At 71.9% G+C, this 55,367-nt stretch carries 56 protein-coding genes (2 of these 56 cut by a window edge); 28 read left to right on the top strand and 28 right to left on the bottom strand.

Features of this window, described 5'->3' with window-relative positions; all coding sequences use genetic code 11:
* Window positions 1-1,013: the 3' portion of a serine hydrolase domain-containing protein gene (locus ACFQS1_RS25785; protein ID WP_378972979.1), read on the top strand. 304 nt of this gene lie to the left of the window's left edge; only the last 1,013 of its 1,317 coding nucleotides appear in the window; the start codon falls outside the window, past its left edge; its stop codon occupies window positions 1,011-1,013.
* On the opposite strand, the gene ACFQS1_RS25790 is transcribed toward ACFQS1_RS25785, so the two are convergent.
* The 7 genes from ACFQS1_RS25790 to ACFQS1_RS25820 form a co-directional block, all read right to left on the bottom strand.
* The gene (locus tag ACFQS1_RS25790) at window positions 1,010-2,422 is read right to left on the bottom strand and encodes a chitinase (protein WP_378972982.1); all 1,413 of its coding nucleotides are present in this window, start codon (window positions 2,420-2,422) and stop codon (window positions 1,010-1,012) included. The genes ACFQS1_RS25785 and ACFQS1_RS25790 overlap by 4 nt on opposite strands.
* Window positions 2,423-2,471: 49 nt before the next feature.
* Complete coding sequence (locus ACFQS1_RS25795; RefSeq protein WP_378972984.1) at window positions 2,472-2,984, bottom strand: hypothetical protein; 513 nt, start codon at window positions 2,982-2,984, stop codon at window positions 2,472-2,474.
* Between the two features lie 18 nt (window positions 2,985-3,002).
* A complete protein-coding gene (locus ACFQS1_RS25800) occupies window positions 3,003-3,218 on the bottom strand; it encodes a hypothetical protein (protein ID WP_378972986.1) in 216 nt (71 codons plus the stop codon).
* Window positions 3,219-3,232: 14 nt separating this feature from the next.
* The gene (locus ACFQS1_RS25805) at window positions 3,233-6,391 is read right to left on the bottom strand and encodes a cyclic nucleotide-binding protein (RefSeq protein ID WP_378972989.1); all 3,159 of its coding nucleotides are present in this window, start codon (window positions 6,389-6,391) and stop codon (window positions 3,233-3,235) included.
* 281 nt (window positions 6,392-6,672) lie between these two features.
* Window positions 6,673-8,298, bottom strand: coding sequence for a S1C family serine protease (locus ACFQS1_RS25810; protein ID WP_378972992.1), 1,626 nt, complete (start codon window positions 8,296-8,298; stop codon window positions 6,673-6,675).
* A 114-nt stretch (window positions 8,299-8,412) separates the two neighbouring features.
* Window positions 8,413-9,972, bottom strand: coding sequence for a sensor histidine kinase (locus ACFQS1_RS25815; RefSeq protein ID WP_378972995.1), 1,560 nt, complete (start codon window positions 9,970-9,972; stop codon window positions 8,413-8,415).
* A gap of 7 nt (window positions 9,973-9,979) precedes the next feature.
* Window positions 9,980-10,693: a response regulator transcription factor gene (locus ACFQS1_RS25820; protein WP_378972997.1), complete on the bottom strand. Its 714-nt coding sequence runs from the start codon at window positions 10,691-10,693 to the stop codon at window positions 9,980-9,982.
* Between the two features lie 136 nt (window positions 10,694-10,829).
* Between ACFQS1_RS25820 and ACFQS1_RS25825 the strand changes: the two genes are divergently transcribed.
* The 8 genes from ACFQS1_RS25825 (at window position 10,830) to ACFQS1_RS25860 (ending at window position 21,115) form a co-directional block, all read left to right on the top strand.
* Window positions 10,830-11,495 (top strand): hypothetical protein, encoded by a 666-nt coding sequence (locus ACFQS1_RS25825; RefSeq protein WP_378973000.1) that lies wholly within the window; start codon window positions 10,830-10,832, stop codon window positions 11,493-11,495.
* A 40-nt stretch (window positions 11,496-11,535) separates the two neighbouring features.
* Window positions 11,536-12,453, top strand: coding sequence for an ABC transporter ATP-binding protein (locus tag ACFQS1_RS25830; RefSeq protein ID WP_378973002.1), 918 nt, complete (start codon window positions 11,536-11,538; stop codon window positions 12,451-12,453).
* Entirely contained in the window at window positions 12,450-13,274 is an 825-nt protein-coding gene (locus ACFQS1_RS25835) for an ABC transporter permease (protein WP_378973004.1), read from the top strand. The genes ACFQS1_RS25830 and ACFQS1_RS25835 overlap by 4 nt, the downstream gene beginning before the upstream one ends.
* Before the next feature lie 121 nt (window positions 13,275-13,395).
* The gene (locus ACFQS1_RS25840; protein WP_378973100.1) at window positions 13,396-17,106 is read left to right on the top strand and encodes a multifunctional oxoglutarate decarboxylase/oxoglutarate dehydrogenase thiamine pyrophosphate-binding subunit/dihydrolipoyllysine-residue succinyltransferase subunit; all 3,711 of its coding nucleotides are present in this window, start codon (window positions 13,396-13,398) and stop codon (window positions 17,104-17,106) included.
* 51 nt (window positions 17,107-17,157) lie between these two features.
* Window positions 17,158-17,337 (top strand): DUF6104 family protein, encoded by a 180-nt coding sequence (locus tag ACFQS1_RS25845; RefSeq protein WP_378973006.1) that lies wholly within the window; start codon window positions 17,158-17,160, stop codon window positions 17,335-17,337.
* Window positions 17,324-17,881 (top strand): hypothetical protein, encoded by a 558-nt coding sequence (locus ACFQS1_RS25850; protein ID WP_378973009.1) that lies wholly within the window; start codon window positions 17,324-17,326, stop codon window positions 17,879-17,881. The genes ACFQS1_RS25845 and ACFQS1_RS25850 overlap by 14 nt, the downstream gene beginning before the upstream one ends.
* 43 nt (window positions 17,882-17,924) lie before the next feature.
* Complete coding sequence (gene pta / locus ACFQS1_RS25855) at window positions 17,925-20,009, top strand: phosphate acetyltransferase (protein ID WP_378973011.1); 2,085 nt, start codon at window positions 17,925-17,927, stop codon at window positions 20,007-20,009.
* Window positions 20,006-21,115 (top strand): acetate/propionate family kinase, encoded by a 1,110-nt coding sequence (locus ACFQS1_RS25860; protein WP_378973014.1) that lies wholly within the window; start codon window positions 20,006-20,008, stop codon window positions 21,113-21,115. The genes pta and ACFQS1_RS25860 overlap by 4 nt, the downstream gene beginning before the upstream one ends.
* Before the next feature lie 27 nt (window positions 21,116-21,142).
* Here the strand turns inward: ACFQS1_RS25860 and ACFQS1_RS25865 are convergent, their stop codons facing one another.
* Window positions 21,143-21,307, bottom strand: coding sequence for a hypothetical protein (locus ACFQS1_RS25865; protein WP_378973016.1), 165 nt, complete (start codon window positions 21,305-21,307; stop codon window positions 21,143-21,145).
* 132 nt (window positions 21,308-21,439) lie between these two features.
* Here ACFQS1_RS25865 and ACFQS1_RS25870 point away from each other — a divergent pair, with 132 nt between their 5' ends.
* Complete coding sequence (locus ACFQS1_RS25870) at window positions 21,440-22,471, top strand: alpha/beta hydrolase family protein (RefSeq protein WP_378973018.1); 1,032 nt, start codon at window positions 21,440-21,442, stop codon at window positions 22,469-22,471.
* 135 nt (window positions 22,472-22,606) lie between these two features.
* Here ACFQS1_RS25870 and ACFQS1_RS25875 read toward each other — a convergent pair whose 3' ends face one another.
* The 3 genes from ACFQS1_RS25875 to ACFQS1_RS25885 form a co-directional block, all read right to left on the bottom strand.
* On the bottom strand, window positions 22,607-23,557 hold the full coding sequence (locus ACFQS1_RS25875; protein ID WP_378973020.1) for a zinc-binding dehydrogenase: 951 nt from the start codon (window positions 23,555-23,557) through the stop codon (window positions 22,607-22,609).
* A gap of 63 nt (window positions 23,558-23,620) precedes the next feature.
* Window positions 23,621-24,904, bottom strand: coding sequence for an NAD(P)-dependent malic enzyme (locus tag ACFQS1_RS25880; RefSeq protein ID WP_378973023.1), 1,284 nt, complete (start codon window positions 24,902-24,904; stop codon window positions 23,621-23,623).
* Window positions 24,905-25,026: 122 nt separating this feature from the next.
* The gene (locus ACFQS1_RS25885; protein ID WP_378973025.1) at window positions 25,027-25,338 is read right to left on the bottom strand and encodes a S26 family signal peptidase; all 312 of its coding nucleotides are present in this window, start codon (window positions 25,336-25,338) and stop codon (window positions 25,027-25,029) included.
* Window positions 25,339-25,424: 86 nt separating this feature from the next.
* Here ACFQS1_RS25885 and sodN point away from each other — a divergent pair, with 86 nt between their 5' ends.
* From sodN to ACFQS1_RS25900, 3 genes are read left to right on the top strand one after another with little or no spacing between them, the layout of a single operon-like run.
* Window positions 25,425-25,829 (top strand): superoxide dismutase, Ni, encoded by a 405-nt coding sequence (sodN, locus tag ACFQS1_RS25890; protein WP_378973027.1) that lies wholly within the window; start codon window positions 25,425-25,427, stop codon window positions 25,827-25,829.
* Window positions 25,830-25,885: 56 nt separating this feature from the next.
* Window positions 25,886-26,326, top strand: a complete 441-nt coding sequence (locus tag ACFQS1_RS25895) for a GNAT family N-acetyltransferase (protein ID WP_378973102.1) — start codon at window positions 25,886-25,888, stop codon at window positions 26,324-26,326.
* Window positions 26,327-26,346: 20 nt separating this feature from the next.
* Window positions 26,347-26,760: an ATP-binding protein gene (locus ACFQS1_RS25900; RefSeq protein ID WP_378973029.1), complete on the top strand. Its 414-nt coding sequence runs from the start codon at window positions 26,347-26,349 to the stop codon at window positions 26,758-26,760.
* On the opposite strand, the gene ACFQS1_RS25905 is transcribed toward ACFQS1_RS25900, so the two are convergent.
* Together ACFQS1_RS25905 and ACFQS1_RS25910 are read right to left on the bottom strand one after the other, a co-directional pair.
* Window positions 26,738-27,460: a FadR/GntR family transcriptional regulator gene (locus tag ACFQS1_RS25905; RefSeq protein WP_378973031.1), complete on the bottom strand. Its 723-nt coding sequence runs from the start codon at window positions 27,458-27,460 to the stop codon at window positions 26,738-26,740. The two genes, ACFQS1_RS25900 and ACFQS1_RS25905, sit on opposite strands and share 23 nt — an antisense overlap.
* Before the next feature lie 38 nt (window positions 27,461-27,498).
* A complete protein-coding gene (locus ACFQS1_RS25910) occupies window positions 27,499-27,894 on the bottom strand; it encodes a hypothetical protein (protein ID WP_378973033.1) in 396 nt (131 codons plus the stop codon).
* Window positions 27,895-27,946: 52 nt separating this feature from the next.
* Here ACFQS1_RS25910 and ACFQS1_RS25915 point away from each other — a divergent pair, with 52 nt between their 5' ends.
* The gene (locus ACFQS1_RS25915) at window positions 27,947-28,897 is read left to right on the top strand and encodes a diacylglycerol/lipid kinase family protein (protein ID WP_378973036.1); all 951 of its coding nucleotides are present in this window, start codon (window positions 27,947-27,949) and stop codon (window positions 28,895-28,897) included.
* A 419-nt stretch (window positions 28,898-29,316) separates the two neighbouring features.
* Window positions 29,317-29,571: a WhiB family transcriptional regulator gene (locus ACFQS1_RS25920; protein WP_020513708.1), complete on the top strand. Its 255-nt coding sequence runs from the start codon at window positions 29,317-29,319 to the stop codon at window positions 29,569-29,571.
* A 327-nt stretch (window positions 29,572-29,898) separates the two neighbouring features.
* Here ACFQS1_RS25920 and ACFQS1_RS25925 read toward each other — a convergent pair whose 3' ends face one another.
* From ACFQS1_RS25925 to ACFQS1_RS25940, 4 genes are read right to left on the bottom strand one after another with little or no spacing between them, the layout of a single operon-like run.
* Complete coding sequence (locus tag ACFQS1_RS25925) at window positions 29,899-30,672, bottom strand: sirohydrochlorin chelatase (RefSeq protein ID WP_378973040.1); 774 nt, start codon at window positions 30,670-30,672, stop codon at window positions 29,899-29,901.
* Window positions 30,654-31,415, bottom strand: coding sequence for a phosphoadenylyl-sulfate reductase (locus tag ACFQS1_RS25930; protein ID WP_378973042.1), 762 nt, complete (start codon window positions 31,413-31,415; stop codon window positions 30,654-30,656). Before ACFQS1_RS25930 ends, ACFQS1_RS25925 begins: the two co-directional genes overlap by 19 nt.
* A gap of 4 nt (window positions 31,416-31,419) precedes the next feature.
* A complete protein-coding gene (locus ACFQS1_RS25935) occupies window positions 31,420-31,605 on the bottom strand; it encodes a hypothetical protein (RefSeq protein WP_378973044.1) in 186 nt (61 codons plus the stop codon).
* Window positions 31,602-33,296, bottom strand: a complete 1,695-nt coding sequence (locus ACFQS1_RS25940) for a nitrite/sulfite reductase (protein ID WP_378973046.1) — start codon at window positions 33,294-33,296, stop codon at window positions 31,602-31,604. Before ACFQS1_RS25940 ends, ACFQS1_RS25935 begins: the two co-directional genes overlap by 4 nt.
* Window positions 33,297-33,650: 354 nt before the next feature.
* Here ACFQS1_RS25940 and ACFQS1_RS25945 point away from each other — a divergent pair, with 354 nt between their 5' ends.
* The gene (locus ACFQS1_RS25945) at window positions 33,651-35,108 is read left to right on the top strand and encodes a glycosyltransferase family 39 protein (RefSeq protein WP_378973049.1); all 1,458 of its coding nucleotides are present in this window, start codon (window positions 33,651-33,653) and stop codon (window positions 35,106-35,108) included.
* Between the two features lie 24 nt (window positions 35,109-35,132).
* Here ACFQS1_RS25945 and ACFQS1_RS25950 read toward each other — a convergent pair whose 3' ends face one another.
* Window positions 35,133-36,701, bottom strand: a complete 1,569-nt coding sequence (locus ACFQS1_RS25950; protein ID WP_378973051.1) for a sensor histidine kinase — start codon at window positions 36,699-36,701, stop codon at window positions 35,133-35,135.
* Between the two features lie 10 nt (window positions 36,702-36,711).
* Complete coding sequence (locus tag ACFQS1_RS25955; RefSeq protein ID WP_378973104.1) at window positions 36,712-37,749, bottom strand: SIS domain-containing protein; 1,038 nt, start codon at window positions 37,747-37,749, stop codon at window positions 36,712-36,714.
* Between the two features lie 162 nt (window positions 37,750-37,911).
* On the opposite strand from ACFQS1_RS25955, the gene ACFQS1_RS25960 reads away from it, so the two are divergent.
* Window positions 37,912-39,528 (top strand): tetratricopeptide repeat protein, encoded by a 1,617-nt coding sequence (locus ACFQS1_RS25960; protein WP_378973054.1) that lies wholly within the window; start codon window positions 37,912-37,914, stop codon window positions 39,526-39,528.
* 3 nt (window positions 39,529-39,531) lie between these two features.
* Here ACFQS1_RS25960 and ACFQS1_RS25965 read toward each other — a convergent pair whose 3' ends face one another.
* Entirely contained in the window at window positions 39,532-39,747 is a 216-nt protein-coding gene (locus ACFQS1_RS25965; RefSeq protein ID WP_378973056.1) for a biotin/lipoyl-binding carrier protein, read from the bottom strand.
* A gap of 127 nt (window positions 39,748-39,874) precedes the next feature.
* On the opposite strand from ACFQS1_RS25965, the gene ACFQS1_RS25970 reads away from it, so the two are divergent.
* Window positions 39,875-39,949, top strand: a complete 75-nt coding sequence (locus tag ACFQS1_RS25970; protein ID WP_369814844.1) for a 50S ribosomal protein bL37 — start codon at window positions 39,875-39,877, stop codon at window positions 39,947-39,949.
* Window positions 39,950-40,011: 62 nt separating this feature from the next.
* Here ACFQS1_RS25970 and rsrA read toward each other — a convergent pair whose 3' ends face one another.
* The 5 genes from rsrA to ACFQS1_RS25995 form a co-directional block, all read right to left on the bottom strand.
* Window positions 40,012-40,341, bottom strand: a complete 330-nt coding sequence (gene rsrA / locus ACFQS1_RS25975; protein WP_378973058.1) for a mycothiol system anti-sigma-R factor — start codon at window positions 40,339-40,341, stop codon at window positions 40,012-40,014.
* A gap of 6 nt (window positions 40,342-40,347) precedes the next feature.
* A complete protein-coding gene (locus tag ACFQS1_RS25980; RefSeq protein WP_378973060.1) occupies window positions 40,348-41,145 on the bottom strand; it encodes a sigma-70 family RNA polymerase sigma factor in 798 nt (265 codons plus the stop codon).
* 156 nt (window positions 41,146-41,301) lie between these two features.
* On the bottom strand, window positions 41,302-41,904 hold the full coding sequence (locus ACFQS1_RS25985) for an alpha/beta hydrolase family protein (RefSeq protein ID WP_378973062.1): 603 nt from the start codon (window positions 41,902-41,904) through the stop codon (window positions 41,302-41,304).
* A 52-nt stretch (window positions 41,905-41,956) separates the two neighbouring features.
* On the bottom strand, window positions 41,957-42,352 hold the full coding sequence (locus ACFQS1_RS25990; protein ID WP_378973064.1) for a WhiB family transcriptional regulator: 396 nt from the start codon (window positions 42,350-42,352) through the stop codon (window positions 41,957-41,959).
* A 192-nt stretch (window positions 42,353-42,544) separates the two neighbouring features.
* Window positions 42,545-43,417 carry an SOS response-associated peptidase gene (locus ACFQS1_RS25995; RefSeq protein ID WP_378973066.1) on the bottom strand — a complete coding sequence of 291 codons (873 nt, stop codon included), beginning with the start codon at window positions 43,415-43,417 and terminating at the stop codon, window positions 42,545-42,547.
* A 195-nt stretch (window positions 43,418-43,612) separates the two neighbouring features.
* Between ACFQS1_RS25995 and aroA the strand changes: the two genes are divergently transcribed.
* The 7 genes from aroA to ACFQS1_RS26030 all read left to right on the top strand — a co-directional run bounded on the left by aroA (window position 43,613) and on the right by ACFQS1_RS26030 (window position 50,166).
* Complete coding sequence (gene aroA / locus ACFQS1_RS26000; protein ID WP_378973068.1) at window positions 43,613-44,920, top strand: 3-phosphoshikimate 1-carboxyvinyltransferase; 1,308 nt, start codon at window positions 43,613-43,615, stop codon at window positions 44,918-44,920.
* A gap of 2 nt (window positions 44,921-44,922) precedes the next feature.
* A complete protein-coding gene (gene rsgA, locus ACFQS1_RS26005; protein WP_378973107.1) occupies window positions 44,923-45,993 on the top strand; it encodes a ribosome small subunit-dependent GTPase A in 1,071 nt (356 codons plus the stop codon).
* A gap of 242 nt (window positions 45,994-46,235) precedes the next feature.
* Entirely contained in the window at window positions 46,236-47,039 is an 804-nt protein-coding gene (gene hisN / locus ACFQS1_RS26010) for a histidinol-phosphatase (RefSeq protein ID WP_378973070.1), read from the top strand.
* A gap of 74 nt (window positions 47,040-47,113) precedes the next feature.
* Complete coding sequence (locus tag ACFQS1_RS26015; protein WP_378973109.1) at window positions 47,114-47,980, top strand: hypothetical protein; 867 nt, start codon at window positions 47,114-47,116, stop codon at window positions 47,978-47,980.
* 48 nt (window positions 47,981-48,028) lie between these two features.
* On the top strand, window positions 48,029-48,619 hold the full coding sequence (locus tag ACFQS1_RS26020) for a sugar O-acetyltransferase (protein ID WP_378973072.1): 591 nt from the start codon (window positions 48,029-48,031) through the stop codon (window positions 48,617-48,619).
* Between the two features lie 274 nt (window positions 48,620-48,893).
* Window positions 48,894-49,586 carry an ATP-binding protein gene (locus ACFQS1_RS26025; RefSeq protein ID WP_378973074.1) on the top strand — a complete coding sequence of 231 codons (693 nt, stop codon included), beginning with the start codon at window positions 48,894-48,896 and terminating at the stop codon, window positions 49,584-49,586.
* A 22-nt stretch (window positions 49,587-49,608) separates the two neighbouring features.
* Window positions 49,609-50,166, top strand: coding sequence for a DUF5709 domain-containing protein (locus ACFQS1_RS26030; RefSeq protein ID WP_378973076.1), 558 nt, complete (start codon window positions 49,609-49,611; stop codon window positions 50,164-50,166).
* Between the two features lie 8 nt (window positions 50,167-50,174).
* Here ACFQS1_RS26030 and ACFQS1_RS26035 read toward each other — a convergent pair whose 3' ends face one another.
* Window positions 50,175-50,837 carry a response regulator gene (locus ACFQS1_RS26035; RefSeq protein ID WP_378973078.1) on the bottom strand — a complete coding sequence of 221 codons (663 nt, stop codon included), beginning with the start codon at window positions 50,835-50,837 and terminating at the stop codon, window positions 50,175-50,177.
* Entirely contained in the window at window positions 50,825-51,958 is a 1,134-nt protein-coding gene (gene macS, locus ACFQS1_RS26040) for a MacS family sensor histidine kinase (RefSeq protein ID WP_378973080.1), read from the bottom strand. The genes ACFQS1_RS26035 and macS overlap by 13 nt, the downstream gene beginning before the upstream one ends.
* Here macS and ACFQS1_RS26045 point away from each other — a divergent pair.
* From ACFQS1_RS26045 to ACFQS1_RS26055, 3 genes are all read left to right on the top strand, one after another.
* A complete protein-coding gene (locus ACFQS1_RS26045; protein WP_378973082.1) occupies window positions 51,957-52,442 on the top strand; it encodes an ATP-binding protein in 486 nt (161 codons plus the stop codon). The genes macS and ACFQS1_RS26045 overlap by 2 nt on opposite strands.
* Window positions 52,443-52,519: 77 nt before the next feature.
* Window positions 52,520-53,455 (top strand): carbohydrate-binding protein, encoded by a 936-nt coding sequence (locus ACFQS1_RS26050; RefSeq protein WP_378973084.1) that lies wholly within the window; start codon window positions 52,520-52,522, stop codon window positions 53,453-53,455.
* Between the two features lie 91 nt (window positions 53,456-53,546).
* Window positions 53,547-54,776, top strand: a complete 1,230-nt coding sequence (locus tag ACFQS1_RS26055; protein ID WP_378973086.1) for a family 16 glycosylhydrolase — start codon at window positions 53,547-53,549, stop codon at window positions 54,774-54,776.
* A gap of 10 nt (window positions 54,777-54,786) precedes the next feature.
* Here ACFQS1_RS26055 and ACFQS1_RS26060 read toward each other — a convergent pair whose 3' ends face one another.
* Window positions 54,787-55,367, bottom strand: the 3' portion of a protein-coding gene (locus ACFQS1_RS26060) for a chitosanase (protein WP_378973088.1). Its footprint extends 643 nt past the window's final position; only the last 581 of its 1,224 coding nucleotides appear in the window; its start codon lies beyond the right edge, outside the window; the stop codon is at window positions 54,787-54,789.

Consider the following 55,367-nt stretch of genomic DNA (forward strand, 5'->3'; position numbering starts at 1 on the left):
GGACCCAGCTCACCACCGCCGTCGGGCACGCGCTGCGGTACGGGGCGGGCCCGGTCGACCTGCCCGCGTCGAAGCGGGTCGCCATGCGGACCAACGCGATCTTCGACCTGGCCTCGCTCACCAAGGTCTACACCGCGGTCCTCACGTTGCAGCTGGTCGATCAGGGCAAGGTCGCCCTGGACGCGCCGGTTCAGCGCTACCTGCCCGAGTTCACCGGCGCCGGCCAGGAAAAGATCACCATCGCCATGCTGCTGGCGCACACCAGCGCGCTGCCGGTGGGCGCCAAGGTGACCGGGATGCCCGGCAACACCGCCCGCTGGCGGTCGGTGCTGAGCACGCCGCTGGTGAAGGGCGGCGTGCCGGGCACGACGTTCCGCTACTCCAGCGTCGGGCTCATGGTGCTGGGGCGACTCGTCGAGAAGCTCACCGGCAAGTCGCTGGACAAGGCCCTGCGGGACCACGTCACCACGCCGCTCGGGCTCAAGGACACCGGGTTCCAGCCGCTGAAGTGGGTTTCGGACAAGCGGCGGCTGGTGGCCACGGACGCCCGGACGTCGCGCGGGCTGCTGCGCGGGACCGTGCACGACGACGTCTGCAACATCCTCGGCGGCGTCGCCGGGCACGCCGGGGTGTTCAGCACGGCGCAGGACGTGGCGGTGATCGGGCAGATGCTGCTCGACGGCGGCACCTACCGCGGCAAGCGCATCCTGTCGTCGGCCACGGTCAAGAAGATGCTGACCAACGTCAACAATGGCAAGCCGGCCATCGACGCCGAGCGGCCGGGCCGGTCGGCCGATCATGGCCTGGGCGTCGAGATGAACCAGCCGTGGTTCATGGGCAAGCTGGCCTCGGCCACGGCCTTCGGCCACACCGGCTTCACGGGTACGTCGTTGCTGGTGGTCCCCGCGCGCCGCCAGGTGATCGTGCTGCTGACCAACCGGGCACATCCGAACTGGTCCTGGTCCGATCCGGATGTGCACCGGGTGGCCGTGCACAACGCGATCGCCGGTTAGGGCAGCGACTTCACGTACTTGCCGTTCTGGTTCTGGAACTCCCAGCCGTAGAACTTGTCCCAGTTGATGCTCCACGTCATCAGGCCCCGGAAGTTGGGGTTGGCGCCGCTGCGCGGCGAGTAGCCGCCACAGTTGGCGCCGTTGACAAGGCACCCGACCGCCTGCTGGACGGCGGCGGGGGCGACGTAACCGTTGCCGGCATTGACCGAGCTGGGAGCGCCGAACGCGACCTGGTCCTCGCGCAGGGCGGGGAAGACGTTCGCGGTGTTGCCGGCGACCGGGAAGCCGGCCATCAGCATGTCGGTCATGGCGATGTGGAAATCGGCGCCGCCCATCGAGTGGTACTGGTTGTCCAGGCCCATGATCGAGCCGGAGTTGTAGTCCTGGACGTGCAGGATGGTCAGGAAGTCCCGGACGGCGTAAATGACCGGCAGGTACGAGCCGGCGCGCGGGTCCTGCCCGCCCCACGGGCCCGAGCCGTAGAACTGGTAGCCCAGCTGGACGAAGAACGTCTCGGGGGCCATGGTCAGCACGAAGCCGGCGCCGTAGCGGGCCTTCAGCGTCTTGAGCGCGCTGATCAGGTTGACGATCACCGGCGTGCTGGGGTTCTTGAAGTCGGTGTCGCCGGTGTTCAGCGACAGCGAGTGGCCCTCGAAGTCGATGTCGACGCCGTCCAGGCCGTACTTGTCGATGATGGCGCTCACCGAGCTGACGAACTTGTCCCGGGCGCCGGTGGTGGTGAGCTGCACCTGGCCGTTGGCGCCGCCGATCGACAGCAGCACCTTCTTGCCGGCGGTCCGTTTGGCCTTGATCGCGGCGATGAAGGCGGCTTCGCTCTCGACGCCCGGGCACTCGGTGGCCGGGCACAGCGTGAACCGGATGTCGCCGGAGGTCGCGCTCGTCGGCTCGCCGAAGGCCAGATTGATGATGTCCCAGTCGTTCGGCACGTCGGCCATGCGCAGAAAGCCCGAGCCGTTGGCGAAGCTGGCGTGCAGGTAGCCGATCAGCGCGTGCCTGGGGATGCCGGTGGCCGGCGGCTGCGACGTGGGTGGCGTGGTCGGCGGTGTCGTGGGTGCGGTGGTCGGCGGCGTGGTGGGGGTCGTCGTCGGCGGCGTCGTCGGGGGTCTGGTGGTGGGCGCGGTCGTCGGCGGCGTGGTGCCGCCGCAGACGCCGTTGTCGGCCCAGACGTCCCACTGGCCGGAGTGGGTGGCCGGGGATTCGTTCTGGGTCCACCACTTGGCGGTGTAGTTGTGGCCGTTCTGCGAAGCGGAGTTGCCACCGACGTAGACGGCGGTGGCGCTCCACGCGGGGGCGCAGGCGGTCGCGGCACTGGCGGAGGAGGCGAGGTAGACCATGCCTCCGGCGGCAGCGAGGGATGCGACCACGCTGAAGATGATCGATCGGCGCATGGAATATTTTTAAGACTGTTAACTGTAAAAGTAAATAGAAAGGGCTTAATCAGCTGTCGTTCGTCCACTCGGTGCGGTCGAGGTAGCCGTCGCCGCTGTCGTCGTACATGCGCTTCTCGAAGAGGCCGTCGTGGTCCTTGTCGTAATCGGCGAAGTCGACCCGGTTGTCGAGGTCGGTGTCGTGGCCGATGAAGTCGGCGCGGCCGTCGCCGTTGAGGTCGACCAGGATCTCGGCGCCGCCGTGCCCGTCGCCGCGATAGGTCGCCTTGTCGAGGTGGCCGTCGCCGTCGGCGTCCACCCGGTTGTGATAGCCCTTGGGCGGGGCCGCCGCGTGCAGACGCTCGCCGGTCTCGCGGACCGCCTCGCCCAGGCTCGGCGGCGCCTCGCCCAGACCGGACACCGCCGACACGGGCGGCAAACCGTCCAGATCGGGCCGATCGCCCATGCCCACGTGCGGCTCGCCGGGCGCATCGGCGCCAGCGGCCAGCCCCCGCATCGTCATCCCCGCCGCGGTGCCGAATTCCGACCACACACCGAGGTCATCGCCGTCCTGTTGGGTCATGCCTAGACGATAAGTCGGTCAGTCCAGTTCCGGCATCGCCACGGGGGACGGACGTGGCCGGCAAGTGCCGCATCGCACGGCGTCCTCGACGACGAGCGCCTCCACCCGGCGCCGCGAGTCGGAGTGGCTCACCTGGAGGATGTACGGCCCGAACCGGGCGTGATCGGGGCAGACCGCCCGCCCGCAGAAGCGGCAGGCGGCCCGGGCGGACTCGGCGCAGAACCAGCAGAGCACGCCCCCGACGTTACCTAGGGCGCGGGACTGCCCTCTATAGACGAAGTTTCGGGCGTCGTCGTGGTCGACTCGGTCTCCGAGGGCGTCGGACTCGTCGTCGGCGGGGTCGACCCCGGAGTCGTCGGCGACCTCGTCGGCGGCGGAGCCTTGGTGGTGGTCGGACGCGTCGTGGGCGGCCGCGTGGTGGTGGCCTCCTGCGTCGGCGCCGTCGTGGTCGGCTCGCCGGTCGGCGCAGTCGTCGGGGCCGGCGCGGTGGTCGCCGCCGGATCGCTGGTGACGCTCGCCGAGGGCGCGACGCTCGGCTCCGCCGAGGTGGTCGCCTCCTCCGACGGCGCCGGCTCCTCGGACGGGGTGGCCTCCTCCGACGGCGGCGTCACCGGCACGCCGTCACCGCAGCTCAGGTCGCCGCCGGTCGCCTTGGTCACGGCGCCGCCCACCGCAACCTCGCCGGTGGACACGGTCACCGCGTCGGCCTCGACCGCATACCAGGCGGCGCCCGCGTTGACCACCGGGCCCGATGCCCGGTCGCCCGATGCCCGGTCGACCGTGAGCCGCAGCGGGTGGAAGGCCCCGCTGGTGCCGGTCGTGTCGGCGAGCACCCGGCCGGCCCGCAGCGTCAGCGCGCCGGTCGGCGACTGGTGTCGCCCGCTGCCGACCGCCAGGCCGTCGAGCCGAAGTCGCGACCCCGCGCAGAGCACGGTCACCCCGCCGCCCGGGAAGATCAGCTCGGCCTTCGACCCGGTGGGCACCTCGACCTGCAGGCCCGGACCGACATACCGCGACGAGCCACTCTCGAACGTCTCCACCGACCCGCCGTCGGTGGCGTTCACCCGGCCCCGGTCGACCGTAAGCAGCACCTGGTCGCGGGGCATCTCGGCCCATGCCGGTCCGGGCCGGAAGCTGAGCCCGACCAGCACCAGCGCCACCGCCAGCAGGATCACCGTGAGCCACCACAGCCGGCTCTCGAACCGGCGGTCGATCGACTGGTCGCCGAGTCCCGCGGGCGGGCCGGGCGGCACCTTGAGCGGCGGGTAGGCGCTGGTCGCCGGCGAGCCGGGGCGCAGGACGCCGACCGGCATCGGGGATCCGGGGCGGTGCGCGGCGCCGACCAGCGGCGGCAGGTCGGAGGCGTCGGGCAGGACCCAGAGGCGTACGGGGGTGAGGGTCTGCGCGACCATGCCCGGCTCGCCGTCGCCGACCGGGCCGACCAGCGTGCCGCGCCGCAGCTCCACGCCGTCGGGCATGGCGATCACGCCGGACTCGACGACGACCGCGTGGGTGGGGCCGGGCAGGACCACCGGCGCGCCTGGCTCGAGGTCGACCGGGTGCGCCGAGGCGATCAGCGCGAGCCGCTGGTCGACGGCGAGGCCGGCCAGCGCCGGGGTGTCCGCGAACAGCGCCTCGGCCTCGGCCCGGTCCTGCGGGGGCGGCCCGGGCAGCGGCCCGACCACGCTCGCCACGGTGGCGCTCGGGATGTAGAGCAGGGACGTGCCGGCCGTGTGCCAATCGAGCTGGGTGGAGCGGCCGGTGATCGCGTTGACCAGCCCCACGACGCCGCCGGGGCCGACGTGGTGGCGGACCGTGCCGGGCGGGTCGCCGGGCTTGCGGCCCTGCAGCGCGCCCTCGACGACCACGTAGACGGCCGACTGCGGACCACCCGCCTGCACCACCTGGCGGCCGGTCGGCGGGTGCACCCAGCGGGCCCGGGCGGCGAGGCCGGCCAGCGCCGGGTCGGGCAGGCCGCCCAGGTCGGAGGCGCGCAGCGCGGCGATCCGGCGCGGGCTGTCGTTCTCGCGGTCGCTCTCGGCGTGCTGCCGCCGCGAGCGGCGCCACCAGCGGGTGAGGCGGGCCAGCACGAAGAAGACGGCGGGCGCGCCGAGCCCGAGGACGATCAGGATCAGCAGCAGGCCGCCGAGCAACCCGGTCAGGCCGGTGGCCAGGCCCGAGATGCGGTCCGCGAACACTCGGTAGGTGAGCACGGCGGCGAGCGCGAGCCACGCCATCGAGAGCACGCCGTACATGGCGATGAGCCGGCCCTCGCGGTCGAGCGCCGACCAGCGCGGCGGGCGCCCGCGCAGCCGGCCGCCCACCCAGGCGAGGGCGCGTGCGCGCAGCTGCGGAATCTCCAGCCAGTCCATCAGCAGGTAGTGCCCGTCGAGCGGCAGGATCGGGCTGAGCTGGAAGAACGCGTTCAGGTAGCACAGAAAGGCGAGCTTGAACGCGAGCCCGGACAGCGCCGGGATCGCCAGGCCGCCGAGCTGCGCGAGCCCGGCCAGCATCAGCACGCTGCCGGGTCCGGCCGCGGCCACCAGGATGCGGGCGCGGCGGCCGGCCATCCAGACGTCGGTGGTGTCGACGAAGAACGACGGGATGCCGACATGGACGAGCAGGCCGGCGGCGGGCACCTCGCGCCCGGCGGCCTTGGTGGCGAGCCCCCGGGCGAGCTCATGGGTGACCAGGACGAGCGCGTTGAGGACGACCAGCACGACCGCGCCCAGCAGATACGAGTCGCCGGTGAGGAAGAGCGAGCGGCTGCCGCGGACCCAGGTCGCGACGAACAGGCCGAGGCCGAGCACCGCGAGCGCGGCGGTGGCGACGAACGCGCCGGTGCCGAAGAGGAGCCGGCCGCCGGCTCGGTAGAGGGCGGTCATCAGGCCGTCGGCGTCGAAGACCAGCATCCGGCGGCCGCGCGCCGCGGCGGCCATCGAGTTGCCGACCCGCTCGGGCAGCGCCTTGCGCCGGGCCTCCTGCACCGGGCGGAACGCGTCGGTGGGCAGCTCGTCGAGCATGCGGTTGCCGGCCAGGTCGGCCACCACGCGGCGGACCTCGTCGGGGGCGAGTCGCCCGGCGATGCGGGCGAACTCGGCGACCAGCCGGGCCACCGTGCTCTGCCCGTCCATCAGCAGGGCGAGCTGCCACTCCTCGGTGGTGAGCCGCAGGTATCCGGCGCGCGAGCCGCTGTCGGGCGAGCGCAGCATGATGTATTCGTCGCCGCGGGCGGAGGTCAGCTGCACCGCCTCGATGCCGGCGCGCAGCACCGGCCGGGCCCGGACCGGGTTGAGCCGATCGACGACGGCGCCCCACAGACCGGGGTCAGCGGGCCCGCCGGGCTCGCCCGGCGCCCGTCCGGCCAGGGCTTCCCAGACGTTCATCCGGGTCTCGACGTAGGTCACCTGAGGGGGCCTCTCACTGAACCTGTCAACGTGGCCAGGGCGGCAGCTCCGGCACCGGGCGGCGGCGCGCAACCTCTGGCCCGACGCCAGGTGACAGATTCCCCCGTCGCCGCCGATGGCGGAATGGAGAGTAGGCGGTCGGCCACCGGAAACGCGAGTCCCGGGCGGCGAATCGCGGCTGTTGCCCGAGAAAGTCCGTGAATAGCGGCATACATGGCGAGCGGCGCGCGGCGTGACAACCCCCTTGTCACACCGCCCGCCGCCACGGGGTGGGAACGGCCCTACTCGGCCTCGGCCAAAGTGACCGTGACCTGCTTCTTCTCCCCGCCCCGGGTGAAGTCGATGGTCATCTTCTGGCCGACCGTGCCGGCCTGCACCGCGGCGACCAGGTCGTTGGAGTCGTCGATCGCCTTGCCGTCGACCGCGGTGACCACGTCGCCCTGCTGGAGGCCGGCCTTGGCGGCCGCGCTGTTGGCCGTGACGGTGGAGACGAGCGCGCCGCCGTTCTCGGCGTCGGTGACGCTGACGCCGAGCGCCGGGTGGCTCACCTTCTTGCCGGCCATCAGGTCGTTGGCCACCTTGCTGGCCTTGTCGCTGGGGATCGCGAAGCCGAGGCCGATGTTGCCGGAGCTCTGGCCCTGGGTGGCGATCGCCGAGTTGATGCCGATGACCTCGCCGTTGACGTTGACCAGGGCGCCGCCGGAGTTGCCCGGGTTGATCGGCGCGTCGGTCTGCAGCAGGCCGGACATCGTGGTGGTGCCGGACTGCTGCGGTGGCTGGTTGCCGCCGAACGGACTCTGCTGCCGGTCGTCGTCGCTGGAGGACTGGATGGTGCGGTCCTTGGCGCTGATGATGCCGGCGGTGACCGACCCCTCGAGGCCGAGCGGGCTGCCGATCGCCAGCACGGTGTCGCCCACCTGCATCTTGGCGCTACTGCCGAACTTCGCCGCGTGCAGGCCCGAGACGCCGCTCGCCTTCACCACGGCCAGGTCGGTGCGCGGGTCGGTGCCGACGATGCCGGCCTGCACCTTCTTGCCGTCGGCGAAGATCACCGTCACGGTGTCGCCCTGCGCGGTCGCGACCACGTGGTTGTTGGTGACGATGTAGCCGTCGGCGGTGAGGATCACGCCGGATCCCTCGCCCGACCCGGTGGTGATCGACACGACGCTGTCCTGGACCGACGAGGCGATCTGGGAGAGCGACGAGCGGTCGACCACGCGGGTGACCGAGGAGTTGCTCGTCTGCGCCGTCGGGTTGGCGCCGTCGTCGTCGAAGGCCAGCGCGGTCGCGGCGCCCACGCCGCCCGCGGCCAGCGCGATCAGCACGGCGGCGGCGCCGGCCGCGAAGATCTTGCGGCCCCGGCCGGGGCGCGGCGGCTGCTGGCCGGCGCCGACCGGAGCGGCCCAGGCCGGCTGACCTCCGGTGGGCTGCCAGGCCGGCTGACCCTCGGCGGCCTGCCAGGCCGGCTGACCCTCGGCGGCCTGCCAGGCCGGCTGACCCTCGGCGGGCGGCTGGGGCTGGGCGGCCGGCTGGGGCTGGGCGGGCGCGCCGTTCCAGCCGTTCGCGTAGGCGGACTGCTGCGCGTACTGCTGGTGATAGGCGTGCTGCTGCCCATACGGCTGCTGATAGCCCGGCTGCTGCCACGGCGATTGCGGGGCCTGCGGCGGCTGAGGGGCCTGCGGCGGCCACGGCGTGCCGGACTGAGGCGCACCCGACGCCGGGGCGCTCCACTGCGACTGCGTGGCGGCGCCGGGGTGGCCGGCGTGCGGCTGCACGGCGACGGTCGGATGCTCGGACACGCCCCGCTCCGGGCTGCTGCTCTCCGGGGAGGCGCTGCTGCTCTCCTGGGGGGCGCTGCCCTCAGCGGAGGCATCCGCGGTGCGCGGGTCGGTCTCGTTCTCGTTCATGACACCCACCTTGCCCCGTCGTTCTCGTATCGCACTGTGTTACGCCTGGACGTTTTCTGTGAAGCTTTACCGGGATTTACGGCCTTTGCCAAAGCAGCAGCGGCGGCCCGTCCCCTACTTCGACTCCTCCGCCACGGTGGGCAAGGTGACCCGGAAGGTGGCGCCCTGGCCGCGCTCGCTGATCACCTCGACCGTGCCCTGATGCGAGCGCACGATCGCCGCGACGATGGCGAGCCCCAGGCCGGTGCCGGACTTGGTGCGGTCGGTGCGCCGGGTGCGGGCCTCGTCGACGCGGTAGAAGCGCTCGAAGACGTGTGCCTTCTGCTCCGGGGAGAGGCCCGGGCCGGTGTCGCTGATCTCGATGATCGCCCGGTGACCCGGCTCGGCGAACAGCCGCAGCGTCACCTTGGCGTCCGGCGGGGTGTGCACCAGCGCGTTGGTCATCAGGTTGCCGATCACCTGCCGCAGCCGCGCGTCGTCGCCGTACGCCACGAGCTTGTCCGGCTCGTCGCGGACCTCGAGGGTGATGTCCCGATCGGGCGCCATCGCCTCGGCGGCCTGCACCGCGTCGAGCGCGAGCACTGGCAGCTCGACCGGACCGAGGTTGAGCGGCCGCTCGCGGTCGAGCCGGGCGAGCAGCAGCAGGTCCTCCACGAGCAGACCCATCCGGGCGGCCTCGTCCTCGATCCGGCGGACCAGCTTGGCCACCTCCTCGGGGTCGGTGACGGCGCCCTGGCGGTACAGCTCGGCGAAGCCGCGGATGGTGGTGAGCGGGGTGCGCAGCTCGTGCGACGCGTCGGCGACGAACTGCCGCATCTTGGCCTCGGAGGCCAGCGCCCGCGCCTCGGAGGCCTTGGCCGCCTCGGCCGCGTGCCGGGCCGCCTGCTCGGACTCGGCCCGCGCGATGAACGCCGCCTCGATCTGGGCCAGCATCGCGTTCAGCGCGCGGGAGAGCCGGCCCAGCTCGGTGGTGGGCTCGACGCCGTCGTGGTCCTCGGGGTCGGGGACGCGCTGGGTGAGGTCGCCGGCGCCGATCGCGGCGGCGGTCCGCTCGATCTGCAGCAGCGGGATCAGGCTCTGCCGCACCAGCGCCGCGCCGACCGAGGCGAGCGCGATCAGCACCCCCACGCCGACCAGCACGTCCGCCCGGACCAGCCGGGCGATCGCCTCGTCGATGCCGGTCATCCGCTGCCCGACGTAGAGCCAGCTGCCGTTCTCCGCCTGGACGACCAGCATCCGCCACAGGGACCGGCCGTCGACCGAGCGGACCGTGTACGGCGTGTCCAGGTGCGCGTTGATCTCGGCGAAGTCGGTCAGGAACGGCGGCTGATCCCCCGGGGAGGTGGCGAGGCTGGCGGGGTAGACCGGGCCGAGGCCGGTGGTCGACTTCTCGGCGGCCATGAAGTCCGGCGGCCCCACCACCGTGTACTGCTTGTTGATGTTCAGCGCCTGGGCGCGCTGGGTCACCACCGAGGTTTCCGCGAACGTGTGCAGCTGCGCGTCCATCCGCGAGATGAGGTAGTTGTGCAGCGCGTACGTGCTCGCCAGGCTGATCAGCGTGAGCGCCGCGAGGACCAGGATCAGCACCGACGCGACCAGCTTGGTGCGCAGCGAGACGCGGCGCAGATTGGGCTGCGGCGGGAGGGAGCCACGCACCCGCTCGGTCAACGTCACCGCGAGCTCAGACGGCGGGTTTGCGCAGCACGTATCCGACGCCGCGCAGGGTGTGGATCAGGCGCGGCTGCACGTTGTCGACCTTGCGCCGCAGGTACGAGATGTACGACTCGACGATGTTGTCGTCGCCGCGGAAGTCGTACTTCCACACGTGGTCGAGGATCTGCGCCTTGGAGAGCACGCGGTTGGCGTTGAGCATCAGGTAGCGCAGGAGCTTGAACTCGGTCGGCGACAGCTGCACCCGGTTGCCGGCCCGGTAGACCTCGTGCGTCTCCTCGTCGAGCTCGAGGTCGGCGAAGACCAGGCGGGACGGCTCCTCGTCACCCGCGGTGGTGCGGCGGAGCACGGCCCGGATGCGGGCGGTGAGCTCCTCGAGGCTGAACGGCTTGGTCACGTAGTCGTCGCCGCCGAGCGTGAGCCCGCGGATCTTGTCGTCGGTGCCGTCGCGGGCGGTCAGGAAGACCACCGGCGTGCGCTGCCCGCCCTCGCGCATGAGCCGGATGACCTCGAAACCGTCGAGGTCGGGCAGCATGACGTCGAGGACGACCAGGTCGGGCGTCGCGTTCTTCGCCGCGCTGACGGCAGCGCTGCCGCTGGTGGCGGTGCTGACGTCGAACCCGGCGAAGCGCAGGCTGGCGGAAAGAAGCTCCAGGATGTTGGCGTCGTCCTCGACGACGAGGAGCTTCGCCTCACTCTGCTTGGGCTGGGTCTGAGCTGCCATGACACCCATTCTTGAACAATCCGCTGCAATCCCGCTGCACAGCGACTGAAAGTTGTCTGTGAAAGTATTCAGACTACGCGGATCGGCGGCACCCGGACGGACCGGCCGGTGAACGCCGTGTGCGAGCCTTCCAGGCATGAGGATTCCGGCACGCTTCAACGGCCCACCGGGCAGTGGCAACGGCGGATGGTCGGCCGGCGCGTTCGCCGCCGCGGCGGGAGCGCGGGCCGGCGGGCCGGCGGTGGAGGTGACGCTGCGGGTGCCGCCGCCGTTGGACACCGAACTTTCGGTTACTCACGAAGACGTACGCGATGGGTCCGGATCTTTGATCGCGGAGCTGGCGCCGGCCGATCGGGCTGATTTTTCGGAATTCCCGGGTTTTGTGCCGTTCGCCGAGGCCGTCGAGGCCTCGCGCGGCTACCCGGGGTTCGCGGCGCACCCCTTCCCCACCTGTTTCGTGTGCGGCCCGCAGCGCCCGGACGGCCTGCGGATCTTTCCCGGGCCGCTCGGCGACGGCCGGACGGCGGCGCCCTGGACGGTGCCGGCCGATGTCGAGTTGGCGACTATCTGGGCGGCGCTCGACTGCCCCGGCGGCTGGACCGCGATGGCGCAGGGCCGGACGTTCGTGCTCGGCCGGATCGCGGTCACCGTCGCTGAGCTGCCCGGACCCGGCGCGAGCTGCGTCGTGGCCGGGCGGATGTCGGCGACTTCCGGCCGCAAGGCCATGGTCGATTCCATCCTGTACGCCGAGAGCGGCGCGCCGATGGCAGCGGCTCGGGCCACGTGGATAGCGGTGGCCTAGTACCTTGATCCTTCAGCCAGGGCGGAAGGGAGCAGCCGCGATGAGCGGGCCAGCGACCGACGACATCGTCGTCGATCACCTCACCAAGCAGTACAAGAAGCTGCGCGCGGTGGACGACCTCAGCTTCGCCGTCCGCTCCGGGCGCGTCACCGGGTTCCTCGGGCCCAACGGCGCCGGCAAGACCACCACCCTGCGCATGCTGCTCGGGCTGGTCACGCCGACCGCCGGCACCGCCACCATCGGCGGCCGCAAGTACGTCGACCTGCCCGACCCGATCCGGCGCGTGGGCGCGGTCCTCGAGGCGTCCAGCGCGCACCGCGGCCGCACCGGGCGCAACCACCTGCGGATGATCTGCAAGGCGGCCGGCCTGCCCGAGACGCGGGCCGACGAGGTGCTCGAGCTGACCGGGCTCACCCCGGCCGCCAAGCGCAAGTTCAAGGGCTACTCGCTCGGCATGAAGCAGCGGCTCGGCATCGCCGCCGCCATGCTCGGCGACCCGCGGGTGCTGGTGCTCGACGAGCCGGCCAACGGCCTCGACCCCGAGGGCATCCGCTGGATGCGTGACCTGCTCAAGGCCCTCGCGGCCGAGGGGCGCACGGTGCTGGTCTCCAGCCACCTGCTCGGCGAGATGCAGCTGCTCGCCGACGACGTGGTGATCGTGGCGGCCGGCAAGCTGATCCGGCAGGGGCCGGTCGACGAGGTGCTCGGCTCGATGGGCACGTCCCAGGTGCGGGTGCGCACGCCGCAGGCCGCCGAGCTGGGCGACGCGCTCAGCAAGCTGGGCGCCACGGTCTCGCCCCAGCCCGACGGCGCGCTGCTGGTCGGCGGCGTCGAGGCGGCCGCGATCGGGCACGCCGCCTTCACCGCCTCGGTCGAGCTGCACGAGCTCACCCCCGAGCGCGGCGATCTCGAACAGGTCTTCCTTCAGCTCACGGCGGGAATGGCGGGCATCCGATGAGACTGGTCAACGCCGAGCTCTTCAAGATCCGCACCACCGCGCTCTGGTGGATCATGGGCATCATCCTGCTCCCGCTCTACGCGGCCAGCCTCGGCTTCAACTGGCTGACCTCGTACGCGTACCTCAGCGGCCAGGCCGACGGCGGTGGCGCGGACGCGCAGGCGCAGATCGACGCGGCCGCCCAGCCGATCAACATCGCCACCAACCTGTACACCACCGGGCAATACATGGGCGTGCTGATCGTCCTGCTGCTCTCCGCGATCATCGTGACCAGCGAGTTCTTCCACCTCACCGCGACCACCACGTTCCTGGTGACGCCGCGGCGGGAGGCGGTCATCCTGGCCAAGCTCGGCGCCGGGATCATCGTGGCGCTGGTGGTCTGGGTGGTCACCACGCTGCTCAACCTGATCCTGGTCCCGATCATCCTGGACGCGCTGAACGTTCCGGTCCAGCTCGGCGAGCCGGCGGTCTGGCGGGCCATCGGGCTGAACGCGCTGGCCTTCGGGCTGTGGGCGGTGCTCGGCGTCGGCCTCGGCGTGCTCATTCGCAGTCAGCTGGCGGCGACGCTGACGCTCGCGATCGTCTACACGGTCGGTGCCGCGGTGATCGGCGGGATCTTCCAGCTGCTCGCCAGCCAGGTGGCCGAGTGGATCGGGAAGCTCCAGGTGCTGGTGCCGACCACGGCGTCGCAGCTGATGCTCGCGGGAACCGAGTTGCCCGGCAACCCTCCGCGCTGGGTCGGCGCCGTCGTGTTGATCGGTTACGCGGTGATCGCCGGGGTCGTCGGCACGCTGATCACCAAGCGCCGCGACATCTCCTAGCCCGGCCGCCCGCAGCGGCGGACCGGGCCCGGGACGCGTAGCCTTGACACCGAATTCTTCCCGTCCCATGTGACGAAACAGTCGCGTGCTGACAAACACGGTGAAAGAGGCGAACACGAAAGTGTCGACCCAGCAGCAGACTTCGCATGACAACCCACTCGCGGACTTCGGTCCCAACGAGTGGATCGTCGACGAGATGTACCAGCGCTACCTGGCCGACCCCACGAGCGTCGACCCGGCGTGGCACGACTTCTTCGCCGACTACAAGCCGGCGATGGCCACCGGTTCGATCGTCACGCCGGATGAGGCGACCGCCGCGAACGCGACCGCCTCCGCGGCCCGCGCCGGCACGGATGCCCCCGCCGCGACGACCGTGGCCCCGGTCAAGCCGACCGTGCCGGAAACTGCGAAGCCTGCTCCGAAGCCCGCGCCGGCCGCCAAGCCCGCGCCCGCCGCCGCGAACGGCAAGGCCCCCGAGGGTGCCAAGATCACCACGCTGCGCGGCGTCGCTGCCAAGATCGTGCAGAACATGGACTCCTCGCTCGAGGTGCCCACCGCGACGTCGGTGCGCGCGGTCCCGGCCAAGCTGATGGTCGACAACCGCATCGTGATCAACAACCACCTCGCCCGCGGGCGCGGTGGCAAGGTCAGCTTCACCCACCTCATCGGCTGGGCGCTGGTCCGCGCCGTGGTGGCCCACCCCGAGATGAACAACTCGTTCGCCCAGATCGACGGCAAGCCCGCGATGGTCGCGCCCGAGCACATCAACCTCGGCATCGCCATCGACCTGGCCAAGAAGGACGGCTCCCGCACGCTGGTCGTCCCGTCCATCAAGAACTGCGAGACGATGGACTTCCGCAAGTTCTGGCAGGCGTACGAGGACGTCGTGCGGCGCGCCCGCCGCAACGAGCTGACCATGGACGACTACACCGGCACCACGATCTCGCTGACCAACCCGGGCGGCATCGGCACGGTCCATTCGATCCCGCGCCTGATGGCCGGGCAGAGCGCGATCATCGGCGTCGGCGCGATGGAGTACCCGGCGCAGAACGCCGGGATGAGCGACGACACCCTCGCCGAGATCGGCGTCAGCAAGGTCACCACGCTCACCAGCACCTACGACCACCGGGTCATCCAGGGCGCCCAGTCCGGCGAGTTCCTCAAGGTGATGCACGAGCTGCTGCTCGGCGAGCACGGCTTCTACGACGACATCTTCACCTCGCTGCGGATTCCGTACGAACCCGTCCGCTGGGTGCGCGACGTGGCCCGCACCTCCGAGGGCCAGATCGACAAGGCCGCGCGGGTGGTGGAGCTGATCCACGCGTACCGGGTGCGTGGCCACCTGATGGCCGACACCGACCCGCTCGAGTTCGAGATCCGCCGCCACCCCGACCTCGACGTGCTCCAGCACGGCCTGACCCTGTGGGACCTCGACCGCACGTTCCCGGTCGGCGGCTTCGCCGGCAAGCAGCGGATGAAGCTGCGCGACGTGCTGGGCGTGCTGCGCGACACCTACTGCCGCCGGGTCGGCATCGAGTACATGCACATCCAGGGCCCCGAGGAGCGGCGCTGGATCCAGGACCGCATCGAGATCAAGTACGCCAAGCCCGACCAGGACGAGCAGAAGCACATCCTCAACCGGCTCAACGCGGCCGAGGCCTTCGAGACCTTCCTGCAGACCAAGTTCGTCGGCCAGAAGCGCTTCTCGCTGGAGGGCGGCGAGTCGCTGATCCCGCTGCTCGACGCGGTGCTGCAGTCCTCGGCCGAGGCCGGGCTCGACGAGATGGTCATCGGCATGGCCCACCGCGGCCGGCTGAACGTGCTGGCCAACATCGTCGGCAAGCCGTACGAGAAGATCTTCTACGAGTTCGAGGGTCAGATGGACCCGAAGTCGGCCCACGGCTCCGGCGACGTCAAATACCACCTCGGCCAGACCGGCAAGTACACGACGCCGGACGGCGAGCACTCCACCACGATCAGCGTGGTGGCCAACCCGTCCCACCTCGAGGCCGTCGACCCGGTGCTGGAGGGCATCGTCCGGGCCAAGCAGGACCGCCTCGACCTCGGCCTGCACGGTTACACGGTGCTCCCGGTGCTGGTGCACGGCGACGCCGCGTTCGCCGGCCAGGGCGTGGTCGCCGAGACGCTGAACCTCTCCCAGCTGCGGGGGTACCGCACCGGCGGCACGGTCCACGTGATCGTCAACAACCAGGTCGGCTTCACTACCGCGCCGGAATACAGTCGCTCGTCGATGTACTCGACCGACGTGGCGCGGATGATCCAGGCGCCGATCTTCCACGTGAACGGCGACGACCCCGAGGCCGTCGTGCGGGTCGCCAAGCTGGCCTTCGAGTACCGCCAGGCGTTCAACAAGGACGTCGTCATAGACATGGTCTGCTACCGCCGGCGCGGCCACAACGAGGGCGACGACCCGTCGATGACCAACCCGCGGATGTATCAGATCATCGACACCAAGCGCTCGGTGCGAAAGCTCTACACCGAGGAGCTGATCGGCCGCGGCGACATCACCGTCGACGACGCCCAGGAGCAGCTGCGCGACTACCAGTCCCAGCTCGAGCAGGTCTTCAAGGCCACCCGCGACGCCGCCGGCTCCCCGCCCCGGCCGCGGGTCATCTCCGACGAGGCCGAGCCGCAGGTCGACACCGCGGTCGACGCGTCCGTGGTGCGCTCGGTCGGCCAGGCGCACGTCGAGCTGCCCGAGGGCTTCACCCCGCACAAGCGGGTCCAGCAGCTGCTCGAGCGGCGGGCCAAGATGGCCAACGAGGGCGGCATCGACTGGGCGTTCGGCGAGCTGGTCGCGTTCGGCTCGCTGCTGAGCGAGGGCGTCACCGTGCGGCTGGCCGGGCAGGACTCGCGCCGCGGCACGTTCGTCTCCCGGCACGCCTCGATCGTCGACGCCAAGACCGGCAAGGACTTCCTGCCGCTGTCGTCGCTGGCCACCGGCAACGCCCGGTTCTTCGTGCACGACTCGCTGCTGTCCGAGTACGCGGCGATGGGCTTCGAGTACGGCTACTCGGTGGAGAACCCGGACGCGCTGGTCCTCTGGGAGGCGCAGTTCGGCGACTTCGCCAACGGCGCCCAGTCGATCGTGGACGAGTTCATCTCCTCCGGCGAGGTGAAGTGGGGCCAGCAGTCGTCGCTGGTGCTGCTGCTCCCGCACGGCCAGGAGGGCCAGGGCCCCGACCACTCGTCCGGCCGGCCCGAGCGCTTCCTGCAGCTCTGCGCGCAGGACAACATGCGGGTGGCGAACGTGACCACCCCGGCGAACTACTTCCACGTGCTGCGCCGCCAGGCCCTGTCGAGCAAGCGCAAGCCGCTGGTGGTGTTCTCGCCCAAGTCGCTGCTGCGGCACAAGCTGGCCACCTCCTCGGTGGCCGACTTCACCCAGGGCACGTTCCAGCCGGTGATCGGCGACGCCGGCATCAACGGCACGCCGCTCGACGCGAAGTCGGTCCGGCGGGTGCTGCTCTGCTCGGGCAAGGTCTACTACGACCTGTTCCAGGCCCGCGCCGAGCGCGGCATCACCGACACCGCGATCATCCGGATGGAGCAGATCTACCCGCTGCCGGTGGCCGAGCTCAAGGCGATCCTGGCGCAGTACCCGGACGCCGAGGACTTCGCCTGGGTCCAGGAGGAGCCGGCCAACCAGGGCGCCTGGTCGTTCGTGGCGCTCAACCTGCTCGAGCACCTCGAGGGCGTGCGGCTGCGGCGCATCTCGCGCCCGGCGGCGGCCGCCCCGGCGGTCGGGTCGGCCAAGATGCACGACGCCGAGCAGGCGGCGCTGATCGAAGCCGCGCTGCCCCGCCCGTGAGTCGACGGGGGCGCCTCGCCGCGGCGAGGCGCCCCCTCTTACTATCCGGGCATGTACTTCACCGATCGGGGCATCGAGGAGCTGGTCGACCGGCGCGGCGAGGAAACCGTCACGCTCGAGTGGCTGGGCGAGCAACTGCGCACCTTCGTCGACCTCAACCCGGAGTTCGAGACGCCGATCGAGCGGCTCGCCACCTGGCTGGCCCGCCACGACGAGGATGACGAGGAGTGACTCGCCGCGCCCCCTCCGCCGTCTGGAGCGGGCGCCCGGTGTCACGGTTCCGGATTCCTGGTGGGCGCGCGTCCCCGCGGTCAAGGCGCTGCCGGATGTGCTCCGGGTGGTGCGGACGCCGGGGAAGCGGGTCAACTCGTACTTCCTGCGGGCCGAGACCATGCACGGGCTGTACACGTACCTCGAGAGCCTCCCCGGATCCCCCGACCACGACCTGCACGAGCGCAGCCACGGCGAGGGCTTCCTGACCCTGCTGGAGCGCAAGTTCCGGGGGTACGGGTTCTATCTCATGGACGAGCCGGAAGCGCCGCTGTCGTTCACCTCGACGCTGCGGCTGGTGGCCCACCTCGACCAGCTTCGCCTGGCCGGCGCCCAGGTCGTGGTCGCGACGCATTCGCCGCTGCTCACCGCGCTGCCGGGGGCGACGATCCTGGAGCTCGGGGAGCACGGCATCCGGCGTACGCCATGGGATGATCTTGAATTGACCGCACGCTGGCGGCTCTTCCTCGCGTCGCCGGAGAGCTACCTGCGACACATGCTGTAGGGACTTTGTACCCGGTGCCGTTCGCCCCGCGGCCGGTAGGTTGATGGACGTGGCACGAAGCGTCTATGTGGCCGGGCTGGGCCCGGGCGTCGGCAAGGGCACCGTCGCGCTCGGGCTGGTCGAGCTCCTCTCCCGGCAGGTGGCGCGCATCGGCGTGTTCCGCCCGCTGCTCTCCGGTCCGGGCGACGACCCGCTGCTCTCCCTGCTGACCGAGCGATATCCGGTGATGGCGCCCTACGCCGACTCCTACGGCGTGACCGCGGCCGAGGCCGGCTCGCTGATCGCCGACGGCAAGTGGGAGGAGCTGATCGGCCGGATCGTGGGGCGCTACCGCGAGGTGGAGCGGCGCTGCGCCTCGGTCGTGGTGATCGGCAGCGACTTCGCGGGCGGGCCGTCGTCCTCCTCCGCCGACGAGATCCCTCGCGAGCTCGGCTTCAACGCCCGGCTCGCCACCGAGTTCGGCAGCGTCGTCATCCCGGTGATCAGCGGCGAGGGGCGCACCGAGGAGACGCTGGGGGCGGCCGCCCGCAGCGCGTACCACTCGCTGACCGACCTCGGCGCGACCGTGCTCGCGGTGATCGCCAACCGGGTGCCCGACGGGCGTTGCGCGCCGACCGCCGGCCTGCCCGTGCCGACCTGGTCGATCCCCGAGGTCGCGGCGGTGGCCGCGCCGACCGTGGCCGAGGTGGCCGCCGCGCTCGGCGGCACCGTGGTCACCGGCGGCGACGGCGCCCTCGACCGCGACGTGCTCGACTACGTGGTCGGCGCCGCGCACGTGCCGATGCTGCTCGAGCACCTGACCGACGGCGCGTTGATGATCACCCCCGGCGACCGGGCCGACCTGCTGGTGGCCGCCAGCGCCGCGCACGCCGCCGGCAACGTCACGCTCTCCGGGCTGGTGCTGACGCTCGGCGAGTTCCCCGACCCGCGCGCGGTCGAGGTGATCGAGCGGCTCAACACCGGCCTGGCGATGCTGGTGGTGCCGACCGACAGCTACCACACGATCGCCGCCGCCGGCCGCATCGAGGCCCGGCTGAGCACCCGTACCCCGCGCAAGGTCGAGGCCGCGATCGGCGCGTTCGAGCAGAGCGTCGACACCGCCGAGCTGGCCCGCCTGCTCGACGTGGCCCGCTCGACCCGGGTCACCCCGCTGATGTTCGAGAACGATCTGATCGACCGCGCTCGCGCCGACCGGCGGCACCTGGTGCTGCCCGAGGGCACCGACGAGCGCATCCTGCGGGCCACCGAGACGCTGCTGCGCCGCGGGGTCGCCGACCTGACGCTGCTCGGCGACCCGGCCGAGATCGGCCGCCGGGCCCGCGAGCTCGGCGTCTCGATCGGGGACGCCCGGCTGGTCGACCCCTCGGCGTCCGAATGGCGTGACCGGTTCGCGGCCCGTTACGCCGAGCTGCGCAAGAAGCGGGGCGTCACCCTCGATCTCGCGTACGACGTGGTCCGGGACGTGAACTACTTCGGCACGATGATGGTCGCCGAAGGGCTCGCCGACGGCATGGTGTCGGGGGCCAACCACACCACCGCGGCCACCATCCGGCCGGCCTTCGAGATCATCAAGACGGTGCCCGAGGTGTCGGTCGCGTCCAGCGTGTTCTTCATGCTGCTCGCCGACCGGGTGCTGGTCTACGGCGACTGCGCGGTCAACCCCGACCCCGACGCCGAGCAGCTGGCCGACATCGCGCTCTCCTCGGCGCGTACCGCGGCGGCGTTCGGCATCGAGCCGCGGGTGGCCATGCTGTCCTACTCGACCGGCAGCTCCGGCGCGGGCGCCGACGTGGAGAAGGTCGCGGCGGCCACCGCGCTGGTGCGCTCGCGGCAGCCCGACCTGCCGGTGGAGGGGCCGATCCAGTACGACGCGGCGATCGACCCGGCGGTCGCGGCGACGAAGCTGCCGTCGAGCGAGGTGGCCGGCAAGGCCACGGTGTTCGTGTTCCCCGACCTGAACACCGGGAACAACACGTACAAGGCGGTCCAGCGCTCGGCCGGGGCGGTCGCGGTCGGGCCGGTCATGCAGGGGCTGCGGCGGCCGGTCAACGACCTGTCCCGGGGCGCGACGGTCAAGGACATCGTCAACACGGTGGCGATCACGGCGATTCAGGCGGCGGTGCGATGACCCGGGTGCTGGTGCTCAACAGCGGATCCTCGTCGGTGAAATACCGGCTCTTCGACGGCGCCGAGACGGCCGCGAAGGGGCTGGTCGAGCGGATCGGCGAGCCCGGCGGCGACGCGGCCGACCACCGGGGCGCGCTGCAGCGCATCCTGGAGTCCATCCCGGCGGACGGCCTCGCCGCGGTGGGCCATCGGGTCGTGCACGGCGGTCCCGACTTCACCGAGCCGACGGTGGTCGACGACGCGGTGCTCGCCCGGATCGAGGCGCTGGTCCCGCTCGCGCCGCTGCACAACCCGGCCGCGGTCAGCGGCATCGAGGTGGCCCGCAAGCTGCTGCCCGAGCTGCCGCAGGTGGCGGTGTTCGACACGGCGTTCCACGCGACCATCCCGGCGGCCGGCGTGACCTGGGCGATCGACGCCGAGCTGGCGTCGCGATGGCAGATCCGGCGATACGGCTTTCACGGCACGTCGCACGCGTACGTGGCCCGGCGCACCGCCGAGCTGCTGGGCCGCCCCTCCGCCGAGACGAACGTGATCACGCTGCACCTGGGCAACGGCGCGAGCGCGTGCGCCGTCGAGGGCGGCCGGAGCGTGGCCACCTCGATGGGGATGTCGCCGCAGGGCGGCCTGGTGATGGGCACGCGCAGCGGCGAGATCGACCCCACGGTCGTGTTCCACCTGCACCGGGTGGCCGGCATGCCGATCGAGGAGATCGAGCGGTCGCTCACCCGCGAGGCCGGGCTGCTCGGGCTGACCGGCGAGAACGACCTGCGGGCCGTGCTGCGGCGGCGCGCCGAGGGCGACCCGGTGGCCGGGCTGGCCGTCGACGTCTACACCCGGCGGATCCGCGAGTACGTGGGCGCCTACCTGGCCGTCCTCGGAAGGGTGGACGCGATCACGTTCACCGCGGGCGTCGGGGAGAACTCTCCGGACGTCCGCGGCGAATCGCTCTCGGGGCTGGAGGCACTGGGGATCGCGGTCGACCCGGCACGCAACGCGGCGGGCGACACGTTCATCTCGCCCGGCGGCGCGCCGGTGGCGGTGTGCGTGGTGCCGACCGACGAGGAGCTGGAGATCGCGAACCAGTCGCGCGCCGCGCTCGGCCGTTAAGCCGCCCGGCCGGCCGGACGCCAGGCCTCAGGACGCCAGCCAGACGATCACGGCGATGAGCACCACGGCCACGACCACGCCGGTCACGATCAGCGGGGTCTTGGACGCGGTGGATGCGGGCTCCGGCGGGGTGCTCTGGAAGGCGCGGAAGGCCTCGGTGTTGCCGCTCGGGTCGACGCTGTTGTCAGACATGCGCAAGACCATAGCGAAAAGACGCCCGTCCGTTGCGCCCCGCACCGCCCGGTCGTTTCGCCTACCAGGACGAATGCTCCCGGTCCGGGGATTTCACCCCTTGGTGGGCGCGTCGCGCCGTAACTTCGGACCATGGGGACGCGGGGGCGGGCGAGCGGGCTGGCACTCGCGCTCGCCATCACGCTGACGGCCGCCGGTTGCTTCGGTCCGCCGTCCCCGCCGTCCCCGCCGTCCCCGGCGCCGGCCCCGCCGCCCGCGGCCGTGACGCCGTCCCCGGCGCCGGTGACCCAGCTCACCTACGCGGTGGGCGCTCGCATCCTGCGCCTCGAGCGGGGCGCCGACCGGCCGCTGCCGACCCTGCTCTTCTACCCGGTGGGGCAACCCACCGCCGCCGCCGGGGACGTCGGCGCCGCCGCTGCCGGCGAGCGTCCCCCGCCCGGCCGGACGGAGCCCGCCCGGCGGAAGCGCGTGCACGTCGTGCAGGGGAAGCTGGCCTGGACGGCCCGGCCGCCGGCCACGGGCCGGTTCCCGCTGGTGCTCTTCTGCCACGGGCTGAGCGGCTCCCCCGAGCGCTACGCCGACGCGCTGGCCGGGTGGGCGGCCGCCGGGTTCGTCGTGGCCGCGCCGACGTTCCCGCACACGAGCGAGTTCACCGACGACTTCCGGCGGCCGGACATCGTCAACCAGCCCGCCGACGCCCGCTACGTGCTCGCCCGCGTGCAGGCGCTCGGCCGTACCCGGGGCGACCCGCTGTGGCATCGCATCGACACCGACCACATGGCCCTGATCGGGCACTCGGCCGGCGGATACACCGCGACCGGGCTGCTCACCGCCGGGCACGACCCGCGCCTGCGGGCCGGCGTCATCATGGCCGGCTGGGCGGCGAAGGGCGCCTTCGCCGGACCGCCCGCGACCATGCTGTTCCTGCAGGGAACCGCCGACCCGATCGTGCGGGTGGCGGCCAGTCGCCGGTTGTTCGCCCGGGTGCCGTGGCCCAAGTCGTACCTGCTGATGCGGCACAACTCGCACGCCACCTACCTGCGGCCCGGCGACATCGGCTACTCGCTCATGCGCTCCACCGTGATCGCCTTCCTGCGCTGGACGCTGACGGGCGACGAGCCGGCCCGTGGGATGCTCCCGCACATCGTCTATCCGGTCGCTTGAGTGCGGGCGGGTGCGCCGGCGTACGGTGATCGCGGGTCTCGTCGCGACGGCCGCGGCGAGCGGGTGCACCGCCTCCCCGCGCCCTCGCCCACGCCGCAGCCGCCGCACAGCCGCCCGGCCCCGGGACGACCGTCTTCAGTGCAGGAAGTCGAGCGCCACCTTGCCGAACACGTCGCCCGACTCGAGGTGGGCGAAGGCGTCGGCCACCGCCGAGAAGCCGTAGGTCGAGTCGATCACCGGGCGCACGTCGCGCTCGACGCAGAGCTCGAGCAGCGCCGCGAGCTCATCCCGGGTGCCCATCGTGCTGCCGAGCAGCTCGAGCCGCATGGCGAACAGGCGTCGCAGGTCGACCGTGGCCAGATGACCGCCGGTCGCGCCGCACACCACGATGCGGGCGCCGGGGGCCGCGCTTTTCATCGAGTGGTCGAAGGTGGGCGCGCCGACCGACTCGATCACCACGTCGACGCGCTCGGGGAGGCGGGCGCCGGGCTCGACCGCCGTGGCGCCCAGCGCGGCGACGCGCTCGCGCTTGCCGGAATCGCGGCTCGTCGCGTACACCCTCTTGCCCATCGCCACCGCGAGCGCGACGGCCGCGGTGGCCACCCCGCCGCCGGCGCCCTGCACCAGCACCGACGAGCCCTCGGCGACCCGCCCGCGGGTGGTCAGCATGTGGAACGCGGTGAGCCAGGCGGTCGGCAGGCACGCCGCCTCCAGGAAGGACACCCCGGCCGGCTTGGGGATCAGATTTTCCCGCGGCACCGCGACCAGCTCGGCCAGCGTGCCCGGAAAGCGCTCGGACAGCAGCGAATAACCCCTCGGGTCGCCCTTGTCGGCCACGACCGGATAGACCACGACCTCGTTGCCGTCGGGGTCGACGCCGGCCGCGTCGCACCCGAGGATCATCGGCAGCCGGTCGGGCGGCAGGCCGACACCGCGCAGCGACCAGATGTCGTGGTGGTTGAGCGAGGCCGCGCGGACCTCGACGACCGTCCACCCGGCGGGCACGTCCGGTTCGGGCGCCTCGCCCACGGTGAGTGCGCGCAGCGGCTGGTCGGGATCGGCGGCGGTGGCGATGGCGGCTCGCATGCGAAGACCCTAATGGAGGACCAGCCCGGCGGCCGAGGCCATCGGGCTGGTCCGCCAACCGGCTCAGTTGATGTCGGACTCCGTCAGCAGCGACAGCGTGGACGGCCGGGGCGCCGCCACCGGCCGGGCCGGGACCTGGCGGCGCGCCACGCCGTCGCGGGCCGCCGCCTCGGCCACCGCCTGGGCGACCGCGGGCGCCACCCGCGGGTCGAGCGGCGAGGGCACGATCGCCTCGGCGCGCAGGTCGTCGGAGACCACGTCGGCGATCGCCGCGGCCGCGGCCACCTTCATCGCCTCGGTGATCGTGGTCGCCCGGGAATCGAGCGCGCCCCGGAAGATGCCCGGGAAGGCCAGCACGTTGTTGATCTGGTTGGGGAAGTCGCTGCGCCCGGTGGCCACGATCGCCGCGTACTTGTGCGCGACGTGCGGCGGGACCTCGGGCGTCGGGTTGGCCAGCGCGAAGATGATGCCGCCCGGCGCCATGCCGGCCAGCGCCGACTCCTCGATCGCGCCGCCCGAGACGCCGATCAGCACGTCGGCGCCGATCAGGGCCTCGCCGATCCCGCCGGTGCGGCCCGAGAGGTTGGTGGTGGCGGCCAGCTCCGCCTTGATCGGCGTGAGGTCGCCCCGCTCGGCGTGGACGATGCCGCGCGAGTCGCAGATGATCACGTTGGCGCCGTCGACGCCCGCGGCGATCAGCGTCTTGGTGATCGCGACCCCGGCCGCGCCGGCCCCGCTGATCACCACGCGCAGGTCGGCGAAGCGGCGGCCGAGCAGCTTGGCCGCGTTGGTCAGGGCGGCCAGCGTGACCACCGCGGTGCCGTGCTGGTCGTCGTGGAAGACCGGGATGTCGAGCTCGGCGTCGAGCCGGCGCTCGATCTCGAAACAGCGCGGCGCGCTGATGTCCTCCAGGTTGATGCCGCCGAAGGACGGTGCCATCGCCTGCACCGCGGCGACGATGCCCTCGACGTCCTGGGTGTCCAGGCAGATCGGGATCGAGTCGACCCCGCCGAACTGCTTGAAGAGGATGGCCTTGCCCTCCATGACCGGCATCGCGGCCTTGGGGCCGATGTTGCCGAGCCCGAGCACGGCGGATCCGTCGGTGACGACGGCGACCGTGTTGGCCGTCCAGGTGTAGTCGGGGTAGAGCTCCGGGTCCTCGGCGATGGCCTCGCAGACCCGGGCCACGCCCGGGGTGTACGCGAGGGACAGATCGTCGCGGCTGGACAGCGAAACGGTCGGACTGATCGACATCTTCCCCTGCTTGTGCAGGTCGAAGACCGGATCGGCGGCGAGGGCGGGATCGAGCTCGAAACTGAAGAAAGACACGGTGACTCCACACGGCATCGACGTTGACACGGTGCACCGGCGCGGTCCTCGGTCGCGAATGTGCGCCGAGCGGCGGTGCGATGCGGGGATCACCCGGGATAGCGAACCGCTGCACGGGTGCGCGCTGCGGTTGCTGGACCTTAACCTAGCCGACCGGGACGCGGATAGTAGCGAATTAACACCCGGCCGATGACATCCGCCACCCCGTACCGCCGGGAGTCGTCCTCGACCAGCCCGTTGTCGCCCTGGATCCACCAGCCACCGTCCTGCTCGCGGATCGCCCGCTTCACGACCAGCAGGTCCGGACGGGTACGGAAGCGCGCCACCACGACGTCGCCGGCCCGCACCCGCCGCCCGCCCCGGCGGACCAGAAGGGCGTCCCCACTGCGCAGCGCAGGCGCCATCGACGGCCCGCTCACCAGGACGGCGAACAGTGGTAATTGCCACCTCAAGGCATCAGTCCTCCGTCGCGTTACGGCCCAGATGTAAGGGGTAGTGTCAACCGCGGATCATCGCAAACTCATACGGAGGAGTCCTGATGCGACTTCCGCGCTTCCTCACCCCGCGAACCGTGGTCAGCGCCCACTGCGACCTGCCCTGCGGCGTCTACGACCCCGCGCAGGCCCGGATCGAGGCCGAGTCGGTGAAGGCCATCCAGGAGAAGTACCAGGCGAACACCGACCCGGAGTTCCGCACCCGCGCCATCCTCATCAAGGAGCAGCGCGCCGAGCTCGTCAAGCACCACCTCTGGGTGCTGTGGACGGACTACTTCAAGCCGCCGCACTTCGAGAAGTACCCGAACCTGCACCAGCTGTTCAACGAGGCCACCAAGCTGGCCGGCGCCGCGGGCGCCAAGGGCTCGCTCGACCCGGCCGTCGGCGACCAGCTGCTCGCCAAGATCGAGGAGATCTCCAAGATCTTCTGGGAGACCAAGCAGGCGTGAGCTTCGCCGCCACCGTACGGCCGGTGCGTCCCGGGGACGTGCCGGCCGTTGTCGCGATGGTCCACGAGCTGGCCGCGTACGAGCGGGCCGCCGACCAGTGCCACCTGACCACCGCGCAGCTCTCCCGGGTCCTGTTCGAGGAGCCGACCGTCTTCGGGCACGTCGCGGTCGGCGCGGACGACGAGCCGGTCGGCTTCGCCCTGTGGTTCCTGAACTTCTCGACCTGGACCGGCAGCTGCGGCATCCACCTCGAGGACCTGTACGTGCGGCCGGCGGCACGCGGCACCGGCGCCGGCGGCGCCCTGCTGGCCGCGCTGGCCGAGATCTGCGTGCGGCGGGGATACCAGCGCCTCGAATGGGTGATGCTGGACTGGAACCCGGCCGCCGAGTTCTACGCCGCGATCGGCGCGACGGTGACCGACGACTGGCTGCCCTACCGGCTCTCCGGCGACGCGCTGCGCCGCCTGGCCGAGCGCGCCACCCCGGTCAACCGCTAGGCTCTCCTCACGTTGGGAGGATGGCCACGGTGACTCTGACACACCCCGAGCCGGTGCTCGGCGACGACGTCGTCCTGCTGACCGTGCCCGCGGACGGCGGATACCTGGGCGTGCTCCGCACCGCCACGGCCGGCCTCGCGGCCCGGCTGCACTTCGCGCTCGACGAGATCGAGGATCTGCGCATCGCCGTCGACGAGGCGTGCGCGATGCTGCTCGCGATCGCGACCCGGGGCGCCGAGCTCGAGTGCCGCTTCACGGTGACCGAGGACGCGCTGACCGTCGAGGTCAGCGTGACCACCGTGCGCGGCGCGCGGCTGCCCGCCGAGTCGTCCTTCGCGTGGAAGGTGCTGACCGCGCTGACCACCTCGGCCGCCGCCGAGGCGAGCGGCCAGCGCGCGACGATCCGCCTGCTCACCCGCCGTACTGAAGGCTGACCTCTTCGTCCCGGGTGGCCGTCGAGATGTAGTCGAGGTGCCGGCTCGCGGCCCGCGCCGCGTCGATCGGGTCGCCCGCCGTCAGCGCGTCGAGCAGCTCGCGGTGGTCGGCGTCGATGTGCGTCCAGTAGTCCGGCGGCAGCGCGCCGGTGACGTTCTCACCGAACGAGGCGTGGTAGAGCGGGCGCACCATCAGCTCGAACAGCGGGTTGCCGGTCGCCTTGGCCACCGCCATGTGGAACGCCGCGTGCGCCGCCAGCATCGTGTCGAAGTCGTCGACCGCCGGGTCGAACAGCGCGCTGCGGATCTCGATGAGGTGGTCGTCGGTGCGCCGCGCCGCGGCCAGCTCGGCGGCCGGGATCTCGAGGGAGCGGCGCAGCTCGAGCATGTCGGCGAGGCCCACGTCGGCCGAGTTCCGCAGCAGCGTGAAGCCGGCGGCCAGGCCGTCGGCGAGCTGCTCGGCGTCGGGATGGGAGACGAAGCTGCCGCCGGTCACGCCACGGGTCGTCACGATGAGGTGCTGGCTGGCCAGCAGCCGCAAGGCCTCCCGCACCGTGCTGCGGCTCACCCCGGTCTTCACACACAGCTCAGGCTCGGGAGGGAGCCGTTCGCCCGGCTGAAGTCGTCCCGACGTGATGTCCGCGCGTAGCTCGTCCGCCAGTAGTTGATAGGCGGGCAGTCGCACCGTTGATCCGGTCACCTACACAGGGTAGGCCCTAGGTCGCCTTGTGAGGGTGATTAATCGACGCCGAGCGCTCGCGTGGTGGACGGAAGAACGATCAGGATCCCCACGAGTACGCCCAGCGCCATCAGCACCACGCCCAGCCACACCGGATGCACCTGGAGCAGGAAGCCGCCGGCGGCGATGAGGAACAGCTGCACGACGATCGCCGGCCCGCGGGCGTGCAGCGAACGCCGGCCGAGCGCCCGCGCCACGAGGAAGACGCCGGCGGCGCCGAGCGCGGCCAGCACGGTCAGCGCGATCGCCACCGCGATCTCCGGAACGTTGCGGGTGAGGTCGAGGATGACCAGCCAGGTCGTGAGCGCGGCCAGCCCGGCGGCCTGGAGGTAGAGCAGCCACACCGCCCCCACCAGGCTCGCGGGTTTGTCAACGACTGCATTCTCACCGGTCACTCCAGCACCATACCGACAGTCCGCAGGCCGCCCAGCAGGTACAGTGCCGCGCATGCGAGCGTTACTGGTGGTTAACCCCAAAGCCACCACCACGAGCGAGCGCAGCCGCGACGTGCTGGTCCGGGCCCTGCGCAGCGCGGTCAATCTGACCGTGGAGTACACCACCCGCCGCGGCCACGCGGCGACGCTGGCGCGCGCCGCCGCGGAGAGCGGCGTCGATGTGGTCGTCACCCTGGGCGGCGACGGCACGATCAACGAGGCGGTCAACGGCCTGATGACCGCGCGGGTCGCGCTCGAGGGCATCTCCGGCCCGATGGCCAACGCGTTGCCCGCGCTGGCCGTCGTCCCCGGCGGCTCGACGAACGTCTTCGCCCGCGCGCTCGGCCTGCCCCGCGACTGGGTCGACGGCACCAGCGTGATCCTCGAGGCGTTGCGCGACGGCCGGCACCGGGTGATCGGGCTGGGCCGCGCCGACGACCGCTACTTCACCTTCGCGGCCGGGGTCGGGCTGGACGCGGCCGTGGTGCGCCGGGTCGAGCAGGCCCGCCTGCGCGGCCGCAAGTCGACGCCCGCGCTCTACTTCCGCTCGATCGTCGGTCAGTTCGTGGTCGGCGGCGACCGCAAGACACCGCCGCTGTCCATCGAGCGCCCCGGCGAGCCGACCGAGGTGGATCTCGGCACCGTCGTCGTGCAGAACACGGCGCCGTGGACCTATCTGGGTGACCGGCCGATCAATCCGAACCCCGAGGCGTCCTTCGACCGTGGCCTCGACGTGCTCGCCATGCGGCGGTTGGCAGTGACGAGCACCACACGCACCCTGGCGCAGCTCGCCACCCGCAAGGGCGGTCCGCACGGCAAGCAGGTGCTGCATCTGCACGACCAGGACGAGTTCACCGTGGTGGCCAGCCGGCCACAGGCCTTCCAGCTCGACGGTGACTACTTAGGGGAACGGCAGAAGGTGCGCTTCGTGTCGGTAGCCCAGGCATTGCGTGTGATCTGCTGACGCTCCGGCACACCCATCACGATCCGTTACAGAAAGACGGGCAAAAGGTCGGCAAGAGGGCCGAGACCGTACTACATTGATGGGAGCGTTGGTCATCCGGCTCTGCCAGTTCCCCGAGCACTCGGGGCAGAACCGGACAAAGGGGTCGTGAGCCAGCTCACCCGCGGGGAGAAAATTCCGCCGCTACCCTTGACATCGCGAGAGTTCGTGAAAGCATTCACAAGCGATAAGAAGTAACCGGTTGCTGCTTGCGCGCGTTCCTAATCCAGAAGCGCCGAACGGCTCCCGGTAACACCAAAAGCTTGCTGACGCCACGGCGATCGGACGGGCCCCCGCCCGACGGCCGCCACCGCGCACGCATAGGTAATCCCAGTACGCGTTCCATCAACCCCAAATCCGAAACAAGGAGTGTTGCCGCCATGGACTGGCGTCACGATGCGATCTGCCGCGACGAGGACCCGGAGCTGTTCTTCCCGATCGGGACGTCCGGCCCCGCGCTCCTGCAGGTCGAGCAGGCCAAGGCCGTGTGCCGGCGGTGCCCCGTGACCTCCGAATGCCTCTCGTGGGCACTCGAGTCCGGTCAGGACGCCGGCGTCTGGGGCGGGATGAGCGAGGACGAGCGGCGCGCGGTCAAGCGTCGTGGTGGCCTGCGGGTCGGCGCTCCCACCGCCTGAGCACAATCCCCCCGAAAGCATTTGCGCCCCGGACCGATCGGTACCGGGGCGTCTTGCTGTTCTGACGCGATTACACAGAGCGCGGAAAGCTGAGAGGTTCCGGAGAGCACGAATTCGATCACCGTGGGTTTCCCCGGGATTGCGGGTTATTCGGGCGCACCGTGACCCGCACCTCACCGCCCGTCAGCGCGCTTGGCCGCCGTCGCCTGAATAATCCTCATCGCCGAAATGATCTCGAAATTGCGTTCCGCCGCCGATGAATGATCTCCACGGCCACACCCTCCGCTGTGGACATCAGGTGATCACGCTCCGCTACGAAGGGGACGGTCAGGCGGCGGCGGACAGCCCGGCGCGGGTCTCCTCCACGCGAGACACCACCAAGCCGGCCAATTCCGGCGCATCAGACAGCGGCTCGGCCACCGCGACGGCACCGGCCTCGAGCGCCGAGCGCACCGCGCGGTCGTAGAGATGGCCGGGCGCCAGGAAGTAGGACGCGACGCCGACCCGGCGGGCGCCGGACGCCCTCAGGAGATCCACAGCGGCGCCCGGGAGCGGTGGAGCGGCCGAGGCGTAGGCCGCGACGCACGGGAGGCCCAGGCGGGCGCTGAGGGCGTCGGCGGCCCACTCGACGGTGGCCCGGGCAGCCGCATCGCGCGTGCCGGCCGCGGCGAGCACCACAGCGTCGAGGCCGGCCGCCGGCAGCCGGCGCACCAGCCCGTCGAGAAGCAGCGACGGAAACTCCGGCGCGGGGAAGGACGCGGACGGCCCGAGAACCTCGGCCGGCGTGACCCGCACCGGCAGGCCGGCCGCCTCGGCCACGACCGCGGGGATGTCGACCCGCCCGTGGAACGCCTTCGTCAGCAGCAGCGGGACCACGACCGCCTCGCCGGGCGGCAACGCCGCCAGCACGTCGAGCGGGCGCGGACCGGCGTGGTCCAGATAGGTCGCGTGGACCTCCCAGGACGGCCGCCGCCGCCGGACCGCCCGGGCCAGCGCCGACGTGGCGGCCGCGGCCCGCGGATCCCGGCTGCCGTGCGCGACCAGGACGACACTCAGGGCCGGCTCGGGCCCCGACCCCGGAGCTAGACGTGCAGGCCGCATTCGGTCTTCTCGAACATGGCCCAGCGGCCCGCGCGCGGGTCCTCGCCGGCCTTCGTGCGCCGGGTGCACGGCCAGCAGCCGATCGAGCCGTAGCCCTTCTTGAACAGCTCATTGACCGGCACGTTCCACCGGCTGATGTAGCGGTCGACGTCGGCCTGCGTCCAGGCCGCGATCGGGTTCACCTTGACCTTGCCCTTCTTGGCGTCGAAGGCGACGACCGGCGTGTTGGCCCGGGTCGGCGACTCGTCGCGGCGCAGGCCGGTGGCCCAGGCGTCGTAGTCGGCCAGGGCCCGCTCGAGCGGCTCGACCTTGCGCAGGAAGCAGCACTCGTCGGGGTTGCGGGCGAACAGCCGGGGGCCGAACTCGCCGTCCTGCTGGCCCACGGTCATCCGCGGCCGGATCGAGCGGACGTTGACGTCCATGGTGGCGGCGACGGTGTCGCGCACCTTCAGCGTCTCGGGGAAGTGCAGGCCGGTGTCGAGGAACACCACGTCGACGCCCGGCGCGACCCGGGAGAACAGGTGCGCCACGACGGCGTCGGCCATCGAGCTGGTCACGCAGAACCGCGCGCCGAACGTGTCGGTCGCCCACTTGGCGATCTGCTCGGCCGGTGCGCCCTCGAGCGTGGCGGCCGCGTCGAGCGCGAGCGCCTTGAGCTCGTCCGGGGTGCGACGACCGGCCTCGGTGACGGCGGGCGCTCCCAGGGAGACGAGGTTGAGAGATGTAGCGGCCAGGATGGTCATCGGTTCACTCCCTTTTCAGATGCTTTGCCGCTTTTAAGGAAATCGGCGCAGCCAGCAACCCGTTGAACTTGACCGTGAAAACCCGGGCGCAGGAGTGGCACTCCCACGCGCCGTGCGATGCCTCGTGGGGGAACAGGTTCTCTTCGCCGCAGTAGGGGCAGTACAGGGGCGTGGATCGGGCGTCGCTCACTTGATGAGCTCCTCGTCCGCGCGGACCACCCAGTTGGCGAACGTCTCGGTGGCCGAGGACCGGTCGGCCAGGTAATTGGTGGCGAGGCGCTCGACGTACCCGGGAAGCTCCTCCGCCGTGGTCTTGAGACCACGCACCTTGCGCCCGAAGCCGGCGGTCTCGCCCTTGGCCATGCCCAGCGCGCCGCCCAGGTGCACCTGAAAGCCCTCGACCTGCTCGCCGGCCGCGTTCATCACCAGCTGACCCTTGAGGCCGATGTCGGCGACCTGGGTGCGGGCGCAGGCGTTCGGGCAGCCGTTGATGTTGATCGAGATGTCGCCGTCGAAGCCCGCCAGCCGCTGCTCGAGCCGCGACACCAGCTCCTCGCCGCGCTTCTTGGTCTCGACGATGGCGAGCTTGCAGTACTCGATGCCGGTGCAGGCCATCGTGCCCCGCCGCCAGGACGACGGCCGGGCCTCGAGGTCGATCGCGCGCAGCCCGCCGATCAGCGACTCCACCCGGTCGTCCGGGACATCGAGAACAAGCAGTTTCTGGTACGGGGTGAGCCGCACCCGCCGCGACCCGTGCTGCTCGACCAGGTCGGCGAGCTTGGCCAGTTGCGTGCCCGAGGTGCGCCCGACGACCGGGGTCGCGCCGACGTAGTTGAGCCCGTCGCGCTGCTTGTGGACACCGATGTGGTCGATCGGCTTCTCCGGCAGCTCGGGCGCCGGCCCGTCGATGAGCGCGCGGCCCAGGTACTCCTTCTCGAGGATCTCCCGGAACTTCGCCGTGCCCCAGTCGGCCAGCAGGAACTTCAGCCGGGCCCGGTTGCGCAGCCGGCGGTACCCGTAGTCGCGGAAGATCCCCACGACGCCCTCCCACACCTCCGGGATCTCCGCCAGCGGCACCCACGCGCCGAGCCGCTCGGCCAGCCGCGGGTTGGTGGACAGGCCGCCACCGACCCAGAGGTCGAAGCCCGGGCCGTACTCGGGGTGCACCACGCCGATGAACGAGACGTCGTTCGCCATGTACGGGGTGTCGGCCAGCCAGCCGATGTTGGTCTTGAACTTGCGCGGCAGGTTGGAGTATTTGGGGTCGCCGATGTACCGGTCGATGATCTCGCGGATCGCCGGGGTGCCGTCGACCAGCTCGTCGACCGAGATGCCCGCCACCGGGCTGCCGGTCACGACGCGCGGGCAGTCGCCACACGCCTCGGTGGTCTGCAGGCCGACCGCTTCGAGCCGGCGCCAGATCTCCGGCACGTCCTCGATGCGCACCCAGTGCAGCTGGATGTTCTGCCGGTCGGTGATGTCGGCGGAGTCGCGGGCGAACTCCCGCGAGATCCCGGCGATCGTGCGAAGCTGATCGAGGCTGAGCGCTCCGCCGTCGATCCGGACCCGGAGCATGAAGAACTTGTCCTCGAGCTCCTCGGGCTCGAGCACGGCGGTACGACCCCCGTCGATGCCCTCCTTGCGCTGGGTGTAAAGACCCCACCAGCGGAAGCGGCCACGCAGGTCGGCCGGGTCGATCGAGTCGAACCCGCCCTTGGCGTAGATGTTCTCGATGCGAGCGCGGACGTTGAGCGGGTTGTCGTCCTTCTTGCTGCGCTCATTGCCGTTGAGCGGCTCGCGGTGTCCGAGCGCCCACTGGCCCTCGCCGCGCGCCTTGCGGGGGCGGGCGGTCGGCGTAGCTGGGGTGCTGCTGGGCGCCATGTCGGCGGTCCTCCGGGATTAGTGGGCGCGTTGGGACGCTCACGGCACCTGTGGAGGCTCGTGACATCTGTGTCAGGAGAGTGCCGGCGCGTCTCGCGCCCGAACTCAGATCGGGCGGCGTCAGTAAGCCGGACACATCGCGCTGCGGACACGGCCGTAATCCACGTGGCGGCGGGCCACGAAGCGGCGGTCAACTGCAGCGGTCATGTCGGCTAGCCTCTCACGGCGGGCCATTCTCGGCCAGTGCGGTCCAGATTCCGGGAGTGTGCGTAGCAGCACACCGGGCGACGAGGGCCGGCGGAATCCGGGGCGTCCGGTTTCCCCCTGCCCGAGCCACCTGTCACCCTCATCCCCGTGACCACCGCGAAGCTCGCCCCGGCCTGGCTCCGGGCGCACCTCTGCTGGCTGGCGCCGGCCGTGGCGACGTGGCTGGTGGTCGGCTACGAGGCGGCCCGGCCGCAGCCGTGGCGGGACGAGCTCGCCAGCTGGAGCGCGGCCACCCGCACGGTGCCCGAGATCATCGCGCTGGGCCGCCACATCGACGGCGTCCTGGTGCCGTACTACCTGTTCCTGCACTGGTGGGTCGGCTGGCGCGGCGACTCGGTGGCGGCGATGCGGGCCCCGTCGCTGCTCGCGATGATGGCCACGGCCGCCGCGGTGGCGCTGCTCGCCCGGCGGTTCTGGGGCGACGCGGCGGGCCTGCTCGCCGGGCTGGTGTTCGCGGTGCTGCCGGTGATCAGCCGCTACGGCCAGGAGATCCGCGGCTACGCGTTCGCCACGCTCTTCGCCACCCTGGCCACCCTCGCCCTGGTCGCTGCCCTGGAGAAGGCGCAGTGGTGGCGCTGGCCGCTGTACGGCTCGTGCGTCGCGCTGGCCGGCCTGTCCCACCTGGTCGCCCTGCTGGTCCTCGGCGGGCATCTGGTCATCGCGATCGTGCTGGCTCGGTGGTTCGGCCGGTGGCGGCTGCTGTGGTGGCTGATCGCCGCGGCGGCCGGGGCCGGCGTGGTGCTGTCGCTGACGTATCGCGGGTTCGGCCAGCGGGCCGCCCAGCTCGGCTGGCTCGACCCGGCCACGCCGGCCGCGCTCGCCGACATCCCCGGGGCGATCTTCCTGGCGCCGGTGACCGGCGGGGTGGTGGCCGGGCTGGCGGTGGCGGCGCTGTGGCGGGAGAGGGCTGCGGCGGCGGTGCTGCTCTGGATGCCGGTGCTGATTCCGGTGGGGCTGCTTTACGCGTACGACCAACTGGCCGGCCCGATCTTCCTCGGGCGCTACCTGCTGTTCTGCGTACCCCTGCTGTGTGCCCTCGCCGGCGCCGCGCTCTGCGTCCTCCGCCTGCCGGTCGCGGCCCTGGCCGTGCTGGCGCTCGCCGCCGTCGGCCTGCCCGTGCAGGCCGACATCCGCCGGGATCACTCGAACTACGACTATCGCGCCGCCGCGCAGGTCATCCTCGACGGCCGGCGCGCCGGCGACGGGATCGTCTACGAGCCGCGGGACGGCTGGCAGACGGTCGACCTGGGGCTCGGCTACTACCTGCGCGACCGGGCGCCGCGCGACGTGCTGCTCGTCTCGGACCCGATCGAGAACGCGTCGCTGCGCGCGTCCGAGTGTCCCGACGAGATCAAATGCCTGGGGAACACCGACCGGGTCTGGGTGGTGGCGGCCGACAATCTCGACCCGCCCTTCCGGGCGACGCCGACCAACCAGCTCGGGTACGGCACGAAGGCCCTCCTCGACGCCTACTTCGTCGCGATCGTCAGCTACCGCGTCGACGGCTTCACGATCGCGCTCTTCGTCCGCCCGCCGGTCGTCTGACGAGGCTCTGGGATCGGAAGACGCCTAGCGCTTTCCCAGGGGCACCACCAGCACCGCCTCGGTGCCGCCGCCCGCCCGGTTGCGCAGCTCGATGCTGCCGCGCAGCTCGCCGGTGGCCAGCGCGCGCACGATTTGCAGGCCCAGCCGGCCGCTCTCGTCGGCCTTGAACTCGCTCGGCAGGCCCTGCCCGTTGTCCGCGACCGTGACGTGCAGCTGCTTGCGGAAGCGGTGCGCCGAGACGATCACCTCGCCCGCCTCGGTCGGGGCGTCCGGCTGCTCGATCGGGGCGTCCGGCCGCTCGAGGTCGTCGTCGGGCGCCGGGAAGCCGTGCTCGACCGCGTTGATCAGCAGCTCGTTGAGCACCATCACCAGCGAGGTGGCGATCTCGGCCGGCAGCACGCCGAACGTGCCCTCGCGCCGCATCTTGACCGCGGTGCTGGTCGCCGCGACCTCGGTGGCGGCGCTGGCCACCCGGTCGACGATGCCGTCGAACTCGACCGCCTCGTCGCTCGACATCGACAGCGTCTCGTGCACCAGCGCGATCGACGCCACCCGCCGCACCGACTCCTGCAGCGCCATCCGGGCCTCGGGCGCGTCCACCCGGCGGGCCTGCAGGCGCAGCAGGGCGGCCACGGTCTGCAGGTTGTTCTTCACCCGATGGTGGATCTCGCGGATGGTGGCGTCCTTGGTCATCAGCGCGCGGTCCCGGCGGCGCACCTCGGTGACGTCGCGCACCAGCACCAGCGCGCCGATCGGCACCCCGGCCGGAAGCAGCGGCAGCGCCCGGGTGAGCACCGTCGCGCCGCGCGCCCCGACCTCCTGCCGGGGTGGCGACTCGCCGCGCAGCGCGGCCAGGATCTTCTCCGCGGTGTCGTTGCCCTCCAGCGGGTCGGCGGCCAGCCGGCTGGTCAGCGCCGACAGCTCCTCGCCGACCAGGTGCGCGTTGAAGCCGAGGCGGCGGTAGGCGGACTGGGCGTTCGGGCTCGCGTACGTCACCTTGCCGCCGGCGTCCAGCCGGATCAGCCCGTCGCCCACCCGCGGCGCCGAGGTCGTCTCGCCCGGGTGCCGGGGCGGCGGGAACGTGCCGTCGGCGACCATCTGGGCCAGGTCGTCGGCCGTGGTCAGGTAGTTGAGCTCGAGCTGGCTCGGGGTACGGGCGGTGGAGAGGTTGGTGTCCCGGCCGACCACGGCGATGACCTCGCTCCAGCCCTCCTCGCGGTCGTTCTGCCCGCGCAGCCGCACCGGGATCGCCTCGTGCCGGGCGGGGGTGTCGCCGTACCAGACCGGGTCGCCCTCGCGCCAGATGCGCTCCTGCGTGAAGGCGATGTCGAGGTGGGCCACCTCGGGCCCGCCGACGATCTTGCCGACCTGGTCGTCCTGGTAGGCCGTGGGCGCGGTGGTCGGGCGCACCTGGGCCACGCAGAGGAAGTCGCGCGGCGTGCCCGGCTCGGCCTTGACCGGCACCCACATCAGCAGGTCGGCGAAGGAGAGGTCGGAGAGCAGCTGCCAGTCGCCGGCGAGCCGGTGCAGGTGGTCGATGTCGGCGGGGCCGAGGCCGGTGTGTTCCTCGGCCAGATCGCGCAGGGTGGACACGCCTTCAGTTCTACAGGGTGGTCGTTACCTTCTTGAGTCCGCGCGGCGAGTCGGGGTCCTCACCCCGGGCCAGCGCGAGCGCCAGGGCCAGCCGCTGCAGCGGCAGGATGTCGAGCAGGGCGCTGTACCGCTCGTCGGCCACCGGGGGCACCGCCAGCCGGCCGGCCGCCCCGTCGACGTCCGAGGCGCCGATCGTCACCACGTCGGCGCGGCGCTCGGCGAGGCGGCCCACCACCTCGCGCATCGACTGCCCGCCCGGGCCGTCGCCCACCACGGCCAGCACCGGCACGTCCGGGTCGGTCATCGCGAGCGGCCCGTGCAGCAGGTCGGCGCCCGAGAAGGCGAGCGCCGGCAGGTACGACGTCTCCATCAGCTTCAGCGCGGCCTCGCGGGCGGTCGGGTACGCGTATCCGCGCCCGGTGGTGACCATCCGGGACGCGAACCGGTAACGCTGGGCCAGCTCGTCGGCGGCCACGTCGGCGAGGGCGTCCTCGGCGAGCTGGGGCAACTTGTCCAGGGCCGCACGCTCGCCGTCGGGCAGGCAGCCGTCGCCGGCCCGGATCCCCTCGACCAGCATCAGCAGGGCGAGCAGCTCGGCGGTGTACGTCTTGGTCGCCGCGACCGCACGCTCGTGCCCGGCCGCCACGTCGATCGAGAGCTCGGCGGCCTGCGCGAGCGGCGAGCCGGGGTTGTTGGTGACCGCGAGGGTCAGGCCGCCGGTCTCGCGAGCCACGCTGAGCACGCCGGTGAGGTCGGGCGAGCCGCCGCTCTGGCTGACCCCGACCACGAGCGTGTCGCGGTAATCGGGCCGCGCGCCATACAGCGTGATCGCGCTCGGCGAGGCGCTGGCGACCGGCAGGCCCAGCCGGATCTCGGTGAGGTAGGCCCCGTAGAGGGCCGCGTGATCGGACGTGCCCCGGGCCACGAACATCACGCTGCGCGGCCGGCGCCGAGCCACCTCGGCCGCGATCTCGGCGATGGCGCCGGCGTGCGGACCGTCGAGCAGACGGGCGAATCCCCCCGGTTGTTCCGCGATGTCCGCCGCCATTCCCTGGCCCCGCTGCACCACGTGTTCCTCCCCTATTGAGCGCTTCTCGCGCAGATCCTGCGCAGTCTTGCAAGAAAAAGCTTAGATCGTCAACGTTTCGCGCACCAATGAGCACGTCCCGGTACTGACATTCGGGGCCGTCTTCCCCTACTGTTCTCGTTCGTGGATGTTCGCCGCGCCGCCGACCGCGCCCTTGAGCAGGCAAGATCCGCTTTGGCGCGCGACGAGCCGGAGCGGGCCGCCGACCACCTCGCCGGGGCGCTGACCCATGTGCCCACTCTGCCCGAAGCTCATGAGCTGCTCGGACGCCTCGCCGCACAGCCCGGCGGCGGCCTCGATCTCTTCCCGCTGGCGCCGCACGTGTCGGCCGGTGGGCTGGCCGCCCGCGCCCACCTGCTCGCCGCCGCCGGCCGGCCCGAGGACGGCCTGCCGCTGCTGGCCGCCGCGAGCGGGCGCGCACCCGGCGCCGACTGGGCCGGCGTGCCCTGGGTCGGCGATCCGGCGCTCGGCGTGCGCATCGAGCCCGGCCTGCTCGTCCAACTTCTCATGCGGCTGTGCACCGCGGTGGGCGATCCGGCGCCCGCGCCCGCCCGCACCACCCTGCGGCCGTACCTGGCGGTCGCCCGGCACGCGATCGCCGCGCACCCCGAGCACGCGATGCTGCTCGGCGCCGGGTCGGCGCTGGCCCGCCGCATCGGCGAGACGACGCTCGCCGTCGAGTGGGCCTCCCGCGGCGCCCGGGCCCGCCCGTCCAAGCTCGCCGAGATCTGGCTGGGGTATGCATACCGCAGCGCCGGCCGGGTCCCCGAGGCCCTCGCCGCCCTGCGCCGGGCCGTCGCCCACGACCCCGACGACCTCTCGGTCTACGCCGACATCGCCGGCACCCTGGCCGACCACGGCCGCCTCGAGGACGCGCTGAACTGGGTCGACCGCGCCCTCGAGCGCGACCCCGAGTACGACTGCGCCGTGCACACCGCGCACCGGCTGCGCCACCGCGCCGACGGCGACCTCGCCCACCTGGTGCGGCTGGCCGACTTCATCCGCGACCACCCCGACGAGTCGCACGAGCACACCGATCTCGCCGACTGCTGCCGCGAGATCCCCTGGCTCAGCGGGCTGCCCGCGACCGCCCCGCAGGCCCGCGGCCCGGCCGGGGTCTGGCCGCACGCACGGCCTCTTCCGGCCGCGCCCCCGCCTTCAGCGGCAACCTCGCTTTGCGCCGCGTCTTCGTCTTCGGTCCCGTCCTCGCCTTCGGCCGAGGCGGTGCGCCGGCTGCGCCAGGTCGCCGCCCTCTCGTGGGCCCATCCGCCGGCCGCCTACGACACCGCCGTACAGCTGATCATGGTGCCGCCGCGGGACCTGCTCGCCCTGCTCGCCCACCCACCGGCCGATGTCGCGGCCCCCGAGATCTGGGCCTGCCTGGGCCTGCTGCACCACGGCGCCGACGAAGCCTGGCTCGACTCACAGCGCCGTCGCCGGCTGCTCGACCTGCTCGACGGCGGGCTCGACCGGGTCACCGAGGCCGCGCTGTTCGCGCTGATCGTCTCGGCCTGGATCGACCCGTCGGCCCGCGCCGACGTCGCCTCGATCGTGGCCGGCCGGCTCGCCGAGGTCGCCGGCCGTCCCGGCGCACGCGCGGTGGCCGAGCTGGCGCTCGCCACCCCCGACCTGCCCGCGCCCGCCCGCGAGACCGCCACCGGCATGGTCCGCACAGCGATGATTCCGCGCCAGCGGGGCCGGGCCCGCAGCCGCCTGCTGCTGCGCTGGCGACGGGACTAGGCCCTAGCCGATCACCGCGATCAGGTCGCCCTCCTGGACGACGTCGCCCTCGTTGACGGCGAGCTGCGCGAGGGTGCCGTCGCTCTCGGCCACCACCGGGATCTCCATCTTCATCGACTCGAGGATCACCAGGGTGTCGCCCTCGGCCACGGTGTCGCCCTGGTGAGCGACGACCTTCCAGACATTGGCCACCATCTCGGCGCGGATCTCGTCGGCCATCGGGAAACTCCTCATCGTCGAGCGGTCAGCGTCATCAAATCATGGATCCGGTGCGGGCGAGTCGGTGGCGGCGGGACGCGCCGACTACCATCGGCGCGGGAAACATGCCACGAACAGGAGTCCAACCATGGCGAAGAAGTCGCGCAAGAAGAAGGCTCGCAAGAAGAGCGCCGCGAACCACGGCAAGCGCCCCAACAGCTGAGGTTTGGGCCATCAAGACGAAAGCCCCGGCAGCGTCACTGCCGGGGCTTCTTGTTGCCTGACTTACGGGAGGTACTCCCGGGTCTCGACCTGGATCTCGAGCTGGTCGAGCTTGATGCGCAGGCGCTCGCGCAGCTCCTTGGGCGCCGTCTCGTCGCCGCAGCAGCGGGCCACCAGCGCCTTGACCTCGTGCTCGATGCCGTACTCGCGCAGGCAATGAGTGCAGTCGTCCAGGTGCTTCTGGATCAGCGTGCGCCGATCCTCGCTGCACTCCAGATCGAGGTAGAGGTAGACCTCCTCCAATACCTCACTGCAATCAGGCTCCCCGGCCAACCTCCCCGCCGCACTTGAATCGACTGAAGGCTCGTTCTCGTCGCCGATCACGCCGCTCATCTCGCGTCACGCCTCCTGCGGTTCCGAAGCGGTCCGGGTGATGCCCCGGTCTGCGGCGTACTGCTCGAGCAGCTTGCGCAGGTTGCGCCGACCGCGGTGCAACCGGGACATGACGGTGCCGATGGGAGTACCCATGATGTCGGCGATCTCCTTGTACGAGAAGCCCTCGACATCGGCGAGGTACACCGCGAGCCGGAAGTCCTCCGGCAGCGCCTGCAGCGCGTCCTTGATGTCGCTGTCGGGCAGGCGGTCCAGCGCCTCGGTCTCGGCCGAGCGCAGACCCACCGACGTGTGCGACTCGGACGAGGCCAGCTGCCAGTCGGAGATCTCCTCGGTCGGCGACTGCAGCGGCTGGCGCTGCTTGCGACGATAGGAGTTGATGTACGTGTTCGTGAGGATCCGGTAGAGCCACGCCTTGAGGTTCGTGCCCTCCTCGAACTGGTGGAACGCGGAGTACGCCTTCAAGAACGTCTCCTGCACCAGGTCTTCGGCGTCCGCCGGATTGCGTGTCATCCGCAGACCCGCCGCGTACAGCTGGTCCACGAACGGCAACGCGTCGCGCTCGAAGCGCGCCCGGCGCTCCTCCGTCCGTTCTGTCTGGGCCACCCGCATCTCCCCCCTCGACCGGGTCGAGGATACGGGTAGTGCCCCACTGGAAGCTTCAAAAACCGGTGGTGTGCTGACACTCACCGATGGGCTGGAGGGCGAACGCTCGGCCGCGGGCCACTCCGGGGCGGACAAAAGCCCACGCACCCGGGCAACCTCACCAGTGCCACGCTCGACAAACTCGGTTCCGGCTCGCACCTCTGGAAACCCCTTTCGACGTACAAGCTCGCGGGCTGTACAACCTCGGGCGCGCAACTTGCATTCCCGGCGAGCGTCAGCCGACCAACCTCGCCCAGCCGTGCGCGCGCTGCCGGCCGCCTATCTCGCCCAGCCGTGCGCGCGCTGCCGGCCGACCTATCTCGCCCAGCCGTGCGCGTGCAGCCAGCCGACGGCGAGCCCGGCCGTGGTCGTGACGTCCTTGCGCAGGTCGTGGGTCGCGCCGGGCCGCACGATCACCTCGACCCGGCCGACCGGCTCAGGCACGCCGAACGGATCCCGGTCGCCGTTGAGCACCAGCGTGGGCAGATCGGCGGGCAGCTCCTCGGCCCGGCTCTTCTCCGGCCGGCCCGGCGGATGCAGCGGAAACGCCAGCGCCAGCACACCCGCGGCGCCCAGGGTGGTCGCCGTGCGGCAGGCGACTCGCGCTCCGCTCGACCTCCCGCCGAAGATCAAGGGCATTTCGGGTACGACGATCCGCTCGATCACCGCGGTCCACGCCTCGTCGAGCTGACCGGCCGGGGCCGGCGCCCGCCGCCCGGCCATCCGATACGGCTGGGTGACGAGGACGACGCGCACCCCGGCGGCGGTGGCGGCCTCCCGCACGGCAACGAGGTCGGGCGCGTCGACGCCACCGCCGGCGCCATGGCCGAGGAAGAGCATGCTGACGGGCGGCCCGTCGGGATCCACGATGCGAATCCCGGCCGGACCGCGCGGCGTCTCGATCTCGGTGCTGGTCACCGCCCTATACAAGCAGCGGTCGGCGGCAGCCGCTCACGGCGTACCGGAAAAATCAGCGCGACACCGGAATCAGGGTGAGCAAACGACGGTCTTCCTCGTCCGGCCCGTCGTCGACGGCCTCGCCGTCGGGATTGACCCGCTCGCGCCAGGCGACCAGCATGGCGCGTCTCTCTCGTGGCGTCGTCCCGCCCCAGACCCCGTGACAGTCGCCCACCTGCAGTGCCCAGGCCAGACATGGACCCTGCACCGTGCAGGTGCCGCACAATGCGACCGCGCCCTCCGACGGCTCGTTCGGAGCCGGGAAGAACGTTTCCGGGTCGACGCTGTTGCAGGCACCGCGCGTGCGCCACGCCTCGTCGGAGCGTCGTTCCTGGATCGCTGCGAGCAGTCTCGGGTCGCGTCGTGCGATGGCTACCTCGTGCGGACGCGGCATACGTGCCCGTGTCATCAGCCCACCTCCCCCGTGGGACCGGTGTTGCACGTGGTGACCCGTCCGCACCGTGCGGACCGGCACCACTCCGGCGCTGGTTTGTATCGCACGGTAGAAGGTCAGAACAAGGGCCTTATCTATCTCGAAACAAAGTTCGCATCGGCAAATGCGAACATATGCCGACAAGAGCCCCCGATTTTCATGCAACTCTCAGAAAAGCTTTGCCTCCGTCGGCGGCTCGAGCAGGTGCGGTCCGTTGTTGCGCACGTTGCCGACGGCGGGGCCCACCGGACGCACCTCGATCGCTTCGAGCTGACGGTCGGTCATCGGCCGCAACAGGTCGTCGACCGCGCTGCCACCGAGCCCCGTGCCCGCCCGGCCCGCACCACTCATCCCGGCGGCACTCAGGTTCACGCCACTCATGCGCGCGCCACTCACGCCGCCCGCGCCTGCGCCGTTTCGGCCTGCGCCACTCACGCTCACGCCGCCCGCGCCACCCACGCCCGCGCCGTCGTCGGTGCTGTCCGTGTCCTCGAACGCGCGGTCGTCGGCGCCGGCCAGCCAGGCGGCCCAGCGGTCGCGTGGCAGGATCAGCGGCATGCGGTCGTGCACCCACTTGAGTTTGCCGGTCGCCGCCGTGGTCAGCACGCTGCAGGTGAGCAGTTGCTCGAGGCCCCAGGGCGACCAGATGCCGGCGAAGGCGAGGGGCGAGCCGTCGGCCGGGGTCATGTAATACGCCTGCTTCTGCTTGCCGTCGCGGAGCCACTCGAACCAGCCGTCGGCCGGCACCAGGCAGCGCCGCCGGGCGAACGACGGGGCGAACGCCGGTGAGGTCGCGACGGTCTCGGAGCGCGCGTTGATCATGCGGGCCGCGCCGCGCGTGTCCTTGGCCCACGGCGGCACCAGGCCCCAGCGGGCGGTGTCGAGCACCCGCGCGCCGTGGCTCAGCGAGACGCGCACGATCGGCACCGGGTCGGTGGGCGCGACGTTCCAGCTCGGCCCCAGCCCCTCGGTGACGTCGACCGCGTCGAAGAGGTCGCTGAGGTCGGCCTCGCTCCGCGTCGTCGCGTACCGCCCACACATGGTGCGCAACGGTACGCCTACCGTCGGTCGCCGCGCTGTCCCGCCGGGCGGGCAATCGCCCGGGAAGCCGCGCTGCCCGCCGTGCGGGCAATCACCGGGAAGTCGCCCGGTCCCGCCGGGCAGGCAACGGCCCGGAAATCGCACTGTCCCGCCGGGCGGGAAACGGCCGGGGAAATGTCGTACCGCGAAGGCAGAATGGCCACCGTGACCGCTGAATCTCGCCCCTGGCCCGCACCCACCGCGTCCGCGCCCGTCACCGCCTCGGTGCGGCTGCCCGGTTCCAAGTCGATGTCGGCCCGCGCGCTGATCCTTTCCGCGCTCGCCGACGGCCCCTCGGTGATCGAGCGGCCGCTGCGTGCCCGAGATACCGAGCTGATGTCGGCCGGGCTGCGCTCGCTCGGCGTCGGCGTCGACACGAGCGACGAGGAGGTGTGGCGGGTCGAGCCGGGGGCGCTGCGCGGGCCGGCGCGGGTCGACGTCGGGCTGGCCGGCACGATCATGCGGTTCCTCCCGCCGGTCGCGGCGCTGGCCGAGGGCGTGGTCGAGTTCGACGGCGACCCGCATGCCCGCAAGCGCCCGATGGGCCCGATCGTCGCGGCGCTGCGCGCGCTCGGGGTGACGATCGACGCCTCCGCGACCGGCGGCCTGCCGCTCACGGTGCGCGGGTCGGGGCTGGTCGAGGGCGGCGAGGCGGTGATCGACGCGTCGGCGTCCAGCCAGTTCGTCTCCGGGCTGCTGCTGTCCGCGCCACGCTTCACCAAGGGCCTGACCCTGCGCCACGAGGGGCCGCCGGTGCCGTCCGCGCCCCACCTGCGCATGACCACACACATGCTGCGCGCCGCCGGCGCCGTGGTCGACGAGAGTGTGCCCGACGTGTGGGTGGTCGAGCCTGGCCCGCTCCGGGGCCGCACCTGGGTGATCGAGCCCGACCTGTCCGGGGCCGCGCCCTTCTTCGCGGCCGCCGTCGTCACCGGCGGGGCGGTCACGCTGGCCGGGTGGCCGGCCGAGAGCTGGCAGCCGGTCGGCCAGGTGATCGAGTTGCTGCGCGCGTTCGGCGCCGAGGTGACGCTCGACGAGGCCGGGCTGACCGTGCGGGGCACCGGCACGCTGCGCGGCATCACGGCCGACCTGTCCGAGGTGAGCGAGCTGACCCCGGTGTTCTCGGCGCTGGCCGCGCTCGCCGACGGGCCGAGCGAGCTGCGCGGGGTGGCGCACATCCGCGGCCACGAGACCGACCGGCTCGCCGCGCTGGCGACCGAGCTGACCAAGGTGGGCACGGGGGTCACCGAGTTCCCCGACGGCCTGCGCATCGAGCCGCGCCCGCTGCACGCAGCCCCGTCTGGCGGCACCGTCTTCGAGACGTACGCGGACCATCGGATGGCGCACGCCGCCGCCGTTATCGGGCTCGCCGTCCCGGGCATAACGCTGACCGACGTAGCGTGTACGTCGAAGACGTTGCCCGAGTTCCCCGAACTCTGGGCGGGACTCGTGGCAAGGAGCTGAATCTGCCAGCACGCAAGCGGGAATACGACGAGGACGACGTCCGGATCCGGCCGGCCCGCTCGTCGCGCCCGCGCACCCGCACCCGGCCCAAGCACGACGACGCCGTCGACGCGCTGGTGATCACCGTGGACCGTGGCCGCTACGGCTGCGTCCGCGAGGACGGCACCGTGGCCAGCGCCGTGATCACCGCGATGCGGGCGCGCGAGCTGGGCCGCAAGTCGGTGGTGGTGGGCGACCGGGTGGCGCTGGTCGGCGACGTCTCCGGCGCGCCCGGCGCGCTGGCCCGCATCGTCCGCATCGCCGAGCGCACGTCGGTGCTGCGCCGCACCGCGGACGACGACGACACCACCCCGGAGGGCCGGCTCGAGCGAGTGGTGGTGGCGAACGCCGACCAGCTGGTGATCGTCAGCGCGCTGGCCGACCCGCCGCCGCGCACCGGCTTCATCGACCGCTGCCTGGTCGCGGCGTACGACGCCGACATCGAGCCACTGCTGTGCCTCACCAAGGCCGACCTGGCCGGCCCGGCCGCGGTGCTGGACTATTACGCCGAGCTCGACCTGCCGTACGTGCTGATTCAGCCCGACAGCGACCTCACCGAGCTGCGCCGCCGCCTCGCCAGCCAGATCTCGGTGCTGGTCGGCCACTCCGGCGTCGGCAAGTCCACCCTGGTCAACCGCCTGGTGCCGGATGCGCTGCGGGCCGTCGGCGCGGTGAGCGCGGTCGGCAAGGGCCGGCACACGTCGACCAGCGCCGTCGCCCTCCGGCTGCCGCCGGTCGGCCGGTCCCGCAAGGACCCCGGCTGGATCGTCGACACCCCCGGGATCCGCAGCTTCGGGCTCGCCCACGTCAGCGCCGAGAGCCTGCTGCACGGCTTCCCCGACCTGGTCGAGGGCACCCTCGAAGACCAGCCCAACTGCGGTCACACCCCGCAGGACGTCGAGTGCCGCCTGGACGCCTGGGTCGCCGAGGGCAAGGCCGACCCGCGTCGCCTGGCCTCGTACCGCCGGCTCCTGGCCTCCCGCGCCGGCGACCCCGACCCGCGCGACCACCCGGAATCCGACCCACCCGCCTGACACCTCATCGCCCATTCCGCCGGGCCAGCGGGCATGACACGCCGGGTTCAGGGCGGCCGGCAAGGCGAGCGGTAAGACCGGGCGGCAAGGCGGGCAAGACCGGGGGGCAAGACCGGGCGGGCAGGACCGGGCGGGCAGGACCGGGCGGGCAGGACCGGGCGGGCGGCACTCGTCGGCGCGTGCTCTCGCCGGGCGCTCGAGTGCGGTGGGCCGACGGGTGCGGATGGGCTAGCGTGCCACGCATGGCCGGATACGCGGACGACCTCGCGCTCGCTCACTTGCTCGCCGACACCGCCGACTCGATCTCGATGGGGCGGTTCCGCGCGCTGGACCTGCGGGTCGAGTCGAAGCCCGACCTGACCCCGGTCTCCGATGCCGACACCGCCGTCGAGCAGGCGCTCCGGTCGACGCTTCAGCGGGCCCGGCCGCGGGACGGGGTGCTCGGCGAGGAGTTCGGGCACACCGCGGCGGCCGCCGGACCGGGGAGCCGCCGCTGGGTGATCGACCCGATCGACGGCACCAAGAACTTCGTCCGGGGGGTGCCGATCTGGGGCACGCTGATCGCGCTCCTCGAGGGCGACCGGCCGGTGGCGGGGCTCGTCTCCGCGCCCGCGCTGGGGCGGCGCTGGTGGGCGGCGCTCGGCCATGGGGCGTACGCCGGGAAACATCAGCACGCCGCGACCCGCATCAAGGTCTCCGGGGTTCGCAGGCTGGCGGATGCCAGCTTCTGCTTCGCCAGCCTGAACGGCTGGGCCGAGACCGGACGGCTCGAGGCGATCGTCGACCTGAGCCTGGGCGCCTGGCGGAGCCGGGCCTACGGCGACTTCTATGGGTACATGCTGCTGGCCGAGGGTGCGCTCGACGTCATGGTCGAGCCCGAGCTCTCGCTCTGGGACGTGGCCGCGCTGATACCCATCGTGACCGAGGCCGGCGGCACGATCACCGACCTGGCGGGCCGCTCCCCGGGCGACAAAACCGCCGCGATCGCCACGAACGGCACGCTGCACGAGACGATCCTGACCGCGCTCGCCGGCCCCAAGCGCTGAAACCGTCTTGGCCCTGGGGATCCTGGTCTATCGTCCGTCACGTGGTGACACCCGGCTGGCTCTTCCTCGCCGTCATGATCTTGGCGTACGGGGTCGCTAACCTCCTACAGTCCGCGGCCGCGGCCCGCACCACGATCCACCACACGTTCGATCCCGGCCTGCTGGTCCGGCTGGCCGGTCAGCGCACGTACCTGTTCGGCATCGGCTGTCAGACGCTTGGCTTCCTGCTGGCCTTTCTGGCCCGGCGCGACCTTCCGCTCTTCCTGGTCCAGGCGAGCGTCGCGGCCGGCCTCGGCGTGACCGCCCTGCTCGGCGTGCTGATCCTCAAATGGAGCCTGCCCTCGGCCGAGGTCATGCTGCTGACGCTGCTCCTGGCCGGGATCACCGCGCTGGTGCTGGCGGCCGAACCGGCGCATTCGCGCCGGCTGGGGACGGTGGTCGTGGCCCTGCTGGGCGCGTCGGTCCTGGCGATCGGGGTCCTGGGCGTTTTCGCCGTACGGCTGCACGGCGCCCTCGGGTCGGTCGTCCTCGGGTCGCTGGCCGGCGTGGACTTCTCGGCCGCCGCGATCGCCGCGCGGCCGCTGGCCAACGAGCACACGGTCAGCGGTTTCGTCACCAACCCGCTGCTGTATCTCCTCGTGATCCACTCCCTGGTCGGCCAGCTGCTGCTCGGCCTGGCGATGCAGCGCGGCTCGACCACGGCCGCGGTCGCCGCGATGGACGCCGCCGGCGCGGTGCCGGCCGCGATCGTGGGCCTGTTGCTCCTGGGTGACCGCATCCACGAGGGCCGCGAGTGGCTGTGCGTCCTCGGCTTCGTGGCCACGCTGGCGGCGGTGATCGGCCTGACCCGCTACGCCGAACCCCAGCACCACCACGCCACCACGCCGGCCCGGCGCCCGGACGCACCCGCCGGCCTGCGAGCCGCGACGACCGGCCGCTGACCCGCCCGAGGCCGGGAGCGGGCGCCCGGGCGCTGGCAGGATGGGTTCGTGAATCTTGCGGAGCAGCGGGCGCTCATCCTGTCGGGGCGGATGTACAACGACCTCACGACGGAGCTGATCAAGGCCCGGGAACGGGCCGTTCTGCTCAGCGGGGAGTACAACGCGACCTTCGGGCGGAGCCGGGAGGTGCGCGAAGAGGTGCTGCGGCGGCTACTGGGCAGCGTCGGCGACGGGTGCTACTTCGAGCCGACGTTCCGGTGTGAGTTCGGATTCAACATCCGGATCGGTGATCATTTCTACGCGAACTTCGACTGCGTGATGCTGGACGGTGGCGGGGTCACCATCGGCGATCACGTGCTGTTCGGGCCGCGGGTCGGGATCTATACGTCGAACCACGCGATCGATGCGGGGGAACGGGCGGCCGGTGGGTGCTACGCCAAGCCGGTGACGATCGGGAACCACGTGTGGGTCGGCGGTGGAGTGACGATCAATCCGGGTGTCCGCGTCGGGGACAACTCGATCATCGGGTCGGGGAGCGTGGTGACGCGGCCGATTCCGGCGGGCGTGGTCGCGGCGGGGAATCCGGCGCGGGTACTGCGGGAGATCACCGACGCCGACCGGACCGGGTTCCGGGCCTGAGCAACGGAGCGCTAGACGGATCGGGGCGCGGCGGGCGGAATGAACCCCAGCCACAGCCCGGCGGTCGCGAGAGGGACGCCGGGACGGCAGCCAGCCGGCGCGGCAAAGGCGGGCGCCTTACTGACCGCGTACCGGAAAGATGCGTGCGAATCTCACGCAGAGTTAGCGGAGCGGCGAGGCATGGGTTCCGTGCGTGAGGGTACAGCCGGTTATGTACCGAATGACGGTCCTCGGAAATGCGAAGAGGGGACACGTTATGCACAATGGAGCGATCATGTCGAGCGAGGTGCGACACCTGGTTGACGACGCGCGGCCGGTTCCGGTGGTTCGGCTGGGCGGGGTGCTCGATGGGACGACCGCGGGCACCGTGCGTGACGTGCTGCTCGACGTGCTCGCGGGGCAGCCTCCGGCGATCCTGGTGGACGTCGGCGAGCTGGAGATCGGCGAGGCCGGTGCGGTCGGCGTGCTGCGCGAGGTGGCGCGGGACACGAGGTGGTGGCCGGCGGCGCATCTCACGCTCCGTCATGCCGATGCCGAAGCGTGGCAGGGGTCGGGCTGGGACGTGCGGAACGACGGCGCGGGGCCGCCGGCCGACGACCGGCGGCTGAGTCTGGAGCTCGAACCGCAGGTGAGCGCGGCGCGGCACTGCCGTGCGGTGATCACCGAGGCCGGCCGGCGGTGGGGGCGCGCCGAGCTGGTGGGCAGCGCCTGCATCGTGGCGACCGAGTTGGTCAACAACGTGGTGGCGCATGCGCGGACGCCGATGGTCGTGCTGGTCGCCACAACCGGTGACGGGCTCAGCGTGGCGGTGCGTGACCGATCGCCGCATCTGCCCGCATACCAGGGCGCGCCGGTCTCGCCGACGGCCCCGGGCGGGCGGGGAATGCTGCTGATCGACGCGGTCGCGTCGCGGTGGGGAAGCCTGCCGCTGGCGGACGGCAAAGTGGTGTGGGCGTTACTGGGCTGACCACGCGGGTAGATTGCCACCCATGCGAGACAACGACTATCCGACCGAGGTGTCCGACCCGGAGTCGTCCGGGCTGCCGGACACCGCGGATGACGATTCCAACGCCTACGACTCGGTGGAGAGCACCCGCTGGGCCGACGGCGCCGACCCGGCCGCGCTGGCCGGCACCGGGCCGGGGGGCGTCAACCGCTTCGGCAACACGGCCGAGGAGCAGCACGAGGGCGAGTCCCTCGACTACCGGCTGCGCCAGGAGGCGCCCGACTTCGGCGCGGAAGACCCGATCCCGCCGCGCCGCGACCCGATCGACGAGACGGTCGACAGCTCCGAGCAGCGCCACTTCGACGCCGACGTGTGGGGCGCGAGCCCGACGTCCGACCCGAAATCGCACATCTCCCTCTACGACGACGGCCAGCTGGACGACGACGACCCCCAGCCGGTGGGCCGGCTGGTCGCGCCCGACGAGGGCTACGGCTTCGACGACGAGACCGACAGCGTGGCCTACGACGCCGGCGCGGCCGGCGGCGGAGCGAGCGCCGAGGAACTGGCCATCCACGAGACCAACGCGCCGGATTACGACTAGCCGCTGCCTCAGGGGGCGGGCTCCTCGCCGAGCGGAGCCAGGCCGTTCTGCAGGGCATAGCGGGTGAGCTCGACCCGGTTGTGCAGCTGAAGCTTGCCGAGCGTGTTCTGGACGTGGTTCTGCACCGTGCGGTGGCTCAGCACGAGCCGCTCGGCGATCTGCCGGTAGGACAGGCCCTTCGCCACGAGCCGCAGCACCTCGGTCTCGCGCTCGGTGAGCTTCGGCGCCGGCACCTCCGACGCGGGCGAGACCGCCAGCCGGCGGAACTCGCCGAGCACCAGCCCGGCCAGTCCGGGGGTGAAGACGGTGTCGCCCGCCGCGGTGCGACTCACCGCGTCCAGAAACTCCGGCAGGCCGGCCGACTTGAGCAGGTATCCGGCGGCGCCGGCCTTCACCGCGTCGAGCACGTCCTGCTGCTCGCCGCTGGCCGACAGCATGAGGATGCGCACCTCGGGCAGCCCGGCGCGCAGCCCGTTGATCACCTCGACCCCGGACACGTCGGGTAGTTGCAGGTCGAGGACGACCACGTCGGGCTGGGCGGCCGCGGCGATGCGCATCGCCTGGCGTCCCTCACCGGTGGCCGCGACCACCTCGTACCCGGCCGCGGCGAGATCGCGGCTGACTCCCTCGCGCCACATCGGGTGGTCGTCGACCACCATCACCCGGACCATTTCGCCAGCCTAATCTCCACCTCGGTGCCCTCGCCCGGCGCCGAGACGATGGCGGTCTCGCCGCCCAGGTCGGCGATGCGGCCCCGGATCGACTGGGCGACCCCGAGCCGGCCCTGCGCCTCGGCCTCGGCGAGCCGGCCGCCGGCGAAGCCGGTGCCGTCGTCGCGCACGGTCACGAGCACCTCGCCGGGCTCGTCCTCGACGAGGATGTAGGCCTTGGTGCCGGACGGGCAGTGCCGGTCGACGTTGTCGAGCGCGGCGGCGACCGCCGCCGTCAGCTCCCGGGCGGTGGCGGCGGGCAGGCGGACCGGTCCGGCCGGGGCCGAGACGGTCACGGTCGATGACGCGTACGGCCCCAGCAGCGTCCTCAGGTCGAGCTCGGACCGGTCGTCCACGGCCCGCGCCGCGTGCCCGGCCACGAGGTTGCGCAGCGCCGCCTCCTGCTCGCCGGCCAGCCGGGCCAGCTCGCCCGCCTCCCCGTCGAGCCCTTCCCCGCGCCGCTTGACCAGCGCGAGCACCTGCAGCACCGAGTCGTGGATGTCGCGGGCCAGCCGCTCCCGCTCGCGGATCGCCGCCTCGATCTCGACGGCCCGCTGCAGCCGCTCCTGGGAGACCTCGACGACCCGCACCAGATAGCCGACCGCGATCGCGGCAAGCAGCATGAGCACCGAGCCGGTGAAGGCGGCCTGGTCGTAGTGGGCGCGGACGATCAGGTCGGTGGCCCCCATGATCAGCGCGGCGGCGATGCCTCCCCGGCGCCCGCCGGCGACCGCCCAGGCGAGCACGGGGGCGACGTGCCAGGCGACGGCGAGGGTGGGCTTGCCCTGCTCGAGCGCGGCGCGGCCGACGATCGGCACGCTGGCGGCCAGGGCCGCCGCGGTGAGCAGGAGATCGGCGACGAGCAGCGGGGGCCGGCGGCGGGCGGGATTCGCGTACGCGTACGTCGTGTAGACCGTCCACGCCGCCATGACCGTCAGCACCGGCCAGGCGAGCATGGGCCGGTCGTAGTGCGCGAAGTTCCGGATCACCAGGATCGTGGCGTAGATCAGCGCGGCGATCCGGTACAGCGCAATCGCCCGCCACAGCGGAGCCTGGAAACCGGTGTCCCGCCCCTGACGCATGCGCCGACCATCCCACACCTCGGCACCCCGGCAGGGGCCCGCCCTGCGGGAAGATCAGACGTCGCCTAACGTCGGAGTCATCGGCACCGAATTTCTGCTCACCGAGACGTTCGACCACAGCTCGATCACCGCGCTGCGGCACGCCGTCGCGTCCTGCGCCGGTCAAGCCGGGCTGGCCGGGGATCGGCTCGACGACTTCGTGGTCGCGGTCAACGAGTTGCTGACCAACGCGGTGCGGCACGGTGGCGGTCTGGGCCGGGTGGCGCTGTGGGCGCAGAACGGCGATGTGGTGTGCGAGGTGAGCGACTCAGGGGTCGGGCTCGCCGACCCGCGGCCGGCGGCGAACGTGCGCCCGGCATCCGATCAGCCGGGCGGCTGGGGGCTGTGGCTCGCCGAGGAGTTGACCGACTCGTTCGAGCTCCGCACCGGCAACGGGGGAACGACGGTGCGCATCTCCAGCCGCGTTTCCTTAAGTGAGTCTTAAGTCCGAGTGCCCGATCTTGCCATCGGCGTGCCCGATCGAGAAAGTCGTGCCTGCTGTTATCTCCAGGGGGTTGTGTGGTGGCGCGTCATCGCAGCGGGACGTCGACGTGGCGGGTTCGTCCGCGGGCCGTGGCGGCCCTCGCGGTAGCCACCGCCGGGCTCTCGATGGCGATCTGGCTTCCCGGCCGCGGCGACGTGGCGTCGGCCGACGTGCAGCGCGGCCGCCCCGCCCAGTTCGGCCGCAGCGTCTTCGAGGACGACTTCGCCGGCCACCGGCTCGACTTCTCGAAATGGACGCTGCTGCGCGACGACGGCGCCCCGGCCAACGGCGGCGCCCGGGTCCAGGACGGCGAGCTGCAGGTCGACCGGCTGCTGCGGAGCAAGCAACGGTTCACCGACGCGTTCGGGCACGCCGAGGCCCGCGTCAAGGTCCGGCGGCAGAACGGCGTGTGGCGGGCGTTCGCGGTGCTGGACGAGAACGGCCGGGTGCCGAGGGGCACGCTCGAGACCATCGACGGCGGCATCGACCCGACGTCGGGGCGGCGTTTCCACACGTACGCGATCGACTGGACGCCGGAGGCGGTGGTCTGGACGGTCGACGGCAAGCCGAGCCTGCGGCTGGTGCGAGAGGACGAGGGCGGGCCGCTCACGCTGGTGCTGAACCTCGCCACGGACGGGCGGTCGGCGTCGCGGATGCTGGTCGACTTCGTCCAGGTGTTCACGAACTCGTCGGCGCCCCCGACGGCCGACCCGTCCGCGCCCGAGCCCTCGCCGTCCGCGCCCGGCGAGCCCACGGCGTCCTCGCCCGCCGAGCCCCCGGCATCCTCGCCGGCCGAGCCCACGCCGTCCAAGTCGGCCACCACTCCGGCCGCCACGGCCTGGGCGGCGTTCACCAACTACACCGCCGGTGACCTGGTCACGTTCGAGGGCGCGACCTACCGCGTGCTCGAGGACCACACCTCGCTGCCCGGCTGGGAGCCCACCAAGCTGCCCAATCTCTTCGCAAAGCTGTAAATAAGGGTCGATTTCCGGGATTCGGTTGACGACGGCGGTCTATCTATAAAGACTGTTGCCGATAAACGCACCTCTTCCCCGGAGGATCCCCATGCGTCAGGCACGACTCCTGCTCGCCGCGGCCGTGGTCGCGACGACCCTCACGGCCGGCCTGTGGGCCGGCTCCCGCAACGACACCGCCGAGGCCGCGGTCGGACCGGTGGTCTGGTCCGACGAGTTCAACGGCGCGGCCGGCAGCGCGATCGACTCGTCCAAGTGGAAGTTCGACATCGGCGGTGGCGGCTGGGGCAACAACGAGCTCGAGTACTACACGAACTCGACCCGCAACGTCTATCAGGACGGCGCCGGCCACCTGGCGATCACCGCCCGCCGGGAGAACCCGTCCAACTATCAGTGCCACTACGGCACCTGCCAGTACACGTCCGGTCGCATCCTGACCGCGGACAAGTTCTCGCAGACGTACGGCCGCTTCGAGGCCAGCATCAAGATCCCGAAGGGCCAGGGCATCTGGCCGGCGTTCTGGATGCTCGGCGGCAACAACTGGCCCACCACCGGCGAGATCGACATCATGGAGAACGTCGGCAACGCGCCGAACACGGTGTACGGGACCATTCACGGCCCCGGCTACTCGGGCGCGGGCGGCATCGGCGGCAACCGCACGATCGGCTCCGCCCTGGGCGACGCCTTCCACACGTACGCGGTGGATTGGTCCCCGAATTTGATCGTCTGGTATCTCGACGGCAGCGAGTACTTCCGCGCGACCCCGGCCAGCCTCAACGGCAACACCTGGGTCTACAACCACCCGTTCTTCATGATCCTGAACGTGGCCGTGGGCGGGTACTGGCCGGGCAACCCGGACGGCAGCACGGTGTTCCCGCAGACCATGCTGGTCGACTACGTGCGGGTCTCGGCCTGGAACAACGACGGCGGCGGCGGAACCGGCAGCGCGCTCAAGAGCAACTTCAGCGGCCGATGCATCGACATCCCGGGAGCCAACCCGGTGGACGGCGCCCGGCTCCAGATGTGGGACTGCAACGGTACCGCGGCGCAGCAGTGGACCGCCAACGGCGACGGCACGATGCGGGCCATGGGCAAGTGCATGGACCCGGCCGGCGGCGCGCTCGGCAACGGCACCCCGATCCAGCTGGTGACCTGCAACGGCAACCCGGTGCAGCGGTTCACCCTGTCGTCGGCCGGCGACCTGGTGAACGTCTCGTCCAACCGGTGCGTCGACGTCAAGGACTGGAACAGTGCGAACGGCGCCCAGCTCCAGCTCTGGGACTGCGGCGGCACCTCGAACCAGAAGTGGACCCGCGCCTAGGGTCCGTAGGTCAGCCGATCCGGTACCGGTCCCCGTAGACCTCCCAGGTCAGGGGGCCGGTCAGGTCGAGGTTGCCGCGGCGCAGGAACTGGCGCTGGGCGGTGTCGACCCGGGTGGTGTCGCTGTGCGCCTCCTCGGTGCGCATCTCCCGGACCCGGGCGTCGAGGAAGGCGTCCAGATAGGCGATCTCGTCGCCGCCCTGCGCCGGGGACTTCGCCGTCGACAGGGCGTGCTGGCGGATCCCGCGCAGGCCCGAGACGCCGTGCATCACCGCGGCGTCGAAGTAGGCGAACTGGCCGAGCGCGCGCAGGCCGTCGGCCCGGGCCAGGCGCACGGCCGGCCGGAAGTACATCCGGTCGCGCTCGTCCTCCTGCACCTTCTGGAAGACGGGGTCGCTGGCGGCGGCCTTCCAGGCCGCGACGAAGCCGGGGTCGAGGCCGGCGTGCGAGTCCGAGCCGTCGACGGTTCTCAAGGCCGACACGTACGGCGTGAGCACGTTGCCCGGCTTCCGGCGGGTGTACTCGGTGACCACCGCGAGCATGTCCGACGTGCCCGAGCAGAACCCGACGATCCCGGCCGTGTAGCCGCGCC

The sequence above is a fragment of the Paractinoplanes rhizophilus genome (assembly GCF_042664765.1).
GTDB lineage: Bacteria > Actinomycetota > Actinomycetes > Mycobacteriales > Micromonosporaceae > Actinoplanes > Actinoplanes rhizophilus.

What these genes read in the sequence shown, in the direction of transcription:
- ACFQS1_RS25790 (WP_378972982.1), bottom strand. Translation starts at nt 2,422, where the DNA reads ATGCGCCGATCGATCATCTTCAGCGTGGTCGCATCCCTCGCTGCCGCC.
- ACFQS1_RS25795 (WP_378972984.1), bottom strand. Translation starts at nt 2,984, where the DNA reads ATGACCCAACAGGACGGCGATGACCTCGGTGTGTGGTCGGAATTCGGC.
- ACFQS1_RS25810 (WP_378972992.1), bottom strand. Translation starts at nt 8,298, where the DNA reads ATGAACGAGAACGAGACCGACCCGCGCACCGCGGATGCCTCCGCTGAG.
- ACFQS1_RS25820 (WP_378972997.1), bottom strand. Translation starts at nt 10,693, where the DNA reads ATGGCAGCTCAGACCCAGCCCAAGCAGAGTGAGGCGAAGCTCCTCGTC.
- ACFQS1_RS25825 (WP_378973000.1), top strand. Translation starts at nt 10,830, where the DNA reads ATGAGGATTCCGGCACGCTTCAACGGCCCACCGGGCAGTGGCAACGGC.
- ACFQS1_RS25830 (WP_378973002.1), top strand. Translation starts at nt 11,536, where the DNA reads ATGAGCGGGCCAGCGACCGACGACATCGTCGTCGATCACCTCACCAAG.
- ACFQS1_RS25835 (WP_378973004.1), top strand. Translation starts at nt 12,450, where the DNA reads ATGAGACTGGTCAACGCCGAGCTCTTCAAGATCCGCACCACCGCGCTC.
- ACFQS1_RS25845 (WP_378973006.1), top strand. Translation starts at nt 17,158, where the DNA reads ATGTACTTCACCGATCGGGGCATCGAGGAGCTGGTCGACCGGCGCGGC.
- ACFQS1_RS25850 (WP_378973009.1), top strand. Translation starts at nt 17,324, where the DNA reads ATGACGAGGAGTGACTCGCCGCGCCCCCTCCGCCGTCTGGAGCGGGCG.
- pta (WP_378973011.1), top strand. Translation starts at nt 17,925, where the DNA reads ATGGACGTGGCACGAAGCGTCTATGTGGCCGGGCTGGGCCCGGGCGTC.
- ACFQS1_RS25860 (WP_378973014.1), top strand. Translation starts at nt 20,006, where the DNA reads ATGACCCGGGTGCTGGTGCTCAACAGCGGATCCTCGTCGGTGAAATAC.
- ACFQS1_RS25865 (WP_378973016.1), bottom strand. Translation starts at nt 21,307, where the DNA reads ATGTCTGACAACAGCGTCGACCCGAGCGGCAACACCGAGGCCTTCCGC.
- ACFQS1_RS25870 (WP_378973018.1), top strand. Translation starts at nt 21,440, where the DNA reads ATGGGGACGCGGGGGCGGGCGAGCGGGCTGGCACTCGCGCTCGCCATC.
- ACFQS1_RS25875 (WP_378973020.1), bottom strand. Translation starts at nt 23,557, where the DNA reads ATGCGAGCCGCCATCGCCACCGCCGCCGATCCCGACCAGCCGCTGCGC.
- ACFQS1_RS25880 (WP_378973023.1), bottom strand. Translation starts at nt 24,904, where the DNA reads ATGCCGTGTGGAGTCACCGTGTCTTTCTTCAGTTTCGAGCTCGATCCC.
- sodN (WP_378973027.1), top strand. Translation starts at nt 25,425, where the DNA reads ATGCGACTTCCGCGCTTCCTCACCCCGCGAACCGTGGTCAGCGCCCAC.
- ACFQS1_RS25895 (WP_378973102.1), top strand. Translation starts at nt 25,886, where the DNA reads ATGGTCCACGAGCTGGCCGCGTACGAGCGGGCCGCCGACCAGTGCCAC.
- ACFQS1_RS25900 (WP_378973029.1), top strand. Translation starts at nt 26,347, where the DNA reads ATGGCCACGGTGACTCTGACACACCCCGAGCCGGTGCTCGGCGACGAC.
- ACFQS1_RS25915 (WP_378973036.1), top strand. Translation starts at nt 27,947, where the DNA reads ATGCGAGCGTTACTGGTGGTTAACCCCAAAGCCACCACCACGAGCGAG.
- ACFQS1_RS25920 (WP_020513708.1), top strand. Translation starts at nt 29,317, where the DNA reads ATGGACTGGCGTCACGATGCGATCTGCCGCGACGAGGACCCGGAGCTG.
- ACFQS1_RS25925 (WP_378973040.1), bottom strand. Translation starts at nt 30,672, where the DNA reads ATGCGGCCTGCACGTCTAGCTCCGGGGTCGGGGCCCGAGCCGGCCCTG.
- ACFQS1_RS25930 (WP_378973042.1), bottom strand. Translation starts at nt 31,415, where the DNA reads ATGACCATCCTGGCCGCTACATCTCTCAACCTCGTCTCCCTGGGAGCG.
- ACFQS1_RS25940 (WP_378973046.1), bottom strand. Translation starts at nt 33,296, where the DNA reads ATGGCGCCCAGCAGCACCCCAGCTACGCCGACCGCCCGCCCCCGCAAG.
- ACFQS1_RS25955 (WP_378973104.1), bottom strand. Translation starts at nt 37,749, where the DNA reads ATGGCGGCGGACATCGCGGAACAACCGGGGGGATTCGCCCGTCTGCTC.
- ACFQS1_RS25965 (WP_378973056.1), bottom strand. Translation starts at nt 39,747, where the DNA reads ATGGCCGACGAGATCCGCGCCGAGATGGTGGCCAATGTCTGGAAGGTC.
- rsrA (WP_378973058.1), bottom strand. Translation starts at nt 40,341, where the DNA reads ATGAGCGGCGTGATCGGCGACGAGAACGAGCCTTCAGTCGATTCAAGT.
- ACFQS1_RS25990 (WP_378973064.1), bottom strand. Translation starts at nt 42,352, where the DNA reads ATGACACGGGCACGTATGCCGCGTCCGCACGAGGTAGCCATCGCACGA.
- ACFQS1_RS25995 (WP_378973066.1), bottom strand. Translation starts at nt 43,417, where the DNA reads ATGTGTGGGCGGTACGCGACGACGCGGAGCGAGGCCGACCTCAGCGAC.
- aroA (WP_378973068.1), top strand. Translation starts at nt 43,613, where the DNA reads ATGGCCACCGTGACCGCTGAATCTCGCCCCTGGCCCGCACCCACCGCG.
- hisN (WP_378973070.1), top strand. Translation starts at nt 46,236, where the DNA reads ATGGCCGGATACGCGGACGACCTCGCGCTCGCTCACTTGCTCGCCGAC.
- ACFQS1_RS26015 (WP_378973109.1), top strand. Translation starts at nt 47,114, where the DNA reads ATGATCTTGGCGTACGGGGTCGCTAACCTCCTACAGTCCGCGGCCGCG.
- ACFQS1_RS26025 (WP_378973074.1), top strand. Translation starts at nt 48,894, where the DNA reads ATGTCGAGCGAGGTGCGACACCTGGTTGACGACGCGCGGCCGGTTCCG.
- ACFQS1_RS26030 (WP_378973076.1), top strand. Translation starts at nt 49,609, where the DNA reads ATGCGAGACAACGACTATCCGACCGAGGTGTCCGACCCGGAGTCGTCC.
- ACFQS1_RS26035 (WP_378973078.1), bottom strand. Translation starts at nt 50,837, where the DNA reads ATGGTCCGGGTGATGGTGGTCGACGACCACCCGATGTGGCGCGAGGGA.
- ACFQS1_RS26045 (WP_378973082.1), top strand. Translation starts at nt 51,957, where the DNA reads ATGCGCCGACCATCCCACACCTCGGCACCCCGGCAGGGGCCCGCCCTG.
- macS (WP_378973080.1), bottom strand. Translation starts at nt 51,958, where the DNA reads ATGCGTCAGGGGCGGGACACCGGTTTCCAGGCTCCGCTGTGGCGGGCG.
- ACFQS1_RS26055 (WP_378973086.1), top strand. Translation starts at nt 53,547, where the DNA reads ATGCGTCAGGCACGACTCCTGCTCGCCGCGGCCGTGGTCGCGACGACC.